The organism is Bordetella ansorpii (assembly GCF_900078315.1).
GTDB classification, from domain to species: domain Bacteria; phylum Pseudomonadota; class Gammaproteobacteria; order Burkholderiales; family Burkholderiaceae_B; genus Bordetella; species Bordetella ansorpii.
Genome location: NZ_FKBS01000025.1, coordinates 284,665 through 338,532, shown reverse-complemented (window position 1 = coordinate 338,532; position 53,868 = coordinate 284,665). Strand labels below are relative to the sequence as shown.

58 protein-coding genes and 1 tRNA gene (1 of these 59 only partly in view) are annotated in these 53,868 nt (G+C 66.1%); 16 read left to right on the top strand and 43 right to left on the bottom strand.

The window, feature by feature from the left end:
- Window positions 1-131: 131 nt before the first annotated feature.
- Window positions 132-1,361 (top strand): tyrosine--tRNA ligase, encoded by a 1,230-nt coding sequence (gene tyrS / locus A7W11_RS19170; protein WP_066417301.1) that lies wholly within the window; start codon window positions 132-134, stop codon window positions 1,359-1,361.
- A 33-nt stretch (window positions 1,362-1,394) separates the two neighbouring features.
- A complete protein-coding gene (locus tag A7W11_RS19165; protein ID WP_066417297.1) occupies window positions 1,395-2,051 on the top strand; it encodes a YbhB/YbcL family Raf kinase inhibitor-like protein in 657 nt (218 codons plus the stop codon).
- Between the two features lie 129 nt (window positions 2,052-2,180).
- Here the strand turns inward: A7W11_RS19165 and A7W11_RS19160 are convergent, their stop codons facing one another.
- Both A7W11_RS19160 and A7W11_RS19155 read right to left on the bottom strand, forming a co-directional pair.
- Window positions 2,181-2,777 (bottom strand): NADPH-dependent F420 reductase, encoded by a 597-nt coding sequence (locus A7W11_RS19160; protein ID WP_066417286.1) that lies wholly within the window; start codon window positions 2,775-2,777, stop codon window positions 2,181-2,183.
- 82 nt (window positions 2,778-2,859) lie between these two features.
- Window positions 2,860-3,594: an SDR family NAD(P)-dependent oxidoreductase gene (locus A7W11_RS19155; RefSeq protein WP_066417284.1), complete on the bottom strand. Its 735-nt coding sequence runs from the start codon at window positions 3,592-3,594 to the stop codon at window positions 2,860-2,862.
- A gap of 121 nt (window positions 3,595-3,715) precedes the next feature.
- Here A7W11_RS19155 and A7W11_RS19150 point away from each other — a divergent pair, with 121 nt between their 5' ends.
- A complete protein-coding gene (locus A7W11_RS19150) occupies window positions 3,716-4,282 on the top strand; it encodes a TetR/AcrR family transcriptional regulator (RefSeq protein ID WP_066417282.1) in 567 nt (188 codons plus the stop codon).
- A 39-nt stretch (window positions 4,283-4,321) separates the two neighbouring features.
- Here the strand turns inward: A7W11_RS19150 and A7W11_RS19145 are convergent, their stop codons facing one another.
- The 8 genes from A7W11_RS19145 to A7W11_RS19110 all read right to left on the bottom strand — a co-directional run bounded on the left by A7W11_RS19145 (window position 4,322) and on the right by A7W11_RS19110 (window position 11,792).
- Window positions 4,322-5,191, bottom strand: coding sequence for a LysR substrate-binding domain-containing protein (locus A7W11_RS19145; RefSeq protein WP_066417277.1), 870 nt, complete (start codon window positions 5,189-5,191; stop codon window positions 4,322-4,324).
- A gap of 138 nt (window positions 5,192-5,329) precedes the next feature.
- On the bottom strand, window positions 5,330-6,058 hold the full coding sequence (locus tag A7W11_RS19140) for an amino acid ABC transporter ATP-binding protein (RefSeq protein WP_066417276.1): 729 nt from the start codon (window positions 6,056-6,058) through the stop codon (window positions 5,330-5,332).
- A gap of 13 nt (window positions 6,059-6,071) precedes the next feature.
- Window positions 6,072-6,764, bottom strand: coding sequence for an amino acid ABC transporter permease (locus A7W11_RS19135; RefSeq protein WP_066417273.1), 693 nt, complete (start codon window positions 6,762-6,764; stop codon window positions 6,072-6,074).
- A gap of 3 nt (window positions 6,765-6,767) precedes the next feature.
- Window positions 6,768-7,463, bottom strand: a complete 696-nt coding sequence (locus A7W11_RS19130; RefSeq protein WP_156523165.1) for an amino acid ABC transporter permease — start codon at window positions 7,461-7,463, stop codon at window positions 6,768-6,770.
- Window positions 7,464-7,503: 40 nt separating this feature from the next.
- Window positions 7,504-8,322 (bottom strand): transporter substrate-binding domain-containing protein, encoded by an 819-nt coding sequence (locus A7W11_RS19125; protein WP_066417271.1) that lies wholly within the window; start codon window positions 8,320-8,322, stop codon window positions 7,504-7,506.
- 59 nt (window positions 8,323-8,381) lie between these two features.
- Window positions 8,382-9,959 (bottom strand): rhodanese-like domain-containing protein, encoded by a 1,578-nt coding sequence (locus A7W11_RS19120; protein ID WP_066417266.1) that lies wholly within the window; start codon window positions 9,957-9,959, stop codon window positions 8,382-8,384.
- 49 nt (window positions 9,960-10,008) lie between these two features.
- The gene (metC, locus tag A7W11_RS19115; protein ID WP_235816923.1) at window positions 10,009-11,193 is read right to left on the bottom strand and encodes a cystathionine beta-lyase; all 1,185 of its coding nucleotides are present in this window, start codon (window positions 11,191-11,193) and stop codon (window positions 10,009-10,011) included.
- Window positions 11,194-11,201: 8 nt separating this feature from the next.
- Window positions 11,202-11,792: a cysteine dioxygenase family protein gene (locus A7W11_RS19110; RefSeq protein ID WP_066417255.1), complete on the bottom strand. Its 591-nt coding sequence runs from the start codon at window positions 11,790-11,792 to the stop codon at window positions 11,202-11,204.
- A 401-nt stretch (window positions 11,793-12,193) separates the two neighbouring features.
- On the opposite strand from A7W11_RS19110, the gene glyA reads away from it, so the two are divergent.
- Both glyA and nrdR read left to right on the top strand, forming a co-directional pair.
- Complete coding sequence (gene glyA, locus A7W11_RS19105) at window positions 12,194-13,441, top strand: serine hydroxymethyltransferase (protein WP_066417253.1); 1,248 nt, start codon at window positions 12,194-12,196, stop codon at window positions 13,439-13,441.
- Between the two features lie 161 nt (window positions 13,442-13,602).
- The gene (nrdR, locus tag A7W11_RS19100; RefSeq protein ID WP_066417250.1) at window positions 13,603-14,082 is read left to right on the top strand and encodes a transcriptional regulator NrdR; all 480 of its coding nucleotides are present in this window, start codon (window positions 13,603-13,605) and stop codon (window positions 14,080-14,082) included.
- Window positions 14,083-14,155: 73 nt separating this feature from the next.
- Here the strand turns inward: nrdR and A7W11_RS19095 are convergent, their stop codons facing one another.
- Window positions 14,156-14,629, bottom strand: a complete 474-nt coding sequence (locus tag A7W11_RS19095; RefSeq protein WP_066417248.1) for a MarR family winged helix-turn-helix transcriptional regulator — start codon at window positions 14,627-14,629, stop codon at window positions 14,156-14,158.
- An 82-nt stretch (window positions 14,630-14,711) separates the two neighbouring features.
- Here A7W11_RS19095 and A7W11_RS19090 point away from each other — a divergent pair, with 82 nt between their 5' ends.
- Together A7W11_RS19090 and A7W11_RS19085 are read left to right on the top strand one after the other, a co-directional pair.
- Window positions 14,712-16,493, top strand: a complete 1,782-nt coding sequence (locus A7W11_RS19090; protein WP_066417247.1) for a chloride channel protein — start codon at window positions 14,712-14,714, stop codon at window positions 16,491-16,493.
- 42 nt (window positions 16,494-16,535) lie between these two features.
- Window positions 16,536-17,750 carry a D-alanyl-D-alanine carboxypeptidase family protein gene (locus A7W11_RS19085; protein ID WP_082887371.1) on the top strand — a complete coding sequence of 405 codons (1,215 nt, stop codon included), beginning with the start codon at window positions 16,536-16,538 and terminating at the stop codon, window positions 17,748-17,750.
- A 29-nt stretch (window positions 17,751-17,779) separates the two neighbouring features.
- On the opposite strand, the gene A7W11_RS19080 is transcribed toward A7W11_RS19085, so the two are convergent.
- Both A7W11_RS19080 and A7W11_RS19075 read right to left on the bottom strand, forming a co-directional pair.
- Window positions 17,780-18,739, bottom strand: a complete 960-nt coding sequence (locus A7W11_RS19080) for a GlxA family transcriptional regulator (protein WP_066417244.1) — start codon at window positions 18,737-18,739, stop codon at window positions 17,780-17,782.
- 5 nt (window positions 18,740-18,744) lie between these two features.
- On the bottom strand, window positions 18,745-19,305 hold the full coding sequence (locus tag A7W11_RS19075; protein WP_066417243.1) for a cysteine hydrolase family protein: 561 nt from the start codon (window positions 19,303-19,305) through the stop codon (window positions 18,745-18,747).
- A 174-nt stretch (window positions 19,306-19,479) separates the two neighbouring features.
- Between A7W11_RS19075 and ribD the strand changes: the two genes are divergently transcribed.
- The 5 genes from ribD (at window position 19,480) to A7W11_RS19050 (ending at window position 26,596) form a co-directional block, all read left to right on the top strand.
- On the top strand, window positions 19,480-20,625 hold the full coding sequence (ribD, locus tag A7W11_RS19070) for a bifunctional diaminohydroxyphosphoribosylaminopyrimidine deaminase/5-amino-6-(5-phosphoribosylamino)uracil reductase RibD (protein ID WP_066417242.1): 1,146 nt from the start codon (window positions 19,480-19,482) through the stop codon (window positions 20,623-20,625).
- Between the two features lie 34 nt (window positions 20,626-20,659).
- A complete protein-coding gene (locus A7W11_RS19065) occupies window positions 20,660-21,289 on the top strand; it encodes a riboflavin synthase (protein WP_066417241.1) in 630 nt (209 codons plus the stop codon).
- A 589-nt stretch (window positions 21,290-21,878) separates the two neighbouring features.
- Window positions 21,879-23,795 (top strand): PrkA family serine protein kinase, encoded by a 1,917-nt coding sequence (locus tag A7W11_RS19060; RefSeq protein WP_412778744.1) that lies wholly within the window; start codon window positions 21,879-21,881, stop codon window positions 23,793-23,795.
- Between the two features lie 12 nt (window positions 23,796-23,807).
- On the top strand, window positions 23,808-25,070 hold the full coding sequence (locus A7W11_RS19055; protein ID WP_066417237.1) for a YeaH/YhbH family protein: 1,263 nt from the start codon (window positions 23,808-23,810) through the stop codon (window positions 25,068-25,070).
- Window positions 25,067-26,596: a SpoVR family protein gene (locus tag A7W11_RS19050; protein WP_066417235.1), complete on the top strand. Its 1,530-nt coding sequence runs from the start codon at window positions 25,067-25,069 to the stop codon at window positions 26,594-26,596. The genes A7W11_RS19055 and A7W11_RS19050 overlap by 4 nt, the downstream gene beginning before the upstream one ends.
- 124 nt (window positions 26,597-26,720) lie before the next feature.
- Here A7W11_RS19050 and A7W11_RS19045 read toward each other — a convergent pair whose 3' ends face one another.
- A complete protein-coding gene (locus A7W11_RS19045) occupies window positions 26,721-28,373 on the bottom strand; it encodes a methyl-accepting chemotaxis protein (protein WP_066417234.1) in 1,653 nt (550 codons plus the stop codon).
- Window positions 28,374-28,758: 385 nt separating this feature from the next.
- Between A7W11_RS19045 and A7W11_RS29165 the strand changes: the two genes are divergently transcribed.
- From A7W11_RS29165 to A7W11_RS19035, 3 genes are all read left to right on the top strand, one after another.
- Complete coding sequence (locus A7W11_RS29165) at window positions 28,759-28,920, top strand: hypothetical protein (protein ID WP_156523164.1); 162 nt, start codon at window positions 28,759-28,761, stop codon at window positions 28,918-28,920.
- A 286-nt stretch (window positions 28,921-29,206) separates the two neighbouring features.
- Window positions 29,207-29,297, top strand: a tRNA-Ser gene (locus tag A7W11_RS19040).
- Window positions 29,298-29,486: 189 nt separating this feature from the next.
- On the top strand, window positions 29,487-30,758 hold the full coding sequence (locus A7W11_RS19035; RefSeq protein WP_066417231.1) for a tyrosine-type recombinase/integrase: 1,272 nt from the start codon (window positions 29,487-29,489) through the stop codon (window positions 30,756-30,758).
- Between the two features lie 569 nt (window positions 30,759-31,327).
- Here A7W11_RS19035 and A7W11_RS19030 read toward each other — a convergent pair.
- The 12 genes from A7W11_RS19030 to A7W11_RS18975 form a co-directional block, all read right to left on the bottom strand.
- Window positions 31,328-34,132 carry a toprim domain-containing protein gene (locus A7W11_RS19030; protein WP_235816922.1) on the bottom strand — a complete coding sequence of 935 codons (2,805 nt, stop codon included), beginning with the start codon at window positions 34,130-34,132 and terminating at the stop codon, window positions 31,328-31,330.
- Between the two features lie 10 nt (window positions 34,133-34,142).
- Window positions 34,143-34,388 carry a helix-turn-helix transcriptional regulator gene (locus A7W11_RS28090; RefSeq protein WP_156523163.1) on the bottom strand — a complete coding sequence of 82 codons (246 nt, stop codon included), beginning with the start codon at window positions 34,386-34,388 and terminating at the stop codon, window positions 34,143-34,145.
- Window positions 34,385-36,397, bottom strand: a complete 2,013-nt coding sequence (locus A7W11_RS19020) for a DNA cytosine methyltransferase (protein WP_066417228.1) — start codon at window positions 36,395-36,397, stop codon at window positions 34,385-34,387. The genes A7W11_RS28090 and A7W11_RS19020 overlap by 4 nt, the downstream gene beginning before the upstream one ends.
- The gene (locus tag A7W11_RS19015) at window positions 36,391-36,678 is read right to left on the bottom strand and encodes a hypothetical protein (protein WP_235816921.1); all 288 of its coding nucleotides are present in this window, start codon (window positions 36,676-36,678) and stop codon (window positions 36,391-36,393) included. The genes A7W11_RS19020 and A7W11_RS19015 overlap by 7 nt, the downstream gene beginning before the upstream one ends.
- Window positions 36,675-37,268 carry a hypothetical protein gene (locus tag A7W11_RS28830; protein WP_235816920.1) on the bottom strand — a complete coding sequence of 198 codons (594 nt, stop codon included), beginning with the start codon at window positions 37,266-37,268 and terminating at the stop codon, window positions 36,675-36,677. Before A7W11_RS28830 ends, A7W11_RS19015 begins: the two co-directional genes overlap by 4 nt.
- 2 nt (window positions 37,269-37,270) lie before the next feature.
- Entirely contained in the window at window positions 37,271-37,576 is a 306-nt protein-coding gene (locus tag A7W11_RS19005; protein WP_156523162.1) for a hypothetical protein, read from the bottom strand.
- Window positions 37,570-37,878 carry a DUF4406 domain-containing protein gene (locus A7W11_RS19000; RefSeq protein ID WP_066417219.1) on the bottom strand — a complete coding sequence of 103 codons (309 nt, stop codon included), beginning with the start codon at window positions 37,876-37,878 and terminating at the stop codon, window positions 37,570-37,572. The genes A7W11_RS19005 and A7W11_RS19000 overlap by 7 nt, the downstream gene beginning before the upstream one ends.
- Complete coding sequence (locus tag A7W11_RS18995) at window positions 37,875-38,114, bottom strand: hypothetical protein (RefSeq protein ID WP_066417217.1); 240 nt, start codon at window positions 38,112-38,114, stop codon at window positions 37,875-37,877. The genes A7W11_RS19000 and A7W11_RS18995 overlap by 4 nt, the downstream gene beginning before the upstream one ends.
- An 81-nt stretch (window positions 38,115-38,195) precedes the next feature.
- Window positions 38,196-38,423 carry a hypothetical protein gene (locus A7W11_RS18990; protein WP_066417215.1) on the bottom strand — a complete coding sequence of 76 codons (228 nt, stop codon included), beginning with the start codon at window positions 38,421-38,423 and terminating at the stop codon, window positions 38,196-38,198.
- Complete coding sequence (locus A7W11_RS18985) at window positions 38,420-38,875, bottom strand: hypothetical protein (RefSeq protein WP_066417212.1); 456 nt, start codon at window positions 38,873-38,875, stop codon at window positions 38,420-38,422. The genes A7W11_RS18990 and A7W11_RS18985 overlap by 4 nt, the downstream gene beginning before the upstream one ends.
- Complete coding sequence (locus A7W11_RS18980; RefSeq protein WP_066417210.1) at window positions 38,859-39,152, bottom strand: Ogr/Delta-like zinc finger protein; 294 nt, start codon at window positions 39,150-39,152, stop codon at window positions 38,859-38,861. Before A7W11_RS18980 ends, A7W11_RS18985 begins: the two co-directional genes overlap by 17 nt.
- The gene (locus tag A7W11_RS18975; RefSeq protein WP_066417198.1) at window positions 39,149-39,376 is read right to left on the bottom strand and encodes a helix-turn-helix domain-containing protein; all 228 of its coding nucleotides are present in this window, start codon (window positions 39,374-39,376) and stop codon (window positions 39,149-39,151) included. Before A7W11_RS18975 ends, A7W11_RS18980 begins: the two co-directional genes overlap by 4 nt.
- Before the next feature lie 85 nt (window positions 39,377-39,461).
- Between A7W11_RS18975 and A7W11_RS18970 the strand changes: the two genes are divergently transcribed.
- Window positions 39,462-39,914, top strand: coding sequence for a helix-turn-helix domain-containing protein (locus A7W11_RS18970; RefSeq protein ID WP_066417194.1), 453 nt, complete (start codon window positions 39,462-39,464; stop codon window positions 39,912-39,914).
- Window positions 39,915-40,040: 126 nt separating this feature from the next.
- On the opposite strand, the gene A7W11_RS18965 is transcribed toward A7W11_RS18970, so the two are convergent.
- The 17 genes from A7W11_RS18965 to A7W11_RS18885 all read right to left on the bottom strand — a co-directional run.
- On the bottom strand, window positions 40,041-41,090 hold the full coding sequence (locus A7W11_RS18965; protein WP_066417189.1) for a contractile injection system protein, VgrG/Pvc8 family: 1,050 nt from the start codon (window positions 41,088-41,090) through the stop codon (window positions 40,041-40,043).
- Between the two features lie 2 nt (window positions 41,091-41,092).
- Window positions 41,093-41,548 (bottom strand): phage tail protein, encoded by a 456-nt coding sequence (locus tag A7W11_RS18960; RefSeq protein ID WP_066417185.1) that lies wholly within the window; start codon window positions 41,546-41,548, stop codon window positions 41,093-41,095.
- A gap of 11 nt (window positions 41,549-41,559) precedes the next feature.
- Window positions 41,560-44,454, bottom strand: coding sequence for a phage tail tape measure protein (locus tag A7W11_RS18955; protein ID WP_066417182.1), 2,895 nt, complete (start codon window positions 44,452-44,454; stop codon window positions 41,560-41,562).
- A 6-nt stretch (window positions 44,455-44,460) separates the two neighbouring features.
- Complete coding sequence (locus A7W11_RS18950; RefSeq protein ID WP_066417177.1) at window positions 44,461-44,574, bottom strand: GpE family phage tail protein; 114 nt, start codon at window positions 44,572-44,574, stop codon at window positions 44,461-44,463.
- An 8-nt stretch (window positions 44,575-44,582) separates the two neighbouring features.
- Window positions 44,583-44,918: a phage tail assembly protein gene (locus A7W11_RS18945; protein WP_066417174.1), complete on the bottom strand. Its 336-nt coding sequence runs from the start codon at window positions 44,916-44,918 to the stop codon at window positions 44,583-44,585.
- Between the two features lie 42 nt (window positions 44,919-44,960).
- Window positions 44,961-45,476: a phage major tail tube protein gene (locus tag A7W11_RS18940; RefSeq protein ID WP_066417166.1), complete on the bottom strand. Its 516-nt coding sequence runs from the start codon at window positions 45,474-45,476 to the stop codon at window positions 44,961-44,963.
- A 58-nt stretch (window positions 45,477-45,534) separates the two neighbouring features.
- On the bottom strand, window positions 45,535-46,716 hold the full coding sequence (locus tag A7W11_RS18935; RefSeq protein ID WP_066417163.1) for a phage tail sheath protein: 1,182 nt from the start codon (window positions 46,714-46,716) through the stop codon (window positions 45,535-45,537).
- 136 nt (window positions 46,717-46,852) lie between these two features.
- Window positions 46,853-47,323 carry a hypothetical protein gene (locus tag A7W11_RS18930; RefSeq protein ID WP_066417161.1) on the bottom strand — a complete coding sequence of 157 codons (471 nt, stop codon included), beginning with the start codon at window positions 47,321-47,323 and terminating at the stop codon, window positions 46,853-46,855.
- Between the two features lie 8 nt (window positions 47,324-47,331).
- Window positions 47,332-49,791, bottom strand: coding sequence for a phage tail-collar fiber domain-containing protein (locus tag A7W11_RS28825; RefSeq protein WP_235816919.1), 2,460 nt, complete (start codon window positions 49,789-49,791; stop codon window positions 47,332-47,334).
- Window positions 49,788-50,411 (bottom strand): phage tail protein I, encoded by a 624-nt coding sequence (locus tag A7W11_RS18920; protein WP_066417159.1) that lies wholly within the window; start codon window positions 50,409-50,411, stop codon window positions 49,788-49,790. The genes A7W11_RS28825 and A7W11_RS18920 overlap by 4 nt, the downstream gene beginning before the upstream one ends.
- A complete protein-coding gene (locus A7W11_RS18915) occupies window positions 50,404-51,330 on the bottom strand; it encodes a baseplate assembly protein (RefSeq protein WP_066417157.1) in 927 nt (308 codons plus the stop codon). The genes A7W11_RS18920 and A7W11_RS18915 overlap by 8 nt, the downstream gene beginning before the upstream one ends.
- A 2-nt stretch (window positions 51,331-51,332) precedes the next feature.
- Window positions 51,333-51,704: a GPW/gp25 family protein gene (locus A7W11_RS18910; protein ID WP_235816918.1), complete on the bottom strand. Its 372-nt coding sequence runs from the start codon at window positions 51,702-51,704 to the stop codon at window positions 51,333-51,335.
- Window positions 51,701-52,330 carry a phage baseplate assembly protein V gene (locus A7W11_RS18905; RefSeq protein WP_235816917.1) on the bottom strand — a complete coding sequence of 210 codons (630 nt, stop codon included), beginning with the start codon at window positions 52,328-52,330 and terminating at the stop codon, window positions 51,701-51,703. Before A7W11_RS18905 ends, A7W11_RS18910 begins: the two co-directional genes overlap by 4 nt.
- A gap of 61 nt (window positions 52,331-52,391) precedes the next feature.
- The gene (locus A7W11_RS18900) at window positions 52,392-52,859 is read right to left on the bottom strand and encodes a phage virion morphogenesis protein (protein WP_066417149.1); all 468 of its coding nucleotides are present in this window, start codon (window positions 52,857-52,859) and stop codon (window positions 52,392-52,394) included.
- Window positions 52,856-53,356 (bottom strand): phage tail protein, encoded by a 501-nt coding sequence (locus tag A7W11_RS18895; RefSeq protein WP_082887370.1) that lies wholly within the window; start codon window positions 53,354-53,356, stop codon window positions 52,856-52,858. The genes A7W11_RS18900 and A7W11_RS18895 overlap by 4 nt, the downstream gene beginning before the upstream one ends.
- Complete coding sequence (locus A7W11_RS18890) at window positions 53,340-53,846, bottom strand: lysis system i-spanin subunit Rz (RefSeq protein WP_066417147.1); 507 nt, start codon at window positions 53,844-53,846, stop codon at window positions 53,340-53,342. The genes A7W11_RS18895 and A7W11_RS18890 overlap by 17 nt, the downstream gene beginning before the upstream one ends.
- Window positions 53,843-53,868, bottom strand: partial view of a lysozyme gene (locus tag A7W11_RS18885; protein WP_066417144.1) — the final stretch only. Its footprint extends 514 nt past the window's final position; 26 of the gene's 540 nt are visible here — the last part of the coding sequence; the start codon falls outside the window, past its right edge; the stop codon is at window positions 53,843-53,845. The genes A7W11_RS18890 and A7W11_RS18885 overlap by 4 nt, the downstream gene beginning before the upstream one ends.

The window sequence follows — 53,868 nt, the reverse complement described above, 5'->3', positions numbered from 1 at the left end:
TACTGCAGGACAACTGTCATATGACAGTTGCGTATGATTAGGGCAGTATGCTAGCGGATTCGAGAAGAATTTTCGACCGCTTTTTGTCGGATTTACACCTTTTTGCGCCTAGAACCGCGGTAAAAATTACAATGTCCCAGCCTGAAGCTCCCCTGTCCCCCGAAGTCGAAGAAGCCCTGCGCATCGCGCGCCGCGGCTGCGACGAACTGCTGGTCGAAGAAGAATTCGCCCGCAAGCTCGCCAAGAGCCAGCAAACCGGGGTGCCGCTGCGCATCAAGCTGGGCCTGGATCCCACTGCGCCCGACATCCACCTGGGCCACACGGTGGTGCTCAACAAGATGCGCCAGTTGCAGGACCTGGGCCACAACGTCATTTTCCTCATCGGCGACTTCACCGCCACCATCGGCGACCCCAGCGGCCGCAATTCGACCCGCCCGCCGCTCACGCGCGAGCAGATCGAAGCCAACGCGCAGACCTACTACGCGCAGGCCAGCATGGTGCTGGATCCGGCCCGTACCGAGATCCGCTACAACTCCGAGTGGTGCGACCAGTTGGGCGCGCGTGGCATCATCCAGCTGGCGTCACGCTACACCGTGGCCCGCATGATGGAGCGCGAGGATTTCACCAAGCGCTTCAAGGGCGGCGTGCCGATCTCGGTGCACGAATTCCTGTACCCGCTGCTGCAAGGCTACGATTCGGTCGCGCTGAAATCCGACCTGGAGCTGGGCGGCACCGACCAGAAGTTCAACCTGCTGGTGGGCCGCGAACTGCAGAAGGAGTACGGCCAGGCGCCGCAGTGCGTGCTGACCATGCCGCTGCTGGAAGGCCTGGACGGCGTCGAGAAGATGTCCAAGTCCAAGGGCAACTACATCGGCATCTCCGAGACGCCCGACTCCATGTTCGGCAAGCTGATGTCGATCTCCGACACGCTGATGTGGCGCTACTTCGAGCTGCTGTCGTTCCGCTCGCTGGACGACATCGCCGCGCTGCGCGCCGAAACCGAAAACGGCCGCAATCCGCGCGACGCCAAGGTCATGCTGGCCCAGGAAATCATCACCCGTTTCCACTCGAAGCAGGCGGCGGAAGATGCACTGGCCTCCTTCGAGGCCCGCTTCCGCGACGGCGCCATGCCCGAGGACATGCCCGAGGTGTCGGTGGACGGCGCGCCCATGGGCATCCTGCGCGTGCTGCGCGAGGCCGGCCTGGTGGCGTCCAGCTCCGAGGCGCAGCGCAACCTGGAACAGGGCGGCGTGCGCGTCGACGGCAGCCGGGTCGACGACAAGTCGTTGCAATTGGCGGCCGGCACTTATGTGCTGCAGGTCGGCAAGCGCAAGTTCGCCCGTGTTAACTTGGGTGCGTAGGAAGCGCCTACGGCATTTCTCCAGGAGCTAGACATGAAACTTTCGAGTCTTTCCTTCCAAGACAGCGAGTCCATCCCCGAGCGTTACGCCTTCGGGCGGATCGACACCCAGTCGCACGTGGCGCTGGCCGACAACCTGAACCCGCAGTTCTCCTGGGACGACGTGCCCACGGGCACCCAGTCGTTCGCCCTGATCGCCCACGATCCGGACGTGCCGTCCAAGCCCGACGACGTCAACCAGGAGGGGCGCACGGTGCCTGCCGACCTGCCGCGCGTCGACTTCTTCCATTGGGTGCTGGTCGACCTGCCGGCCGACCTGCGCGAGATCGACGAAGGGGCGTTCTCCAACGGCATCACCCCGCGCGGCAAGGGCGGCCCGCTGGCGCCGATGAACGCGCGCCAGGGCGTCAACAGCTACACGCAGTGGTTCGCGGCCGATCACGACATGAGCGGCGAATACTTCGGCTACGACGGTCCGTGCCCGCCCTGGAACGATGCCCTGGTGCACCGCTACACGTTCACGCTGTATGCGCTGGACAAGGCCTCGCTGGGCCTGCAGGGCAGCTTCACCGGCGAGGATGCGCTCAAGGCCATCCAGGGCCACGTGTTGGCCCAGGCGTCCATCACCGGCACCTACACGCTGAACCCCGATCTGGCGCCCAGGCAGATCGGCGCGACCAGCAGCACCTGATCCGCGCAGGGCCATTGCAGGCAGGAACGCCCTGCTTGCACACGCACCCCGGAAGCCGGATACCGATCCAGCCTCCGGGGTGTTTTTCATGGTGAGGCGGCATCGGGCTTGCGATCTGCGATCACGCCGTCAGTTGAACTTGACCAGATCCTTGAAGATCAGGTGGCCCCAACTGCCGCCGAGCGCATGCACAAGCAGTCCGCCTTCAGAAAGCCCGCCGAGCGGGATCGGTGCGAAGCCGAGGCTTTCCGCAAGCGTACCGACCTGCGCGGCGGCGTCTTCATTGTCGCTTGCCAGGAAAACGACTCTCTTGCCGCCGTGTACGGCCGGATCCTGGGCAAGTACGGCAGCGGCCAAGTGGTTGAAGCCCTTCACCAGCCTGGCTCCGGTGAACGCTTTCGCGACGACGGCGGAGGAGGGGAAGCCGTCCAGTTCCTCGGTCGACGCCAACGTGTTCATCGCGTCGACGATGATCTTGCCCTTCCAGGTCGGCAGTGCCTTCGCGACGGCTGAGTGCGACTCGAAGCGGACGGCCAGCAAGACGATGTCCGCTTTGACGGCTTGCGCCAAGGTCGTGGGAACGATCTCGGGTCCGATCGCGGCGGCATCGGATGCAAAGCGCTCCGGGTCGCGGGTGGTCGCCACGGACACTGCGATGCCGTTGCGGGCAAAGGCCTTGGCCAGGGCCTGGCCGATCTTGCCGAAGCCGATGATTGCGTAGTTCATAAGTTATTTCCTTGGATTCCTGGCGTGGCCAGACCCTGTATGCACAGCCGGATCAGCCGAATGACCGGCCCGGCGCGGTATGTCAGATTTGCGCCAGGCCGCCATCGACGGCGACCTCGCTGGCGGTCATGAAGCTGCTGTCGTGCGAAGCGAGAAAGGCCGCCGCCGCCGCGATTTCTGCTGGATCGGCCATGCGCTGAAGGGGATTCATCGAGGCAAAGACTTTCATGCCTTCCTCGCCCAGCGCTGCCTTCGCCAATTCGGTCGCTGTCGGTCCGGGCGACAGCACGTTTACCCGGATGCCGGTGCCTTTCAGATCCTCCGACCAGGTTCGAGCCAGGTTGCGCACGGCCGCCTTGCTGGCGCTGTAGGCGCTGAATGCCGGGGCACCCGTGGTGCCGGCGCTGGATCCCGTCAGGATGATCGAACCGCCTCGGCCCATCAGCGGCAGCGCTTTCTGGACTGTGAAGATCAACCCCTTCACATTGGTGTCGAAGGTCTCGTCGATGTGCTCGGCGGTGATCTCGCCCAGCCGAAGCGGGCTTCCCGCCGCGGCATTGGCGAAGACAATGTCGAGGGCTCCGCGGTGCGCCTTCACGGCGGTGTAGAGCCGGTCGAGATCGTCCGGATTCGAGACAGAGCCCTGCACCGCACGTGCATTGGGTCCCAGGTCGGCCACGGCGGCGTCGAGCGCTTCCTGCCGGCGGCCGAAGATGAAGACGAAAGCCCCTTCCTCGATGAAGCGTTTTGCCGTGGCAAGGCCGATGCCGGTGGCGCCGCCGGTGATGACGGCGGTCTTTCCATTCAGTCTGTTCATGTCAGCTATCCATTGGCTGGCGTCGCGCGGCAATAGAGGAATGCCGTCTGGCGCGTTATGATGTGGATCACCGATCCAGATGGGAAATATATGGATCACTGATCCATTTGTCAATCAGACCATGCGCGCCGACGCCCAGAAAAATCGCAGCCAGATCCTCACGTTTGCACGCGACGTCGTGGCCGAGCACGGCGCCGACGCGTCCATGCGCGACATCGCCCGCCGTGCCGGCGTTGGCCTGGCGACCCTGCTTCGCCATTTCCCGACGCGAGAGGCCTTATTCGAAGCGTTGCTGTGTACTCACCTGGATGCGCTGACGCGCAAGGCGGCCGAACTCGAGACATCGGCGTCGGCGGACCAGGCGCTTCTCACCTGGTTTCGGGAGTTGGTGGTGTTCACGCAAAGCTACCGGGGCGTGGTCGCCATGATGGCGGCCGCGCATACGGACACGGAGTCCGCCCTTTATGCGTCCTGCGCGGCGGTACATTCGGCAGGCGCTCGGCTCCTGCTTCGCGCTCAGGACAAGGGGACGGCGCGCGCAGACATGAATGGGGACGACTTGTTCGCCTTGATCACGGCGCTGGGGTGGGCGGTGGACCAACCCTCGTTCGCGCCGCGGGCGGATCATCTCGTTCACCTCATCACGAGCGCCATACTGGCAAGCGACGCCGCACCAAGAACAACCTGACGCGGCGCGGGCCGAGGCATCGGGCGGGATGCCGCCGCGTCACTGCGGATTGTTCGCCGACAGCCGCAGGTTCGTCTTCAGCATGTCGTATACGTGGCGCGTCAGCGGGTTGATCAGGTCGTGCCGGATCCACAGGAAGTAGTTCACGTCGGGCAGGGGCGGCAGGCCGTCCTTCTCGCCCAGCACGCGCAGGTCGGAACCCAGCATCTCCACGCTGCGCGCGGTGATGCCTAGGCGGGCGCGCAGCGCCGCCTTGATGCCCACCAGGTTGGGCGCCACGTAGTTGGTCTGCCAGGGTACCCGGTACTGCTCCAGCGCATTCAAGGCCAGGCGGCGGAAGATGCTGGGCTCGTCGGCCAGCACCAGCGGCACCGGCGCGCTGCTGTCGTGCACGTAGTCGGCCGAGCACAGCCACACGGTCGGCGAGGTGCGCAGCACCACGCCCTCGAAATCCTGGTCGAAGCGGGTGGACACGGTCAGGTCCAGGTCGCCGTTGCGCAGCGCCGTCATCAGGTTGGGGCTGCGGTCCACGCGGATCTCCAGCTTGATGCGCGGAAAGGTGCGGGCCACGTGCGTCAGCACGCTGGGCAGGATGCTGTCGGCCACGTCGTGCGGCGAGCCCAGGCGCAGTTCGCCTTCGAGCAGGCTGTCCTGCAGCGAGCGCAGGGCTTCATCGTTGATCGCCAGCATGTGGCGCGCGTAGGTGACGAGTTTCTCTCCATGGCTGGACAGTTGCTTGTGCCGGCCGCGCTTCTCGAACAGCGGCAGGTCGATCAGGCTTTCCAGCCGCTGCATCTGCTGGGTGATGGCCGATTGCGTCTTGTGCAGGCTCTGGGCCGCCGCCGAGAACGAATCGTGCTCGGCGATGGCGACCAGCGTGCGCAGCAGGTCCAGGTCCAGGTTGCGCATGGGCGATCCTCGATCAGTCGGTCTTGCGACAAGGGCCTGCCCGCACGGGATCGCTCTGCGGCGATCCCGTGCGGGCAGGCCCTGGAACATAGCGCAAGGGGGCGGGCCTGTACAGGGACGAGGCCCGCCAAGCCGCCTTCAATGGCGCCGCACGTCCTCCAGGAACTTGCAGGCCCGGGGATGCTTCGGTGCATTGAAGAACGCTTGCGGCGTGGTGTCCTCGAGAATGCTGCCCGCGTCCATGAACCAGATGCGGTCCGCCACTTCGCGCGCGAAGTCCATCTCGTGCGTCACCACGATCATCGTCATGCCTTCCGAGGCCAACTGCTTCATCACCGCCAGCACTTCCGAGACCATCTCGGGGTCCAGCGCGCTGGTGGGTTCGTCGAACAGGATGACGGGCGGGCGCTGCGCCAGCGCGCGGGCGATCGCGACGCGCTGCTGCTGGCCGCCCGACAGGTTGATGGGCATGGCGTCGATCTTGTGCGCCAGGCCCACCTTGGCCAGCAGCTCCTCGGCCAACTTGTTGGCCTGGTCGGCGCCGATGCCGAATACCTTGCGGGCCGACAGCGTCACGTTCTCGCGCACCGAATAATGCGGGAACAGGTTGAACTGCTGGAACACGAAACCGATCGAGGCGCGCAGCCTGTTCAGGTTCCGTTTCGGGTCGTAGATGCTGGCGCCGTCGATGGTGATGTCGCCCTTCTGGATGGTTTCCAGGCGGTTCAGCGTGCGGATCATCGTCGATTTGCCCGAGCCCGACGGGCCGCACACCACCAGCACCTCGCCTTTTTCGATACGGCCGTTGACGTCGTTCAGCGCGTGGTAGTCGCCGTACCATTTGTTGACGTGGTTCAGTTCGATCATGACGGTATTCCTCTTACGCCAGTCCCAGCCGGCGCTTCTGGATGCGGACCTCGACGAGCCGGGCCAGGCGCGACAGCGCCCAGCAGATCACGAAGTAGAAGCCCGCCAGGATGAGATAAGTCTGCAAGGCCGAGGTCAGTTCGATGCTGTTGACCTGCTGGCCCACGAAGGTCACTTCCTCGACGCCGATGATGTAGACGATGGAGGTTGCCTTGATGGTGGACACGAACTGGCTGACCAGCGACGGAATCATGTTCACCAGCGCCTGTGGCAGGATCACGTAGCGCATGCTGCGCCAGTACGACAGGCCCACGGAACGCGCCGCCTCGGTCTGGCCGCGCGGCAGGCCTTGCAGGCCGGCGCGCACGATCTCCGCCAGGAAGGCGCTTTCGTACAGCACGATCGCCACCAGCGCCGTCTTGAAGGCCGAGATCGTCATGCCCGTCACCAGCGGCACGGCGAAATAGGCCCAGAAAATGATCATGATCAGCGGCACGCCGCGGAACGCCGTCACCCAGCAGGTGGCCAGGACGCGCAGCGCGCGGATCTGGCCGGCCCGGGCGAAGCCCAGCAGCACGGCGATCGGAAACGCCAGCGCCAGGCCAAGCGCGGCCAGCACCAGCGTGGCCGCGAAGCCGCCCAGCGGCCCCTCGGGCCACGAGCCCACCAGGAACATCACGCCGTATTTGTGCAGGATCTCCAGCATGGCTTACCCCTTGTATGCCGAAGGAAAGGCGCGTTCGATACGGCTGCCCGCGAACATGATCACCAGCGAGCACAGCAGGTAGATCAGCGTCGTGACGGCGAAGATGTCGAACGTTCGGAAGGTCAGGTTGTCGATGTTCTTGGCCTCGTAGGTCAGCTCGGTCACGCCGATCACCATGGCCAGGCTCGTGTCCTTGAACAGGATCAGCGAGCGGTTGACCAGCGGCGGCACGGCGATGCGCAGCGCCTGGGGCAGGATCACATAGCGCATGGCCTGAAGAAAGCCCAGGCCGATGGAGCGGCCCGCTTCCACCTGCGCGGCCGGAATGGCCTTCAGGCCGGAACGCAGGTCTTCCGACATGTACGCGCTGACGTTCAGCGACAGGGCCACCACGGCGAACAGGATCTCGGTGTTGCCCGAGTTCACGTAGGCCTTGAGGCCCGCCGGCAGCACCTCGGGCATGCCGAAGTACCACACCATGATCTGCACCACGGTCGGCACGTTGCGGTGGTATTCCACGAACAGCGACATCACCGCGTCCAGCGGCTTGAAGGGAATCGCGCGCAGCAGCACGATGGCCAGGGCCACCGCCATGCCACAGCCCCAGGCCAGCGCGAACAGCAGGATGGTGGTCTGCAGGCCGTTCAGCAGCAGCGTGCCGTACTGCCCCTGCAGCAGGAATGAGATATCCAGATCCATAATGCGGCCGCGGCGGCGCTCGCGCGCCGCCGCGTCATCCTCAGTTGGCCTGTGCGACCGGTTCGACCTTGAACTGGCGGGTCAGCTTGTAGATGGAGTTCTTACCCAGCCACTTGGCGTAGATGCCGTCCAGCTCGCCATCCTTGTCCATCCTGGCGATGACCTTGTTGATGGCTTCCAGCAGTTCGGTGTTGCCCTTGGAGACCACCACGCCGATCCGCTCGGTGAACAGCGGCTCGTTGACCAGCACGGCGGCCGAGCCCGACTTGGCCGATTCGATTTCGAAGCGCTTGAGCGTCAGTTCGCCGGCCGAGATGCCGTCGACCTTGCCGTTCTGCAGGCCCAGGTAGCAGGTGGCCAGGTCCTGATAGGTCACGATCTGCGACTTGGCCAGCACGCGCGTGGCCAGCGCCGCCGAGGACGAGCCCTTGCTGGCGCAGATGCGCTTGCCTTCCAGCTTGGCCAGCGAGTCGATCCTGTCGTCGCGGCGCACCAGCACCTTGATGCTGCCTTGCAGGTACTGCACGCTGTAGTCCACCTGCGTGGCGCGTTCCGGCAGATAGGCCATCGAGCCGGCCACCACGTCCACGCGGCCCATCTTCAGCTCGGGGATGCGGGCTTCGGTGGACAGCGGCTTGTGCTCCAGCTCGACCCCCAGGCCGCGGGCCAGCGCCTGGCACACGTCCACGTCGTACCCGACGAACTTGCGCGTGGCGGGGTCCTGGAAGGCGTAGGGTTCGCTGGCGCTCTGGGTGCCGCAGATCAGCTTCTTGCTGCCTTCGATCTCTTTCAGGTCTCGCGCCTGGGCAGTCGAGGACAGGGCAAGCAGGGTCATGGCAACGGCGAGGAACGGCTTCATGGCTTTCTCCTTGGAATGTATTGATGGCGACGGCGGCGGGGGCACCCGCCGCCGTCGCCTCAGGGGGCGAAGCGGTACGAGGCGCGTTCGCGCTCGTCGATCTGGGTGACCAGATTGGTCTCCCATTCCAGGTACTTGATCGCCGCGGCCTTGTTGCCGCTGTGGCGGTCATGCACGAAGAAGAGGAAGTCGATGCAGTCCGCGTCCGGCGGCAAATCCGGCGTGGCTTCGCGCGGCAGGCCAGCGGCGGCCCATTGGGCGGCGCCTTCGGTCAGCAGCAGCGGTGCATGGCCGGCGGGCAGGTCGCGGGCATACAGTTCGGCCACGCGGGCGTCGTCGGCCACCAGCACCACCGAACGGCCGGCGGGGGCGGCGGCCTTGCCGCGAATGCTCCATTGCGCGCCGGCGATGTGGTTCTTGCGGTAGGCCATGCTGGGGCGCACGTCGATGAAGAGGGCGCCTTCGTCGTGCAGCTTCCGGGCCGCGGTGCTGTCGATGCGGGCCAGCGTGCCTGGTATTGGGATGGCGGCTGGGGGCGTGGCGTCCAGCGCGGTGGTTTCCAGCACATAGACCTCCCAGCCCAACTGGCGCATCCAGGTGGCGACGGTCGGGGCGCGCACGCCTTCGCCGTCCACCAGCACCAGCCGCGCACCGCGCGTGCCAGCGTACTGGTCGGTGGCCTGGATCAGCTGGCCGCCGGGGGCGTGCGCGGCGCCGGCATACGTGCCCGCGCGGTATTCCTCGGGTGTGCGCACGTCGAAGACGTAGGTGGTGCGCGACGTGTCGGCCTGCAAGGCCTGCAATTGCGTGGCCGATATCGTCTCGATGCCGAAGCGCGTGGCCAGGGCCTGGGCGCGCACGCGGGCCTTCTGGAGCGATTGCGGCGCGGTCTGCAGCGCATGGCGGCGGGCCTGGCCATGATCCAGCGCGTAGTCCTTCAGGTACCAGCCCTGCGTGCCGTTCTCCAGCGCGTAGACCGGGTTCTTCACGCCCAGGTTGATCAGCGTCTGCGCGCCGATGATGCTGCGGGTACGGCCCGCGCAGTTGATGACGATGGTGGTCGACTCGTCGGGCACCAGATCGTCCACGCGCAGGGCCAGCTCGCCATTGGGGCAGCAGGTGGCGGTGGGGATGCTCATCTTCTGGTATTCGGTGAACGGCCGGCCGTCCAGCACCACCAGGTTTTCGCCGGCCTGGATGCGGCGGTTCAGCTCGTCCGCGCCGATGGCGGGCGTGTGGAGTTCGTGTTCGGCCAGTTCGCCGAAGGTCTTGCTGGGCAGGTTCACGCCCGCGAATAGCTGGTAGCCCGCGGCCCTCCAGGCGGCCGCACCGCCCTCCAGCACCGTGACGTCTTCGTAACCTTGCGCGGCCAGCGCGGCGGCCGCCTTGCCGGCCGTGGCGTCGCCGTTGCCATCGTCATAGACGACGACGCGTGTCGTCTTGCGCGGCACCAGGCGGGCGGCGTCGAATTCGAGCTGGCTGTAGGGGGCATTGACGGCGTAGAACAGATGGGATTCGCCGTACAGGCCGTGCTCGCGCACGTCCAGCAGGGCGATCTCCTGGCCGTCGTGCAGCCAGTGCTTGAGCACGGCCGTAGGTGTGGCGGCGCCTTCGCGGGCGCGAATGGTCTGGGTCATTGCTGGTGGTGATACCAATGAGGGCGCGCCGGTGCCCCGGCGCGCGGGACTAGGAAAGATGTGCGTCGAAGGCCTGGCGCAGATCCGCGATGAGGTCGGCCGGGTCTTCCAGGCCGATGTGGAAACGGCACATGGGGCCGCGCCCTTCCCAGGACGACAGGCTGCGCGCCGAAGGCATGTTCATGGGCACGACCAGGCTTTCGAAGCCGCCCCACGACGCGCCGATGCCGAAATACCGCAGCGCGTCGATCATGGCTTCCATCTGGGCCGCCGCGATCGTCGGCGCGAACTCGACCGACACCAGGCCGTTGCTGCCCATGAAGTCGCGTTCGAAGATCTCGCGCTGCGAGCCCTCCGCGCTTTCCGCGCTGAACACGCGGGCGACGCGCGGATCCTGCCGCAGCCATTGCGACACGGCGCGCATGTGTTCCTGGTGCGCGCGCAGCCGCACGTGCAGCGTGCGCATGCCGCGCAGCATCAGGTAGGCGTCGTCGGCGCCGACCGTCTGGCCATAGTTGACCTGGGCGGTCTCCATGTTCGGCCACACGTCCTGCGTGGTGACCACGGTGCCCATCATCACGTCGGCATGGCCGCTCAGGTACTTGGTGGCCGCCATGATGGAGATGTCCGCGCCGAGCTCCAGCGGCCGGTGCAGGATGCCCGAGCCCCAGGTGTTGTCCACGGCCAGCAGGCAGCCATGCTGTTTCGCCAGCGCCGAGACCGCGCGCAGGTCCATCAGCTCGTAGATCAGCGAACTGGGGTTCTCCGCATAGATCATGGCCGTGTTCGGCTGGATCTTTTCGGCCAGGTCGGAGCCGTCGGGTTTGTAGAAACTGTGGGTGATGCCCAGGCGCGACAGGCTCTGCGCGCACAACGCGCGCGCCGGCTCGTAGACCCCGTCGGTGATCAGCACGTGGTCGCCCGACTTCAGGTAGGCCAGGAACACCATCGCGATGGCGGCCAGGCCCGTGGGGAACACCTTGGCGCGGTAGCCACCCTCCAGCAGCACCAGCGCGTCTTCCAGCGCATACGTGCTGTCGGTGCCGCGGGCGCCGTACGAGGCCACGCGTTCCTGGGCGCGGCGCTGGCGGGTTTCGCGCCATTGCGCCACGCTGTCGAATACATACGTGCTGGCGCGGGTGACGGGCGTGTTCACCCATCCCTGGTGCGGACGCCCCGAGTGCAGCAGGGCGGTCGAAAAGGCGCTGTCGGGCGCGTGCATGTCCTTGGGCATCGCGGGCCTCACTTGCGGGTCTGCACGCCGATGGCCATGACCTGACAGGTTCCCCGCTCCATGTCGAAGGCCATGCGGCGGTCCAGCGTCTCCAGGGCGCGGCCGTACATGTGCAGGTGGCGGATCACGTCCTGGCCCTCGATGTGCACGGCGTGGATGTCGTCGGGCATCAGCGCGATGCCGGTGCCGGGTTCGACCACCACGGTGCCGCTCTTTTCGATGGCGGCGCGGCCGGGCACGCTGCCGTCGTCCGTGCGGTCATAGGTGTAGTTCAGTTCCACGCCTTCGACCGCGGCGATGCAGGCCCAGGTGGTGTGGTCGTGCGGCACGATCTTCTTGCCGGGGCGCATCACGTTCAGGTACAGCGCGTACGACTTGTCCGCGTCTTCCTGGATCAGGTAGCGGGCCTGCAGCTCGCCCTGCTCGGGCGCCGGGTACAGGCCGGCGTTCCACCATTCCTTGTGCGAAGCCAGGCCCACCAGCTTGTCCAGGGTCTTGGCCAGGGTGGCGCGGTTCTCGCCCTCGCTGTTGAACAGCCCCTTGATTTCGGCAATGGCGGCGCTGATCTGCGCGGAACCGGGGTTGGCTTGCTGCGACATCTGGAAAGCTCCTTTGGATATTGGGGGAAAAGCTCGACAGGCGCCCACAGTAAAGAGCGCAGCGGTGCAGTTCCAATTAATGTTGGATGTAAATACATAAGCAACACTAATACTTTGGCGTGTTTCATAGACGACGCGAGGCGCGGTCCGGCAGGTTGCGGCAGCGCGGCTAAGGGAAAATCCTAGGCGTTCGGAACGATGTTTTTTGGGGGCTCCGGACTTGTATGAGCCCCGTTCAAGGCCGACATGAACCCGCCTTGCGCAATGGTGCGAATCACGCAACGGTTGCCGATAAAGCGTGCAGGGGATCAGGGTTTCCGAGCAGAACCTGCCCAGGGGCGCGGTAAACTAGCCGTCATCCGAGCGTCACGCAGCATCCCTTACCCATCCAGGAACCTCCCATGTTCGACCGCAACCTCAGCCTCTCCCAGGTAGATCCCGACGTCTGGGCCGCCATCCAGAAGGAAGACGTCCGCCAGGAACAGCACATCGAGCTGATCGCCTCCGAGAACTACGCCAGCCCCGCCGTCATGCAGGCCCAGGGCACGCAGTTGACCAACAAGTACGCCGAAGGCTATCCGGGCAAGCGCTACTACGGCGGCTGCGAATACGTGGACGTGGTCGAGCAACTGGCCATCGACCGCCTGAAGGAACTGTTCGGCGCCGAAGCCGCCAACGTGCAGCCGAACTCGGGCTCGCAGGCAAACCAGGGCGTGTACAACGCCATCCTGAAGCCGGGCGACACCGTGCTGGGCATGAGCCTGGCCGAAGGCGGCCACCTCACGCACGGCGCCTCGGTCAACCAGTCGGGCAAGCTGTACAACTTCCTGCCCTACGGGCTGGACGAGAACGAAGTCCTGAACTACGCCCAGGTCGAGCAACTGGCCCGCGAACACAAGCCCAAGCTGATCGTGGCCGGCGCCTCCGCCTACGCCCTGCACATCGACTTCGAGCGCATGGCCCGCATCGCCCGCGAAAACGGCGCGCTGTTCATGGTCGACATCGCCCACTACGCCGGCCTGGTGGCGGGCGGGCAATACCCCAACCCGGTGCCGCACGCCGACTTCGTCACGTCCACCACGCACAAGTCGCTGCGCGGCCCGCGCGGCGGCGTCATCATGATGAAGGCCGAGTTCGAGAAGGCCGTCAATTCGGCCATCTTCCCGGGCATCCAGGGCGGTCCGCTGATGCACGTCATCGCCGCCAAGGCCGTGGCCTTCAAGGAAGCGCTGTCGCCCGAGTTCAAGGGCTATGCCCAACAGGTCGTCAAGAACGCCCAGGTGTTGGCCGACACGCTGATCAAGCGCGGCCTGCGCATCGTTTCCGGCCGCACCGAAAGCCACGTCATGCTGGTCGACCTGCGTCCCAAGGGCATCACCGGCAAGGAAGCCGAAGCGGTGCTGGGCCAGGCTCACATCACGGTCAACAAGAACGCCATCCCCAACGATCCGGAAAAGCCCTTCGTCACCAGCGGCATCCGCGTGGGTACGCCCGCCATGACCACCCGCGGCTTCAAGGAAGCCGAGGCCGAGCTCACCGGCAACCTGATCGCCGACGTGCTGGACAACCCGCGCGACGAAGCCAACATCGCCGCCGTGCGCGCCCGCGTCAACGAACTGACCAAGCGCCTGCCCGTCTACGGCAACTGAGAACGCCGCAAGCGGCCCATGCGGCCGCTTCGCTGTTCCGCGCCATCCCGGACGCCGCCGGCCCGGCCCTGTTGCATAACAGGGCCGGGCCGGCGGCGTTTCGTATCCTCGGGGTGCCTGTCCCCATTACAATAAGGCTTCACTTGCCTACGGGAGTACGCATGAGATGCCCTTTCTGCGGCAATGCCGATACCCAGGTGGTCGACAGCCGGGTATCGGAGGAAGGCGACACGATCCGCCGCCGTCGCCGCTGCCTGTCCTGTGACAAGCGTTTCACCACCTACGAGCGCGTCGAGCTGGCCATGCCGTCCGTGGTCAAGCGCAACGGCAGCCGTACCGACTACGACACCGCCAAGTTGCGCGGCAGCCTGTCGCTGGCGCTGCGCAAGCGTCCGGTCAGCACGGCCGAAGTCGATGGCGCCGTGGCGCGCATCGAAGACGTGCTGCTGGCCAGCGGCGTGCGGGAAGTGCCCAGTGAACGCATCGGCGAGTTGGTCATGGCCGAGCTGAAGAAGCTCGACAAAGTCGCCTACGTGCGTTTCGCCTCGGTCTACAAGAGCTTCGAGGACATCGGCGAATTCGTCGAGGCCATTCGCGAAATGAGCGGCCCCAAGCTGCCGAACAAGTTGCGCAAGGGGTAGCGCGGCCAGGCCCCGCGCTGGCAGGGCCGGGACGCTTGCCCACCCCGCGTGGGGCTCGCCATGCGATGGCGAGTCACCCCGCGTCCGCCGGGTCTGCCTTGCCGGGCGCGTCATCGAAGCGGTCCAGCAGCCGCGCCAGCAGCGGCCGGATGCCGCGCAATTCTTCCAGGTGCGCCACCGACAGGTCTTCAAGCAGACTTTCGGCGTGCGCCGTCAGCACCACCTGCACCCGCCGGCCATCGGCCGGATCGGGCAGGCGCCGCGCCAGGTCCATGCGGACCAGCCGCGTCACCAGTTCGGCCGCCGTGTGCGGCTTGATCATCAGCCGTTCGGCAATCTCCCCGATGTACAGACCGTCGCGTCCTGGCGTGCCCTTGATGGCCAGCAGGGCCTGGTGCTGCTGCGGCGCCAGGCCCATCTCGGCAGCGGCGCTTTCGCTGAAGGAAATGAACTCGCGCAGCGCACGCCGGAACTGCGCCAGCAGCTCGTAATCCGAGGACGACAGGCGCGGGGCGTGGGGGGCGGGAGGAAGGCGGGAGGAAGGCACTGGCCGATTCTAATATACATCGTGATACGATATATATTTTCAAAGCCGTCATTCCGATGGCCCGGCCTCCCTGTTCTTTTCTATGAAATCCTCTGCTTCCATCCCGGCGCCGCATATCCGGCTGGGCGACTTCACGGCCGACCGACGCGTGCTGCTGCTCATGGGCCTGGCGATTCCCGTCGGCGTGGCCGGCGTGGGCGCCGCCTGGGGCCTGCTGCGCCTGATCGCCCTATGTACCAACCTGGCCTATTACGGCCGCCTGTCGCTGGACGACCTGCCGATCGACGGCAGTCCCTGGGGCGTGTGGACCGTGGCGGTGCCCGTCATCGGGTGTCTCCTCATCGGCCTGATGGCGCGCTATGGCTCCGAGAAGATCCGCGGCCACGGCATACCCGAGGCGATGGAGGCCATCCTGATCGGCCGCAGCCGGATCCAGCCCAAGGTGGCCGTGCTCAAGCCGCTGTCGTCGGCGGTGTCCATCGGCACGGGCGGTCCGTTCGGCGCGGAAGGTCCCATCATCATGACGGGCGGGGCCATCGGCTCGCTGCTGGGCCAGCTCGTGCACGTCAGCGCCAACGAGCGCAAGGCCCTGCTGGTGGCGGGCGCCGCGGCCGGCATGACGGCCGTGTTCGCCACGCCGATCGCCGCCACCCTGCTGGCCGTCGAACTGCTGCTGTTCGAATGGAAACCGCGCAGTTTCCTGCCGGTGGCCGTGGCGGCGGTGACGGCGGCGGCCTGCCGGCCGCTGCTGCTCGACGGCGCGCCGATCTTCGCCTATCAGGGCGTCGTGGCGTTCGGCGCCGCGCAGGCGCTGGGTTGCGTGGCGCTGGGCGTGCTGGCCGGCCTGGGTTCGGGCGTGCTGACCGCGATGGTCTACGCGGCCGAAGACGCTTTCGCGCGCCTGCCCATCCACTGGATGTGGTGGCCCGCGCTGGGCGGACTGGCCATCGGCGTGGGCGGCCTGATCGAGCCCGCCGCGCTGGGCGTGGGCTACGACAACATCCGCCATCTGTTGTCCGGCGACATGGTGCTGACCGCCGTGCTGCTGCTGCTGGTGGTCAAGGCCGTCATCTGGTCGGTGTCGCTCGGGTCGGGCACCTCGGGCGGCGTGCTGGCGCCGCTGCTGATCTTCGGCGGTGCGTTGGGCGCGTTGGCCACGCCGCTGTTGCCGGCGGCCGATCCGGGCTTCTGGGCCCTGGTCGGCATGGCGGCGATGATGGGCGGCACGATGCGCGCGCCGCTGACCGCCACGCTGTTCGTCGTCGAACTCACCGGCAACTTCAGCGTGATGCTGCCGGTGCTGGCCGCCTGCATGTGCGCCTATGGCGTCACCGTGCTGCTGCTCAAGCGCTCCATCCTGACCGAGAAGATCGCGCGCCGCGGCCATCACGTATCGCGGGAGTATCATGTCGACCCGTTCGACCTGGCCCGTGTCGGCAGTCTCATGACCACCGATGTGCACACCTTGCCGGACACCCTGACCGTGGCGCAGGCCGTCGATCACTTCACTACCCTCGAACGCCGCCACACCAGCTATCCCGTGGTCGACGCGCGGGGCGTGGTGGTGGGCGAGCTGACGCGCGCGGACAGCCTGGCATGGACCGTCGACGGTGTTGACGGCAACCTGACACTGGCCGATGTACTGGCGGGCCGTGAACTTTTCACGGGCCATCCGGACGAACTAGCCAGCCAACTTGCGGATCGCATGGCCCTGTCGGGCGTCGGCCGCGTGCCCATCGTGGCACGCGAAGACGGACGGCTGCTGGGCCTGGTGGGCCGTAAAGACCTGCTGCGGCTGCGCGCGCTGCGCCTGGCCGACGAGCACGAACGGGTGGCCTGCCTGCGCTGGCGTGCGGGCGGGTGACGCGATTGGCAGTCCCGAAGAATACGCAGCATCCACAACGATATGTCCTTCAAAAAAACCATCGTGGCGTCGACCGGCGCCATTGCCATCCTGGCCGCATTGAGCGGCGCGCCCGCGCAGGCCGTCACGCCGCCATCGCCCCCGGCAACCGCCCCCGCGTCCAGCGGCATGGGCGTGTTGTCGCAGCAAGTGCCGGTGCTCACGGCCAAGGCCTGGCTGCTGCTGGACGCCACCAGTGGCCAGGTACTGGGCGAGCAGAATGCCGACATGCGCATCGAGCCCGCCTCGCTGACCAAGATCATGACGGCGTACCTGGTGTTCCAGGCGCTGCAGAACAGGCAGATCACGCTGGACCAGCAGGTGCTGGTGTCCGAGCGCGCCTGGAAGGTAGCGGCGGACAGCTCGAAGATGTTCATCGAGCCCAATACCCGCGTGTCCGTCGACGATCTGATCTCGGGCCTCTTGATCCAGTCCGGCAACGACGCCGCCATCGCGCTGGCCGAGGCCGTGTCGGGTTCGGTCGAGGCCTTCGTGACGCGCATGAACCAGCAGGCCGAGGCGCTCGGCCTGCACAACACGCATTTCGCCAGCCCGCACGGCCTGCCCAGCCCGGACACGTACACCACGGCGCGCGAGATCGGCCTGCTGGCCGCGCGGCTGCAGCGCGACTTCCCGCAGTCGCGCAAGTACGACGTCACCAAGCAGTTCACTTACAACAAGATCACGCAGTCCAACCGCAATCGCCTGCTGTGGCTGGATCCGTCGGTCGACGGCCTGAAGACCGGCCACACCAGCTCGGCCGGCTATTGCATCGTCAATTCGGCCCAGCGGCCGGCCAACGGCCTGCAGCGCCGCCTGATCTCGGTCATCATCGGCACGTCCTCCGACAAGCTGCGCACCCAGGAAAGCCGCACGCTGCTGGAATGGGGCTTCCGCGCCTTCGATACCGTGCGCCTGTACGCCAAGGGCGAGTCCGCGGGCAGCGCGCAGGTCTGGAAGGGCGATCTCGATGCCGTCAAGACTGGCTACGCCAATGACGTTTTCCTGACGGTGCCGATGGGTTCGAAGATCGAACGCCAGGAACAACCGTCGGACACGCTGATCGCGCCCCTGGACCAGGGCCAACGCGTGGGCATGGTCCAGGTGACGGTGGACGGCAAGCCGGCGGTGCAGGTGCCGGTGGTGGCGCTGGAACCCGTGGCGCAGGCGGGCATCGCCGGGCGCGCGTGGGATACCGTGCGGTTGTGGATGCGCTGATCCGCGGCCCTCTTGCCTGGATCGTTCCGTCAGCCGGAGGCCCCACGCAACGCGCTGGGCGATCCCGGCGCATGCCGGCGCCACACGCGCCGCAGATGGTGCGCCGATCCGAATCCCGTGCGTTCGGCCACCCGTTCCAGGTCCAGCCGCGTCTCGCGGATCAATTCACTGGCCAGCGCCAGGCGGATGCGATAGACGTATTCCATGGGCGTGCAGCCCGCGTGTTCCGCGAACAGGCGGTTCAGGTGCCGGGCGCTGGTGTGGGCCTGTTCGGCCAGCAGGCCGGCCGACCAGTCGGCCGTGGGCGCGCGCAGGACGGCGTCCTGCACGCGATGCACGCCCGGATGCAGATGATTGCGCCCGTCCAGCCAGGGCGACAGTGCAGGGTCGTTGCCCGCGCGGCGCAGGTACACCACCATGTCGCGCGCCGTGGCTGCCGCCGTCTGCGGGCCGCATTCACGCGCCACCAGATGCAACGCCAGATCGATGCCCGCCGTGATGCCCGCGCTGGTCAGCATCGGGCCGTCTTCCACGAAGATGCGGTTGTCGTGCACGCGCGCGGTGGGCGCCAGGCGGGCCAGCGCATCCAGGCAGGCGTGGTGGCTGGTGCATTCGCGGCCATGCAGCAGGCCGGCCGAGGCCGCCACCAGCGCGCCGGCGCAGACCGACATCAGCGTGAAGCCATCAGCGGGTTGGCGCCGGGCCAGCCAGTGCACGACGCGGCTGACGGCAGGCGACAGCCAGTCGGGGCTGGCGCCCACCATGCCCGAAAGCACCACCAGCGCGTTGGCGGGCAGACGGTCCGGCAGCGGTTCCAGGCCGCCCAGGCGCAATCCGGCCAGACCGCTTTCCACATCGGGTTCCGGTCCGCAGTAATGCACGTCGAAGCTGCCGGGCGCGAATTTGTTCGCTGCCCGGAAAGCCTCGGCCGGCCCCGCCACGTCCAGCAGCACGATGCGGGGCGCCACCACGAAATAGACCGGAACCATGCGGATCAGGCCAGCGCGTCGGCGGCCGGCACCACATCGGCGAAACGGCCCTGCAGCACCAGCGCGGTGTGCTCGCGGATCTCCTGCGGCGAATAGCGCTTGCCCGACGCGCTCTGCATGGTGAACGTCAGCGTGGCGTCCAGCGCGTAGCGCACCTTGAAACCCTCGTCCGAGGCATGCCGCGCGGTGGTTTCGCAGCACTGCTCGGTGCGCAGGCCGCTGATGGCGACGGCTTCGATCGCATTGGCCTTCAGCCAGTCGTGCAGCGTGCCGCCGGCCTCGTCCCGGGCGTACAGCGACGAATGCACCGTCTTGCGGAATACGGCGGTGGGCGAGATGCGCAGTTCGCGCAGGGTGGCGACGTGGCCGGAAGCGGGCGAAAACGGGTTGGCGGGATCGTCGCTGTTGGCCTGATGGAACACCTGCAGCACGGCGATGCCGCGCGCGGCGGCGGCGTCGATCAGCGCCTGCTGGGCGCGAACATATGCCGGATACTCGGCATCGTCCCAAAACGGACGCTGGCGAAAGGATTCCTGCGCGTCGATCACGATCAAGGCTTGTTTCATGGCTATCCTGGAGAAAATGGTGTTGAACGAAGGGAACGACGCCATTGTCCGTCCGCACAGGATACCTCCGCGAGATCGCCCTCGGACCATCACCGGACCGATTCGGACATTCCCCCATGCCCGGGATGGGAAGGACGGGCCGGCGCTCTTGGCAGGCATACAATCGTAGGCCTCATGAGCCAACTCGATCCCCTGGACCAGACCTGGATGCGGCGCGCCCTGGAGCTGGCGCGCGGCGTGCTGTACATCACTTCTCCCAACCCCCGTGTGGGATGCGTCATCGTGCGCGACGGGCAGGTGCTGGGCGAGGGCGCCACGCAGCCGCCGGGCGGTCCGCATGCCGAGATCGTCGCGCTGCGCGACGCCGCCGCGCGCGGCCACGCCGTGGCCGGCGCCACGTTCTACGTCACGCTGGAGCCTTGCAGCCATTTCGGCCGCACGCCGCCGTGCGCGGATGCCCTGGTGGCCGCGCAGCCGGCGCGCGTGGTGATCGCCATGAGCGATCCGAATCCCAAGGTCAACGGGCGCGGTATCGAACGCCTGTACAAGGCCGGCATCGTCGTGCACGTCGGCCTGTGCCAGCAGGAGGCGCTCGAACTGAATCCCGGTTTCGCCTCGCGCATGCAGCGCGGCACGCCCTGGACCTGGCTGAAACTGGCGGCGTCGCTGGACGGCCGCAGCGCGCTGCACAACGGCATGTCGCAGTGGATCACCGGCCCGCAGGCCCGCGCCGACGGCCATCACTGGCGCGCCCGCAGCTGCGTGGTGCTGACCGGCATGGGCACCGTGCTGGCCGACGATCCGCAACTGAACGTGCGAGAGGTGGCCACGCCCCGCCAGCCACGCAAGGCGGTGGTGGATGCGCGCTTCGCCCTGCCCGAGAACGCACGGCTGATCGACGGTACCGAGGTGCTGGTCTTCACCGCCCGGTTCGACGCGGCCAAGGCCGAACGGCTGGCGCGGCGCAACGTGCACACCATCCTGATGCCCTCCGATGCGCCGCAGCGCGTCGACCTGCCCGGCATGATGCGCTGGCTGGGCGAGCACGACGTCAACGAAGTGCACGTCGAGGCGGGCGCGGGCCTGTCGGGCGCGCTGCTGTCGGCGCATTGCGTCGACGAATTGCTGGTCTATCTGGCGCCCACGCTGCTGGGCGACGCGGCCGGCATGGTGCGCATGCCCATGATCGACCATCTGGACGCCGCGCGCCGCTTCGAATTCATCGATTTCACCCGCGTGGGCAGCGATGCGCGCCTGCGCGCCCGCGTGGCGGCAAGCTGGCAGTCCCTGGTGCATGGGCTGGCCGGCGAAACCCGCTAACTCCCGAATATCCCATCCAGGAAGGAACCCGATCATGTTCACCGGTCTTGTCGCGGCGGTAGGCCGCATTGTCAACGTCGAGCCGCTGCCTGGCGGCGAGCAGGCCGGTGTGCGGCTGGACATCGACGCGGCCAACCTAGACCTGGGCGACGTGGGCATCGGCGACTCGATCGCGGTGCAGGGCGCCTGCATGACGGTCATCGCCCTGCCGGCGCCGGGCCGTTTCCACGTCGACGTGTCGCAGGAAAGCCTGTCGCGCACCGTCGGGCTGCATGCGCCGGGCGAGGTCAATCTCGAGAAATCGTTGTGCGTCGGCGACCAGATCGGCGGGCATCTGGTGTCGGGCCATGTCGATGGACTGGGCACCGTGGTGCGTTTCGCGCCGGTGGGCGAATCTCGCGAGCTGGCGATCCGGGTGCCGCGCGACCTGGCCCGCTACCTGGCGTACAAGGGATCGGTCACCGTCAACGGCATCAGCCTGACCGTGAATCGCGTGGATGACGATGCACACGGCTGCGAGATCAGCATCAACATCATCCCGCACACGCAGGAAGTCACCACGCTGCGCAATGTCCAGGCAGGCGACAAGGTCAATATCGAGATCGACACCATCGCGCGTTACGTCGAGCGCATGTTGAATCTGCCCGCCGCGCAAAGCCGCTGATTCCACGAGTGACGCGGCGGCGCAATGCCGGCGCGTTTGCGATGCGGCCATGCATTTGCCAGGGCGCGCGTCATCGACGTCACGCGAAACCCTTTTTTCATCAGTGTTTTCCCGTGCTGATTTCACACGCCCGGATCCGGTGCGTGTCCCTCTTCGTAGGTACTCATAACGTGCATGCATGCATCGAATCGTGCATGCCGGAGGTGTTGGCACTCGTTGGTCTTGTGTGCTGATACGAAGGTTATTTGTGCAAAACCGGCCCTGAATTTACCCATTGCCGGAACTTGTTGACGAAGATGGGGGCCTAAGCGAATAAGGGTCTTCCTATCCCTTCTATTGTGTGTGGTGAAACAACCACGTCAACATCATGTGGTGTGTCCAATCGCAATAAGGACTGGCACCGCTCTTGCTTGAGGAACACAATGAAGGCAACCGACCTGATTTTTTGCCGTAGTTTTTGCCGCAGCTTTTTACCGCCGCGCAGTGCCAAGGCAAACCCCCATCCCGATGGGACAGCAAGCCGAAGGTGCAGCACGCGGATGGTTAGTTCAGTGCTTCGAAACCGTAGGAGGGGTTGGCCGTGCAAAGCATCCTCGAAGGCTTCAAATCGCAGTACGCCCGCGACCAGGAAACCGAGCTTTCTCTCGAAGAATATCTCGCCCTGGCAAAACGCGATCCCATGGCGTACGCCAGTCCGGCCGAACGCATGTTGTCGGCCATCGGCGAACCCGAGCTGGTAGACACGCGCAACGATCCGCGGCTGTCGCGTCTTTTCTCCAACCGCGTCATCCGCCGCTATCCCGCGTTCCGCGAGTTCTACGGCATGGAAGACGTCATCGACCAGATCGTGGCGTTCTTCAAGCACGCCGCGCAGGGATTGGAAGAGCGCAAGCAGATCCTGTACCTGCTGGGGCCCGTGGGCGGCGGCAAGTCGTCCATCGCCGAGCGGCTCAAGGTGCTGATGGAGGCCTATCCCATCTATGCGCTGAAGGGCTCGCCCGTCAACGAGTCGCCGCTGGGCCTGTTCCATCCCGAACGCTTCGGCGACACGCTGGAAGCCGAGTACGGCATTCCCCGGCGCTACCTCAGCGGCATCATGTCGCCGTGGGCCGTCAAGCGCCTGCGCGAGTTCGATGGCGACATCTCGCAATTCCGCGTGGTGCGCCTGAACCCGTCGGTGCTGCGCCAGGTGGCCATCGCCAAGACCGAGCCGGGCGACGAGAACAACCAGGATATCTCCTCGCTGGTCGGCAAGGTCGATATTCGCAAACTCGATCGCTTCTCGCAGGACGACCCGGACGCGTACAGCTACTCCGGCGGCCTGTGCCTGGCCAACCAGGGCCTGCTCGAGTTCGTGGAAATGTTCAAGGCGCCCATCAAGATGCTGCACCCGTTGCTGACGGCGACGCAGGAAGGCAACTTCAAGGGCACCGAGGGCTTCTCGGCCATTCCGTTCAACGGCAGCATCCTGGCCCACTCGAACGAATCCGAGTGGCAGACCTTCCGCAACAACAAGCACAACGAGGCCTTCCTCGACCGTATCTACATCGTCAAGGTGCCGTACTGCCTGCAGGTGTCTGAAGAGGTGCGCATCTACGACAAGCTGTTGCGCCACAGCTCGCTGTCCAAGGCCCCGTGCGCGCCTGGAACGCTGGAAATGATGGCCCAGTTCTCGGTGCTGACGCGCCTGAAAGAGCCGGAGAATTCCAGCATCTATTCCAAGATGCGGGTGTACGACGGCGAGACCCTGAAAGACGTCGATCCCAAGGCCAAGGCGCTGCAGGAGTACAAGGACTACGCCGGTACCGACGAAGGCATGACGGGGGTCTCCACGCGCTTCGCGTACAAGATCCTGTCCAGCGTCTTCAACCATGACCAGACCGAGGTGGCGGCCAACCCCGTGCACCTGATGTATGTGCTCGAGCAGCGCATCGCCCGCGAAGACTTCCCCGAGGAAACGCGGCGCCGCTATCTCGAGTTCATCAAGGGCTGGCTGGGGCCGCGCTACGCGGAGTTCATCGGCAAGGAGATCCAGACCGCCTATCTCGAGTCGTATTCCGAGTATGGCCAGAACATCTTCGACCGCTACGTCACGTTCGCCGACTGCTGGATCCAGGACGAAGAGTTCCGCGATCCCGAAACCGGCGAGAGCTTCGACCGCAGCGCGTTGAACGACGAACTGGAAAAGATCGAGAAACCGGCGGGTATCGCCAATCCCAAGGATTTCCGCAACGAGATCGTCAATTTCGTGCTGCGGGCGCGTGCCAACAACTCGGGCCGCAATCCCAACTGGACCAGCTACGAGAAGCTGCGTGAAGTGATCGAGAAGAAGATGTTCTCGAACACGGAAGACTTGCTGCCGGTCATTTCGTTCAACGCCAAGGCGTCGGCCGAAGACCGCAACAAGCACCAGAGCTTCGTCGACAGAATGGTGGAGAAGGGTTACACCGAGAAGCAGGTACGTCTGCTGTGCGAGTGGTACCTTCGGGTGAGGAAGTCTTCCTGAGGAGAGTGAATCATGAATTCGCTCATCGACAGGCGTTTGAATGGCCGCAACAAGAGTGCGGTGAACCGGGAACGGTTCCTGCGCCGCTACAAGGATCAGATTCGCAAGGCGGTCGGCGACATGATCAAGGAGCGGTCCATCGAGGACATGGATCGCGGGGGCGAGATCAACCTGCCCACGCGAGACATCTCCGAGCCGAGTTTCCGCCACGGGCAGGGGGGCGATCGCGAGATCGTGCACCCCGGCAACCGTGAGTTCACCCGCGGCGATACCTTCGATCGTCCGAATGGCGGCGGCGGGGGCGGGGGCGGCTCGGAACCCGGCGAAGGCGAGTCGGTGGATCAGTTCACCTTCAGCCTGTCGCGCGCCGAGTTTCTCAACCTGTTCTTCGAGGACCTCGAGCTGCCGCACCTGGTACGCACGCAGTTGGGCGACGTGTCGCAGAAGAAGTGGCAGCGTGCGGGCTATACCACCAGCGGCTCGCCCAGCCAACTCAGCATCAACCGCACGCTGCGCGCCTCGCTGTCGCGCCGCGTGGCGCTCAGCGTCAACGCGCGCAACGGGCTGGAAGAAGCCGACCAGAAGCTGCACGAGGCCGAGGCGCGCGAGGCGCCGGAAGATGAGCTGGAGCCCTTGCGCGCCGACGTGGCCGAATGGACGGCGCGCGTGGCCCGAGTGCCTTTCCTGGACGACATGGACCTGCGCTACCGCCATCGCGTGGCGGTCTCCACGCCCGTGGCGCGCGCGGTCATGTTCTGCCTGATGGACGTCTCCGGTTCGATGGACGAGGGCAAGAAGGATCTGGCCAAGCGCTTCTACACGCTGCTGTACCTGTTCCTGTCGCGCAAGTACGAGCACGTGGACGTGGTCTTCATCCGCCATACCGACAACGCGGAGGAAGTCGACGAGCACACGTTCTTCTACGACCCCAAGAGCGGTGGCACCATCGTGCTGTCGGCGCTGGAGCTGATGCGCGACATCATGAACGACCGCTATCCGCCCACGGCCTGGAACGTGTACGCGGCCCAGGCCAGCGACGGCGATTCGTTCGGCGCCGACGCGGGCAAGAGCGCGCGGTTCCTGTCCGAGCATCTGCTGCCGGGCGCGCGGTACTTCGCCTACATCGAAGTGCCCGACTCGGCCGAGGCCCGCAAGAGCAGCCTGTGGGCCGAGTACGAGCAGGAGACCTCGCCGCACTTCGCGATGCGCCGCATCTGCGACCGCAGCGAGATCTATCCGGTGTTTCATGACCTGTTCAAGAAGGAGGCGGTATGAACATGATCGTGGGGCCTGCAGGCGAGCGCGCGGCGCGGCCGATATCGGAGGGGTCCGAATGGACCTTCGACCTGATCCAGCGCTATGACGAAGTCATCTCCGAGACCGCCGCGGAGTATGGCCTGGATACCTATCCCAACCAGATCGAGATCATCACCTCCGAGCAGATGCTCGACGCCTATGCGTCGGCGGGCCTGCCGCTGGGCTATCCGCACTGGTCGTACGGCAAGGAGTTCATCCGCAACGAGCAGTACTACCGCACGGGCATGCAGGGGCTGGCGTACGAGATCGTCATCAACTCCAACCCCTGCATCTCGTACCTGATGGAAGAGAATTCCATGGCCATGCAGGCGCTGGTGATTGCGCATGCCTGCTACGGGCACAACTCGTTCTTCAAGAGCAACTACCTGTTTCGCCAGTGGACCGATGCCGACGGCGTGCTGGACTACCTGGTCTTCGCGCGCAAGTTCGTCATGGACTGCGAGGAACGCTACGGCATCGAGACGGTCGAGGCCATCCTGGACTCTTGCCATGCGCTCAGCCTGCACGGCGTCGACCGCTACAAGCGGCCCACCCCGCCGTCGTTCCGCGAGGAAGCGCAGCGCCAGGCCGAACGCGAAGAACACGCGCGCCTGCAGTACAACGACCTGTGGCGCACCGTGCCCAAGGCCGAGGCCGCGCAGGCCGAGGCGCGCCGCGAAAGCACTTTTCCGCCCGAGCCCGAAGAGAACCTGCTGTACTTCATCGAGAAGCACTCGCCCAGGCTCGAACCCTGGCAGCGCGAACTGGTGCGCATCGTGCGCAAGGTCGCCCAGTACTTCTATCCGCAAAGCCAGACCAAGGTGATGAACGAGGGCTGGGCCACGTTCTGGCACTACACGCTGCTGAACCGCCTGCACTACAAGGGCCTGGTCAACGATGGCTTCATGATGGAGGTGCTGCAAAGCCATACGGGGGTGGTCAGCCAGCGCGGCTTCGACCAGCGCGGCTACGGCGGCATCAATCCCTATGCGCTGGGTTATTCGATGATGACGGACATCCGCCGCATGTGCGAGGCGCCCACGCCGGAAGACCGCAAGTGGTTTCCGGACATCGCCGGCAGCGATTGGGGCAAGACGCTGGACTTCGCCATGCGCAACTTCAAGGACGAGTCGTTCATCTCGCAGTACCTGTCGCCGCGCCTGATCCGCGAGTTCCGCTTCTTCGCCATCGCCGACCATCAGGAGAACCCCAAGCTGGCCGTGGCGGCGATCCACGACGACGAGGGCTACCGCGACATCCGCCGCCTGCTGGCCGCGCAGCACAACCGTGACAACCAGGTGCCGGACATCCAGGTCGTGCGCTACAAGCGCGAATCCGACCGCTCGCTGGTGCTGCGGCACCAGCAGACGCGCGGGCGGCCGCTGGCGGCCGAGGACGCCGACCAGGTGATGAAGCACCTGGGCCGCCTGTGGGGCTTCCGGGTGCGCCTGGAGGAGACCTCGCCGGACGGCACGGTGCTGTCTTACCGGCAGATCGAGCCTTGAGGCGCTGAGAGGTTCCCGGTTTTCCCGGCATAAAGGAAACCTGCCCCTGGGGGTTGGACCCGAGGTCCACCTCCAGGGGCAGTTTCATTCAGCCTTGCAGGCCGGGCGCTGAGCAGCGGCTTGCTTACGCCGCCGGCAAGGCCTTGGGCGCCACCTTGCGCGGCGCGTGCGCGACACGCAGCGCCACCGCGTCGGGCCGCGGGATGGCCGTCAGGCTGTCCAGGCGGAATACCTGCATGGCTTGCGAGGTGTTCTGCGCCAACTGCTCCAGCGACATCGCCGACGAGGCCACCTGTTCCACCAGCGTCGCGTTCTGCTGCGTGATGCCGTCCAGTTGCGCCACCGCCGCGTTCACCTGCGAGATCCCGGCCAGTTGCTCGCGCGTGGCGTTGCTGATCTCGGCGATCAGGTCGTTCACCGACTGCACGCTGTCCAGCACGTCGCCCATCGTCTTGCGGGCCAGTTCGGTGCGCTCGTTGCCCTGCGCCACCTTGTCGGCCGATTCGTCGATCAGGTTGCGGATTTCCTTGGCGGCGTGGGCGCTGCGTTGCGCCAGCGCCCGCACCTCGGCCGCCACCACCGCGAAGCCTCGGCCCTGTTCGCCGGCCCGCGCGGCTTCCACCGCCGCGTTCAGCGCCAGGATGTTGGTCTGGAAGGCGATGCTGTCGATCAGTTGCGTGATCTCGCTGATACTGCGCGACGACTTCAGGATGTCCTGCATCGTCAGGCTGACCTGCTCGACGGCCTCGGCGCCGCGTTGGGCCACCTGGCTGGTCTGCGCCGACAACTGGCCGGCCTTCTGGGCCGACTCGGCCGCCTGGCCGACCGTGCCCGTGATCTGCTCCATCGAGGCCGCGGTCTGCTGCACATTGCTGGCCTGCGCCTCTGTGCGGCCGGACAGATCCAGGTTGCCACGCGCGATCTCGGCGGTGCCGGCCGCGATGTCCTGGCTCTGGTCGCGGGCATCGCGCACGATGGAGTGCACGTTCACGCTGAGCTGCGCCAGCGCGGTCTGCAGTTCGCCCAGTTCGTCGCCCCGGTCGCGCTCCAGCGTCTGCGTCAGGTCGCCGGCGGCCAGGCGGTTGGCCGCCTGCACCACTTCGTCCAGCGGTTGCGTGAGCCCGCGGGCCAGCCAGCGCCAGGCGAACCCCAGCAGGATGAGGCGCAGCGCCCAGGCCGCGCAGATCATCAGCGTGGTGTCGGTGGGCATGAAGCGGTCGATGGCCGTGAACGCGGCCACCATCAGCACCAGCCCGGTCATGCTCTTGCCGGCCAGCCCCATGCGCGTCCACTCGGCCAGGCGGCCGGACAGCGTGCGCTTGACCAGCCGGCCGCGCGACAGGGTGTGCCGGCGGCGGCCCGCCTCGCGTTCTTCGCGCATCGTGGCGTAGAGCGCCTCGGCGTCCTCGATTTCTTCACGCGTGGCCTGCGTGCGCACCGACATGTAGCCCACCGGCACGCCGTTTTCCACCAGCGGGGTGGCATTGGCCATCACCCAGTAGTAGTCGCCGTTCTTGCGGCGGTTTTTCACCGGCGCCGACCAGGGGCGTCCCGACGAGATCGTGGCCCACATGTCGCGGAACGCCTCTTCCGGCATGTCCGGGTGGCGGATCACGTTGTGCGGCTGGCCCAGCAGTTCGTCTTTCGAGAAGCCGCTGACGTCCACGAACGCGGGGTTGCAGTACAGGATGCGGCCCTTGGTGTCGGTCGTGGAAACCAGGGTATGGCCAGTGGGAAAGGGGTATTCCCGCTGGGTGACGGGTAGGTTGATGCGCATTGTCTTCCGTTGACCTTATGGTGCTCGCAGCACGCCCTTCGGCCTGGGCAGCCGCTTTCGGGCCGCTTGTCCGCGGGACGCGAGGCCTAGTTCTCGTTTTGCGAAGATTGTAGGAATGGCGTACTCGCAATGTTTGATATTGCTCATTTTTCTGTAACTTGGACGGGCAGAGTACCGCGGGTTACGTCCCCCTCTTTGGGTGATTGACAGGTTTCTGTCAGTGCGTGGCAGGGGGGTATGTTGCAAATCCGCATTGCCCTGTCCGGTCTTGGTCTGATTCGGCGCCGTTTGGGGCGGTTCGGCGCTGGGCCCGTGTTCCGATGTCTGACGGAATCCGTTGCGTACCGGCTGGCCGCGGATTCCTCTCCTGGCCCAAGGAACACCCATGATCGATTTCGACGTCCTGTGCAACGACCGGCCGCACTATGGCAACGGGCCGCACGCGCATGCCGAGGGCATGCTGAGGCGCGGCAGTTTCCCCAGGCCTCCGGCTACCCTGAAGATGCCGCCACCGGCATTGCCGCGACGGCCTTGTTCGGCGCGCTGAGGCATGACGGGATCGACATTCCTGCCGCAGAAACCGTGCACGTGCTGCAGGGGTGTGCAATAGGGCGATTGTCGGCCTGTGCGTGACGCAGGACGAGGCGCAGGCCGGGCCGCGAGCGGCGTCTTGAGTGGGTTGTGCCGGCGCGACATCCACGGGGGCGTCAGGAGATCTGCAATGGCTCGCTGGAAATGATGGGCGAAAACCTGCTAGAATCGCGGATTGCCGATTTTTGCTGCGCGGGGGCGTTTGTGCCCATCGAGACGGCAAGGGCAGGCAGCCCAAATTAGGACAGGTGGCCGAGCGGTTGAAGGCGCACGCCTGGAAAGCGTGTATACGTCAAAAGCGTATCGGGGGTTCGAATCCCCCTCTGTCCGCCAAGAATTTGCATCAGATTGCCCCACGATGCCTCGAAACCCGCATGAACAAACGTTCTGCGGGTTTTTGTTTGCCTCACGTTGCCCCACGTTGCCCCCGTGCAGCCCACCTGATTTGCTGGTAATTTTGCTGGTAAATCTCACGGCCGCCGGCTTGCGGTCTGTTTTTACCAGCAACGGGAGTGGCAAGACATGGGCGCACTGGCCAAATTGACCGATATCCAGATCCGCAAGGCCACTGCGGCGGACAAGCAGCGCAAGCTGTCCGATGGCGGGGGCCTGGTGTTGGTCGTGCGGCCCGATGGCGCCAAGTACTGGCAATTCAATTACCGCTACCACGGCAAGCAGCAAACGCTGTCCCTGGGCGTCTATCCCGCCGTCAGCGCACGCGAGGCACGGGAGCGACACCAAGCCGCGCGCGCCCAACTGGCCCAAGGCGAAAACCCGACCGCTACGAAGCGCCTGGTCAAGCTCATCCAGGCAGAGGAAGCGGGCAACGACTTCGAGGGTGTGGCGCGCGAACTGTGGAAAGCAAAGCTGCGCGCCGGCCGCAGCGCCGGCTACGTCGAAGCGATCATCGAGAAGCTGGAAAAGGACGTGTTTCCCTGGATCGGTACGCGGCCCGTGGCCCAAGTCCAGGCACCGGAGATCCTGGCGATCCTCAATCGCGTCGAGTCGCGGGCGCCAGAGACCGCCCGGCGCCTACGTGGCTTCATCGGCCAGGTGTTCCGCTACGCCATCGGTAAGGGACGTGCCACAAACGACCCCACAGCAGCCTTGAAGGGTGCGGTGTTGACGCCGAAGGCCGGCCACTTCGCCGCCATCACGTCGCCCGAGCGCTTCGGCGAACTGGTGCTCGCGCTCGGCGGTTATGAGCGCGGGGAGATGGTCACGCGCTGCCTGTTGCAGTTATCGCCGCTGGTGTTTCAGCGCCCGTCCGAGCTGCGCGAGGCCCGATGGGAAGAAATGGATCTGAAGGGCCGGGAGTGGGGCGCGCCCATGTGGCAAATCTCCGCTGACCGCGCCGGCGCGCAGGGCGATACCAAGATCACGCGCACGGGCTGGCAAAGCCACCTGGTGCCGTTATCGCGCCAAGCTGTTTCGATCCTTGAGGCCCTGCGCCCGCTCACGGGGCACACGCCCTGGGTATTCAAATCGTCGCGCGTCACCGGGGCCCCTCTTTCAGATGGGGCGGTGCGCCTGGCGCTGCGCCGCCTGGGTTTCCACGGGGAGATGACCGCCCACGGATTCCGCGCCTCGGCACGCACGCTCGCGGCGGAAAGGCTGGACGTGGATGAGCGCGTCCTTGAGCTGCAAATCAGCCACAAGGTGGCAGACGCGCTGGGCCGGGCCTACAACCGGACGGCCTTCATCGCGGCCCGAATCGCCTTCATGCAGCAGTGGGCGGACTACCTGGACCAGCTACGAGCCGAAGCGCGGCAGCGCTCTCGCCGGGAGGGGTAGCAAAAACACCGTGGGACCGTGGGAAACCGTGGGACGCGTCGTCGTCCCCTTGTTTTTCAAGGACTTACGTTTTCTGATCTGTCCCCGAGTCCCACGGTTTCGCCGATTTTGCCGCGCGAAACCGTGGATACAAGTTATCCCCAATATTACAGACCGTGGGACCCTCCGCATTCCCTTTTCACCGCTTTCTTTTCTTCTTTCTTCTTGTTTTTAAAGGGAAAAAGAGAAAGAGAAGGGGGCCGGCCGGCAGAAACGGTCCCACGGTGGATAAGTCGAAACCGTGGGACCTTGAGGGGTAAACCGTGGGACTTTCAGGGGCAAGTGATTGGGGAATTCTGCTCAAGCATCAATGACTTAGGTTATTTGTATCAAGTGTATCCACGGTTATTTTCTTACCTGCGCCCGGGTCCAGCGGCGTTTCGGCTGCAAATCGGGCAAATTATCGCTTGACGCCGCGCGGCCGCTGTGATCCACGGGACACGTCCGCAGGGCAATGTTGATATACGAGTAGGGTTATTCCGCAAGAGAAAAGCCCGCGTCGGCGGGCTGTCTCGGATGCTGGCCAGCGGCTACTGCGGATGCGGCAATTCGCCAGGAACGAAGGGCGTGGCGTACAGGCCCAGCTGTTCGAGCTTGGCCAACCTGATGGCCGTCAGGCGCGCGGTGCGCTGGCCACGGATGATCCGGTCGGCGTCCTCCACCAGCTTGCCGTTGATGGTGGCCACCACGCCGGACTGCAGCAGCTGCTGCTTGAATATCCGCCCGGTTTTGACCGGCAGCGCATCGAACTTGGCGCGCAGGTGCGAGGCGGTGGACAGGTGGTCCATTACGTGGTTCGGCCGCAGGTACAGCAGGGTTTCGTCGCCGGCATCGGTCTGCACCTTGTCCCACGTGTACGGGTAGTCGTAGCGCCTGGCCTCGATCTCGGACAGCAGGATTTCCATGATCCAGACCCACGGCAGGCGCGTGCCGTTGGTCTCGGCGATATGCACGTTCATCTCAGTCAGCAGATCCTCGATGAAACCGCCCTGGCCGACGTCGATGCCGGCGAAGCGGCACAACAGGTCCCACGCGGCCAGCAGCGCCGCGTAGTTCTCCTTCATGCGATTGGCGGTGGCGTCCTTCGCATCAGCGCGGCCGCGCGCCTGGCACATGGCCAGATACCTGGCGTGCAACTCGCGGATCTCGGCCGGCGGCTGCGCGGCGATGAACCGCAGCCAATCCCACACGGGGAACTGCGGCAGGTCATGCGGCAGCATCGGCCCCTGCTTGGCCACGGACAGCGACGTGCGCACGATTTTCGACTGAAGGCTTTCAACGTCGACCTCCTCGCCGGCCAGCAGCACTGGCGCGCACATCAGATAGGGCGTCAGCGCGGCGCCCACGCGCGTGAACTCGAACCGATAGGTGGACTGCAGCAGGCCGTCGATGTCCGACAGCACCTGCTTGGGCAGCTTCGAGAACTCGTCCCAGCCCACCGGGTGGGTGGTGTAGGACACCGATGCACGCCGGCGGTGGTCGGTCTTGAGCATTTGGCCAGACAGCACCTGAAACGCCAGCGAAGCCTGCATGCTTTCCAGCAGCTTCGACTTGCCGGAGCCCTTCTCGGCCTGCATCTGCAGGTGCGGGTAGAAGCCCAGGATGGCCTTCAGGTGCGCGCCGAGCGCCCACACCACGCCGATGGCCGCCGCGTTGTCCTGGAACGTTTCCTGATAGGCCTGGATGACGCGGGCGGCGTCGGCCTGGGGGCCGCGGGGAAAGCTCATGTTGTAGTACAGGCATTGCTTCTGCGGCTCCACGAAATAGCAGTCGTTGCCCTCCAGCGCCGCCAGCTCGCCGGCGCGCCAGGCCAGCCCCACGAAGTTCACCACGTCGCGCGCGCCCAGGTGCGCGGTGCGCTCCAGCACGTTGACCATGCGCGCGAATTCGCCAGGCTTCCAGATGTGGCCGAACTTGCCGCGCCACCATTCGAGGTTGTACAGGCGGTCATCGTTGACGACTTCGCGCTGCAGGACAGCGCCATGCCGCGGCACCTGGGCGCTGACGCCGAAAACCGTTTCGGGCTGCGTGTCGGCGCCGCCGTTGATGGTGGCCAGGTGGCTCTGGATGCGCAGCCGCGAGAAGCCGGCCACGCGGAAGCTGCACAGGTCGCCCAGGGTCTCCGAGCGCGTGGAATCGCCGTCGTCGTCGGCGTCATCCTTGAATTTTTCGACGTACTGCGTGAAATCGTCTTTCACGCGATACCGCCAGTAGACGCCGAAGTCATGGCCAGGCAGGAACACGCGGCGCGTGCCGTCCATCCGGCCGCCGCCGGGCATGCCGGGAATCAGCCAGCTTTCCAGCACACGCAGACGCTTGCCCAGCTCCTGCGCGCCGTGCTGCTTCAGCACGTCGTTGATGTCTTCGCCTTCGTCCCAATCCTGCATGTCGATGAACATCGAACCCACGTCCTGCGCCGTGAGGATTTCGGACAGTTGCCAGGCCGCGGCCAATCCCGGTCGCTGGCCGGTGCGCGGGTTCACGGGGTCGTTGTGATCGAGGCCGATCAGCACGCGCTTGCCGCGCAGGAATGACCAGTCGATGTGCGGCACGTTGGCCGTGCCGCGTATGGCCAGCGAAGCCGTGCCCTCCGGCAGCGCGGCCGTCTCGACGGACAGGGCGTTGATCGGGCTTTCTGTGATGATGACGGTATGCGCCTTGCGCAGCGCCCTGGGGTCGCTGCACCAGTAATACCCGAGCTTTTCGCCTTGGCATTGAGTTTTGATGCCGCCATTCAGGTCCGCATCTTCGTAGCGCAGGTCCACGGCGACGACACCAGTGGTCTGCGGATTCCGGACGATGAACGCGGCCGCCGGCCCGCCGTGGCCGGGGGTAGCCGGCGGCACCTTTGTGCTGCGCCATACGTTCCAGCCGACTGCGCGATTGCGGATGGCGCGCTCGATGACGGCGGGCGCGATGCCTCGGCCGGTCAGATACCTGGCCGCCGGCGCGGGGTCCGCCATGGATCGGTCTGCGATGAACTCGGCTTGCGTCTTTTCCGCGCGCTGAGGGCGGCCCTGCCCGTCCGGCGCGGGTGGGGCGATGCCATACCACCGCCCGAGCAGTTTTGCGGCCTCCAGCGGCGTCTGGGCCTGCGCTGGCATGCAGTACTGAACCAGGTCAATGCAACTGCCGCCATCGTCCGACGACCAGTCCTTCCAGCCTCGGCCCTCATCGAATATCGACAGCGAGGCGTTCTTGTCTTTGTGGTGCGGGCTGTGATAGTTGCCGCGCTGTCCATTGCGCTGCAGGCCCAGGCGTTCGGCCAGGTCGTGCAGGTCGATGTCGTTTTTCAGGCGAGAGAACCACGCCGCCATGGCCGGGTTGTGCTTCATTGCGTACATATCAATCCGTGGGCTTGCTGTTGGCGCGGTAGGTGCTGGGCGATTCGATCCAGGCCAGGACATCGCTGCCGCGATACCGGCTGCATCGCTTGCCTAACTGTACGGGAGCGGGCGCAGTGCCGGCCTTGATGTAGCGGCGCCAGGTCTCGCGGCCGACACGCACAAAGGGCGCGATGTCCGTCCACGAATACAGGGCGTCCCTGGAGAGCGCTGCTGGCGGCTGACGCCGTGATGCTTGTCGCGTCATGCTGCCTTCCTCATCAGCAGTTCCTGCGGCGCATTAGCCGTTATGAGTGCGACCGCCGGCGGTGGACTAACGCTGTTGCCGACCATGTGTACCTGCTGGGATTTCGTGAATACCCGGCCGTCGTGGCCGTGGGTGATGATGTAGTCGCGGGGAAATCCCTGCAGGTCGTACAGCTCGGCCGGCGTGAGCATGCGCAGTCGGATGTCCACGATGACGTAGGGCGTGCCCTGGATGTGGACGGTGACTAGCGCCAGGCGGTCGCGGGTGGTGAGTGTGCTGGCGGGCTCGCGCAGATCGCCCCACTGGCCGCCCTCGCCGTAATAGCGCATCAGGAACGCGGCCACGCGCAGCGCGCCGGCCTCGTCCTCGGGCGCCAGGTCGTATTCGACCAGGCCGTACCGTGCAGCGCCGGCCAGGATGGTCTGCGCGGGTTCACGCGGGTCGGAGCCCGTGACGTTCTGGCTCATGGCGGTCAGGTGCGTCGCTACGAGGCCGTGGTGCTGGCCGCCTGCCGAGATGCCCGCCACGGGTTCATCTCCGGCAGTGCCCGTGCTGTGCTGGCGCAGGGTGGTCACGTGGGCCGTTATCAGTTGCTGCTGGCTGCCGGTGTTGGTGATGGTCGAAGCGGCCCGGCGCAGATCATGTGCGGGTGTGGCGTTGTATCCGCCATTCGCCTGCACCATGAACGCGGTGGCTGCCGAGAATCCGCCATTGCTGGCGGTCAGTGTGCCGACCGGGTGTGCTGGGTCGTTGCAGCCATAGGACCAGCGGCGTGCGCCGGGCTTGCCCTCGCCGTGCCCGGCCTGCACCAGGTAGCCGGACGCCAGCGCGTGCTTGATCCCGCCTGCGGTGACGGTGCCCAGCGGCTGCTGCAGATCCAGCGACCTGGGCGCTTGGCCCTCGCGCTCGCCGTAGCCGGCCTGCACCAGCACGGGCGCGATGATGGCGCTGTCGCCCTTGCGCGTGATGGTGTAGTGCGATTCGCTCGCGGGCCTGGGCTCGCTCTGGCCAGCACGTCCGCCGACGCCAGCCAGCACCGGCGCGACAACTGCATGCGCGCCGCCGCGAGGCTTCGCCGTGATCGTGCTGATTGGCTGCTGGGTAGAATGCGACCCATCCCGGCTCCAGTTGGCGATGGGCACGATGAACGGATCCGCGCTGCCCAGCACGTAGCGCTGCGTGCCACGTGCGATCCGACGCAGGGTGGCGTCCGCCAGGTCCTTCTTGCGGCCGAAGATCGAATTACCCTCGATGCTCCAGTCGATGCCATCGGCGGCCGGGCGCCAGCCGCGCTGGCCCTTGGCCGGCTTCTTGTGGTGCGTGGCCTGCGGCCAAACGATAGGCAAGCCGTCACGGCGGGCCATCATGAAAAGGCGCGTGCGCGTGGTGCCGGCGCCGTAGTCGGCCGCATTCAGTTCTTGCCATTCCACGACGTAGCCCTGGCCGCGCAGGATTGCCACCAGCCGCAGCCAGTGCTTGCCCTGGTGCTTGGGGTCGGGGATCAGGAACTGCTCCTGTACAGGCACGCGCTCACCGGGTGCAGCCACGCTGCCGTCGAGCCTGACGACCCGACCGGTTGCCTTGTCGCGTTTGGCGATCAGTCGGCCCCACTTCAGGATCTGGACCACATTCTCCAGGCTGATGATGTCGGGCTGCACGGTGCCGCCCCAGTAGACAGCCACCCAGGCCAGCGCCCGGATGTTCTTGCGGCGAGGCTGGCCGCCCTTGGCCTGGCTGTGGTCGGTGCAGTCCGGCGACAGGTGCAGCCAGCCTACCGGCAGGCCGCCCGTCGCGCGGCGGGGGCAGACCTCCCACACGTCGGCGATGTGGTGCTTCGCCTGCGGGTGGTTGACCTCGTGCATGCTCAGCGCATCGGGATTGTGGTTGATAGCGATGTGCACGTGCTGGCCGGTGGCCTGTTCATAGGCGGTGGACCAGCCACCGCCGCCGGCGAAGATGTCCACGACGAGCTTGGACTCGATGGCCAGGGTGAGTTGAGGGCTCAGCACTTTCGTTCCCCTAGGTCGGTTGCGCCCTTCCCGGCGCGGCGGCCCTCTATCGTTTTGTCGATGGACACGGCGTGCGCAATGTGCCGGGCGTAGGTGGCCACCGCGCGCCAATAGGCGGCCATCGGGCCTTTACGCCGACGCCAGGCCGTTTCTGCTTCGGTGTTCGCCTGGTCGCGCAGTTCTCGCATAACCGCCTCGATGCGCTGGCGCTCGGCCGTGGGCAGCTTCAACAGAGCCCGGCCAGCGGGCAGTCGCAACAGCGGATTGATGTAGCCCATCATCCCTCCCGCCCGTTGTACGTGGCGGCGCGCGCGACCGGGACTTCATGCTCGATTACATGGCCTACGGGTGCGTGCGGACGCTCGTCCGCAATGGCAATGATCTGCCGCAGCGCATCCGCAGACGCGATGAGGCGTTCGCCGGCATCGCCGGCGACTACGGCGAGCTTCTGGCGTTCGGAGATCGCGGCAACGCATCGCTGCAAGAAGGCTTCCGTGTCGGCCGTCAGCGTGCCCTTGCGAACCGCCAGGATGAGGTAGTCGGAGATGTTGTCCAGGGGCGGCAAAGCAATGCCGCGGTCATCGAGTTGTTTCCCGATGGCGGCCAGGCGCTCGGTCTCGGTCGCCGGCACGGGCAAGATGTCCTGTCCGTGATGCCACAGCATCATGCAGTAGTTGGCCACGTCGCGCGGGTCGCCTTTATCGACGTGTTCACGCAGCATGTGGGACAAGATAGCCGGCGGGCAGTCTTCCCAGCCGGAGCGGCCTTTGGCGCGGGCCTGGGCCAGCTTCTTTTTCATCGCGGCGGCGAACAGGTCAACCGCTATATCGTCGGCGTGCACCGCATTGGCTGGTGGAGTAGGGGTAGTCATGGTCATTCGTCCAAGTCGCCCGCGCTCGCGCGCTTCACGTCGCGGCGCGGCGGGTTGTCGGGTGTGTTGGTGATACGGGTCGATACGGGGCGGGCCGGCTCGGGCGGCGGTGCGACCGGCGGCGGCCGGTAGTCGTTCGGGCGGGGCTGGTCAGCGGCCAGCGCCTCGGCGGTCAGTTCCAGGCAGCGGGCCAGCAGCGGGGAGCGCAGCGCCTCGGCGAGCGTGCCGCGCAAGCGCGCTACGTCGTAGGCCCGGGCAAGCTGCGCCGGCGTGGCGGGGCGTGGGCGGGTCTTCATGGCAATCAGCACGGCCGCACACTGCGCAGCGTGACGGCGTAGCTGGGATCGTCGGCGTACTGCCACACGGGAATGCGCATGCGCACGGCCAGCGCGTGGTCCTGGGCAGCGGCGGGCGACTTCCGCCAGCCCGGCAGCAGCACGATGGCATCGCAGGTCACCAGGTGCCGGGGCTGCACCAGCGCGCAATCGGGCAGGGGCGCGGGGCTCACCACATCGAAGCCCTGGGCCTGCAGGCGCGCCGCGGCATCACGGAACGCTGGCAAGTTGGCGGCAGGCAAGCCGAGCATGGGGCCGGTCAGGTAGAGCTTCATGCGGCCTCCAGCATGTCCCGTTCGCGCATCGCACGGCGCGCGGCGACGTGCAACTGGCACGCGCCCTCCAGCATGTCGGCGGCCAGGTCGGAATCGCCGTCTGCGGCCCCGTGGAATGGGCTGTCCGTGGTCTCGTAATGGGCGATCAGGAGTCGTTCCAGCAGGCCATTGAGGGCGATCAACTGGTGGTCGTACATATGGGCCTCGACCCGGGCCATGATGGGGATAGCAGGCATGTTGCGTTTCTCCAGGCAACAGTTGTCCGCAGCGCACGCTGGGCGTGTGCTGATGAGATTGCTTCGTTGGTTTAGGGGCGGCTAGGGGACGGCCTTGGTGGCAGGGGCTGCGACAGGGACAAGCGTGCCGAAATCGTCTACGACGGCCGCGCGCTCCGGGTAGTCGAAGAACTTGGCAGCGGGGCCGAACAGAAATGAATGCCAGAGCCCAGGGGCACGGACGATGCTGTCGCTATGGCGGACGGATATCGCGTCGTCATGCACCATCAGCAGGCCCCTATCGCCGTTGTCGTAGACGACGGTACTCATGCTGCCACCGCAGCGGCTTCGGCCTGGCGCAGCAATGCGAGCACTTCGGCGGCGGATATGGCGCGCGTGGTGCCCGATGCCCGGTCGTTCACGAACAGGCAGTAGGTGGTGCTGCGGTCGATGTCGAAAGCGACACTGCTGCGGTGGCTGGCCAGCTCGGCGATGGCCTGGGCGGCGTAGGTCTCGGCGGTGCGCTGCGAGCAGCGGCAGATGGCCATCAGGTGATTGGCGCAGCGCGAAAGCAGGTGGTTGTCGCGCACGCTGGGGATGACGGCACCGTTGTCCAGTTCCAGGCGCAGGAACTGGTGGGCCTGGTCGCTGAGGAAGTCGCGGCCGAAGTCGGGCGCGGCAATCGGGCAGGCCATGGTGTTGCTGGCGGTGGCCGATGCAGCGGATGTCTGGACCGAGAACGGGAATGCGCTGCGGGGCGCGTGGTTAAGCATGGTCGGCATGGTCGAGGCTCATTTGCTGTTGACGGGGGTCGGCTTTTGCCGCTGCCGCGCGGCGGATGTTCTCGCTGTGTGGCGAGATCGGCAGTTCGATGCCGGGCCGCGGCATTGCGGACGGCGTGATGGTCATGACCGCTTCGATGTGCGCCTTCCACGTGTGGCCACAGTTCAGCTCACGGCATTGGAAATACACGATGCGCAGCGTGGCGGACACGCGTTCACTGGAGCGGACGGTTGCCCAGGTCTCGCAGTGGGGGCAGTTCATGCCTAAGACGTTCATTCCGGGTTCCTGCTGTCCTGGGGCTTTGACGGATAGATATCGCCCAGGGTGATGCGCCGGCGCTGCTGCTTGCCCAAGTCGATCAGCTTCTTTGCCACTTCGCCCGGTACGGTCTGCCTTCCGGTTTCGTAGTGGGAGATGTTGCCTTGTGACTGGCCCAGAGCGCGCGCCAGCTCCGCCTGGGTGAGGCCGAGCTTCTGTCGGATGCGTTTGATCGGGTTCATGGAACCAAATAATAGACGGTGTATTACTCTCGGTCAATTATTAGTGTATTTCGTGAACTATTAGACGGTGTAATAAAGTCACAGCATGCCAGCCAAACCGCTATCCGCCGAACAACTGCAAGACGCCGCGCGCCTGAAGGCGATCTTTAACGCGCGAAAGGGCGCGCTTGGCCTGACGCAAGAGACACTGGCCGAACACATGGGCTACGCGAATCAGAGTGCTGTAAGTGGCTACTTCAATGGCAAATCACCTCTGCACATTGACGCCGCCATTCAGTTCGCGTCGTGGCTGGGCTGTAGGGTCGGAGACTTCAGCCCTACTCTCCAGGCCAAGATTGACGCGATAGCGGTGCACCGTTCTGACAAGCCGCCAGCAGCGGCTGTAAAGCCAGAGCGGGCTTCGGACTGGCCTTTCTCGGTGGCTCGTACCGACTACGACGCGCTGCCCAAGGGAGAAAAAAAGCGGCTGGATATCCTGGTGCGCAGCTTCATCGAAAGCCTGGGGATAGAGTCAAAACGACGACGCGCCGCTGCCTGATCCTGAAGGTGAAGAACCGGAGCCCGCGCGCTCCGGCCCCTCGTTTATCGCTGATGGCAACGTGCTGTATTTGCAGCGGCGCGGCAAGGCCTGCAGCGCGTGTAACCAATAGGGTCGAAAGATTTCTTACGGTGTCTCGCCTTCGCTATCCGAATCGCGCAGCTCTGCCGCCTCGGCCGTCTCGCCCTCTATGCGCGTGGTTAGCCCGCTGTCGTCCAGGCGGTGCGTGAGCTGTTTCATCAGCCACACGTAGCCGCCCAGCGGCGCCTTCAGCTCGGGCACGTGCAGCTTGCCCTGCACGGATAGGTCAGGCCGGCCGCGTGCCAGCTCCATTTCAAACGTGGCCACGCCGCGCTGTATCCGTTCCCATTCGGCTTGCGCCGCCGCCAGCGCGTCCGCTTCGCTGCCGTACAGCGTGCGCAGGCGCTTGGCGTTGCCGATGACACCGAACAGTACGCGCTGGCGGCGGTTCTGGCCCGCGCGCTTGTCCTGCCAGAATGCGCTGACGCCGGTGTATGCATCCCGGTCGGCGACGTGGAACCGCACGCGGTCGCCATCAATCAGGCGCAGTGTGGTGGTGGGCGTGGCCTGGCCGCTGGCGGTCTCGCCGCGCGCGATGGGCACGAACAGCAGGCGGCCGTCCTTCACCGTGGCAACCGTGTCGTATCGCTTGCCGATGCGGTTCAGAAACGCCGCGTCCGATTCATTGGTCTGGTCGATGTGCGGGACCTTCATGGCCTTGATGTTCTCGCCCACGACGGCCTGCAGCCCGTGGTCGGCGGCCACGCTGGCGACGATATCGCCGATGGTCTTGCCGTGAAAACTGCGTTCATTGCGCACGCGCAGCGCAGACTTCAGATCGGCGCTGCGCGCGCGGATCGTGATGCGGGTCGGCGCGGTGGTGTATTCCACCTCGTCCACCGTGAACGCGCCTTTGTCAACCATGCCGGCGCCGGACCATCCGAGCCGCACGCGGATGACGACGCCGCGCGCAGGGATCGCTACGGCGCCGTCGTGGTCGCTCACCTCGATGTCGAGCTGGTCGGCCTGGTCGCTTCGGCACTCGGTCAGCGTCAGGTGCATCAGCCTGGGCGCGATGCGGCCGGTGATGTCGCGCCCGTCGAGGGTGACACTCCATAGGGGTTCCGGATAGGCGGTGAGCGCGTCGAACGCCATGGCTACAGGCTCCAGTCGAGCACGGAACCATCCATGTGCCCGATGGGCAACTGCAGATCGTCCAGCAAGCTGCGCGCCTCGGCATCGCTGACGCATGTCAGGGAGATGGTGAATTCCGTGCGCTGCGGCATGCCGTTGACGTAGTGCAGCGATTCGGATTCCTTCAGGTCCGTGATGACGTAGGCGCCGTATACCCTGCCCATGCCGGACACCAGCACATAGGCTCGGCCAGTGTCCGCCATGCGGCGCAGCAGCGTGAGCGAGCCGCCGGAGCCGGCAACGTCGGGTATCAGACGGCCGGCCAGGCTGATAGTGTCCTGGCCTTTGCCGATGAACTGGTAGGCGGGCATGGCGCCTACGCGGGAGTTTGACGGGTGGCGCCACTCGGTGGAACGCTCCAGCGTCTCGTAGGCCAGCGTCGGCAGGCCGAACACGAACATGCCCAGGGCCATCATCATGGCGGGATCTCCTAATCGTTGTCGCGCAGCGTGGAACGCACGCGGGCGGATTTCTCTATGTCGCGCTGGCGCAGCGCGTCCTGCACGGCGCGGGCGATGTCCTGGGGGTTACCGCCCTGGACGGTCAGATGCAGGGTGATGGTGTCGCCCTGGATCGTGATCGAGGGCGCGGCGGGTGGGACTGCACGCACCGGCTGCCGCGTGTCGAAGCGCGGCGCCCCGGTGTCGGGCTGGCCGATGGCCGGCGATGGCCCGCCCAGGGCGCCAGAGGCGGCCAGGGCTGCCGGAACGGGGGTGGGGGTAGCTCCCATCGTCACCGACATTGCGAGCGCCTGAGCGGCCTGTATGGCGGCCGGCTGGCGGCGGGCAATGCCGACTGCGGCGCCCTCGGACACGTACCCGCCCATCTCCATCATGACGCGTGACGGCGAGCGGATGCCGAGCTTGTCTTTGAACCAGGTCACCACCTCGCCGCCCATGTTGCTGATGGTCGCCTGTACAGCGCCGGCCATGTTGGTCACGCCGTTTATCAGGCCCTGCATCAGCATCCCGCCCAGCTCGCTGAACCGCGCTGGCATGTCGATGCCGAGCGCTGACAGGGCCGACGTGAACGCCTGGTAGAGCACGCCCAGGGGCGACCAGTTGGCCAACGCGGCGGTGATCGAGCCGATGCCGCCGGCGGCGGCAGTCGAGATACTGGCCCAGGTATCGGCGATGAAGCCGGCCACGGCGCGCCAGGCGGCCGACAGCGCGGTCAGTGGGCTCCATCCCTGCAGCAGCGCGCCGATGCCATCCAGCGCGGCGCGGATGCCCGCCCAAATGCCGGCCCACAGATCCGCGTAGAAGCGGGCCAGGCCGCGCCACGCCGCGCCCAGCATGGCCAGCGGGTCGGAACTGGCCAGCAGCGACCGTATCCAGCCCATGGCCGCGTCGAAGGCGGCGCGCACGCGCTGCCATAGCGCGCCGAAAAACGCGGTGATCGGTCCCCAGTAGGTGTAGATGAGGTACGCGGCGCCGGCGATGGCGGCAACCCCCAGCAGAATGGGGTTGGCCAGCATCGCGCGGCCCATCCACATAGCAGCGGTGCCGACAGCGCGCAACGCCGTGCCGAGCATGCCCAGGGCGCGGCCAGCCACCGGCACGCGCACGCCCACCGCGGTCAGCAGGAACCGACTGAACGCCAGCGGACCCAGCACCGCGCCGATGGCCAGCGCCAGGGTGCCGAACACGGTGGCCAGCGCCGCCACGCCGGCCACGACCAGCACGGCGGCACGGGCGACGGCGGGGTTCTCGCGGACCCACGCGCCCACGCCGGATGCCACGTCGCCCAGGGCGTTGAGCAGGTCCTTCAGTTGCGGGGCGACGGTGGCGCCCACCTCGGCCAGCGCGTTGGTGAACGAGCCCTGCGCGGCCTCGGCCACGTTCTGCAGCGTGTTGAGCTGTTCATTGACGCGCGTCTGCAGGTCGGCCTGGTTGTTCATCTTGCCGACGACTTCCTGATAGCCGGCCATGCCCTTTGACATGAGCGTGGCCACGACCTGCAGGGTTTCGGCATCGTCGCCGAACAGCTTCTTGAGCACCGTGGTGCGCTGCATGCTGTTCAACTGGTTGAGCTTGTCGAGCTGTGCGAAAAGGTTGTCCAGTCCGCCGAACTCGCCCTTGCCGTCGCTGAAGTCCAGGGAAAAGCCTTTGCCGGCCGCCTTCAGCGCGTCGTTCGCATCGCTCAGCTTCTTGGTGTCCAGGCCCGACTGGAACACCTTGCGCAGGGCGTTGCCGGCGCTCTCGCCGGCCATGCCGGTCTGATCCATCATGACCAGCAGCGGGGCGAGCATCTTGCTGGCCTCCAGGCCTTCTTTCTTGATGATGCCCAGCACCGGCGACAGCTTGGTGAAGCCCTGCAGCATGTTGCCCGAATCGACGCCGATATAGAACGTGCGCTGGATGACGTCCATCAGCCCCATCATGTCGGCTTCGGTCGTGCGCGTGGCGTCCTGCATCTTGGCCGCGAATTCGGCCGCGGCGGTGGCGGGCATTTTCAACTGCACGCCCAGGTAGGCGGTGGCTTCGCCCAGGCCGCCCAGGATGCTGGCCGACGACATGCCCTGGCGGCGCAGCATCGTCATCATGTTCTGGAAGTCGGCCGTGGTGCCCGGCAGGCGGTCGCCCAGGCGCGTGGCCAGGTCGGCGATGCGCTGGAAATCCTCGCCCACGGTGCCGCCCGCGCCCATTAGCGATACGCGCAACTGTGTTGCGGCGTCTTCGGCCGGCGCGAACGCGTTCACGATGGCTTTCAGCGGCTGGGCCAGCGTGAAGCCGGCGCCCAGGCCGCCGGCGCCGGCCGCTGCCGCGCCCATGGCGACGTTGCGCCCACGGTCCAGCGCCTGGCGGGCGCGTGCCATGCGTTCCTGCTGCATCGCGGTGGCCTTCAGGCGCGCTGTCTGCCTGTCCAACGCCTGGTTGGTCGTGGCGATGCTCTGGCGCAGCTCCCGTTCGTGCTGCACCAGGTTGGCGGTGGAAATGCCGGCGCCGGACAGGCTGGACCGCAGGCGCTGCAACTCGATGGCCTGCCCGCCGGCCTGCGCCTTGAGCTGTTGCGCCGCGCGGACTGCGCCGTTGAATTCGCGCTGCATGTCGCGAGTCGGGGCTTCGACGGCCCGCATCTGCTGAGCCAGCGCGGCAACGCGCTGCTGTGCGGCCGCGAGCTGCGTACGGGTGGACTGCAGGTCGCGCGTCAAGTCGCCGAAGCGGCCAACGTCGCGTTGGGCTGCGGACAGAGCCTTGAGCTTATCGCGCAGCTCGGCGACCCCGCGCGCCGCCGGGCCGGCGCTGCCGCGTACCTTGTTGAGCGGCCCGGACAGCCGGTCCTGCATGGCCGCGATCACGCGCAACTGCATCGTCTTGTCCATGCGGGGTCACTCCGGTTGCGAGCGCACGCGGGCGCGCTCGCGCCAGGCGGCCAGTTCGTCGGGATACATGGCTTCCATCGCCGCCGGCGTCCAGTGAAAGATCGTGGCGATGTCCGCCATGGCCTCGTCTACGTCGTTTGGAAGCTGGCGCGTTGGGCCTTCGGGATAAAAAAACTGGCGACCTCGGCGCCCACGGACATCAGATCGGCCGGGTCCAGCGCGGCGATTTCGGCGGGCGTCAGGATCGGATCGCAGATGCGCGGCAGGACGATCTGCAGGGCGGCCACGTCGATCTGCGCCAGCGCCACCAGCGTGACGCCGCGCAAGGCGCCGGTATTGGGCTTGCGGATCGTCAGCGTAGCGATGTCCTGGCCGTTGCGCTGAATCGGTTCGTCCAGCGTGACGGTGCGGAGGTTCGGGTTGTTGGCCGGGATGGCCGCCGTGGTTTCGGTGGGGGTACTCATGGATAGGGCTCCAGGGGGGTAGAGGGGGGCCGGAAGGCCGGATTACAGGCCGATGGCGCGCCGGATCGCCTCGGTGGTGTCGATGCCGCCGACCATCGCCACCATGTTCATCAGGTCGATTTCGACCAGCACTTCACCGTTGAACGTCTCTTTGTAGTAGACGCATTGCGTGGTGACCTTCCATTCGGTTTCTTCGCCCGCCTTGGCTTCGCCGCGGTCCAGCTCGGAATGGCGGCCGCGCACCACGACTTCCACGGCGTCCACTTCGTTGGTGTCGTCGCGCTGATAGGCGCCGGCGAAACGCAACTGCACCGCGTCGATGCTGCCCGCGCCCATCTGCTGCAGCACTTGCTTGATGTAGCCGCCGATGGTCCATTCCATCTGCAGCGCATCGTCGTCCAGGCCGAAATCGGCCTTGGCCGCGCCGAGCATGCCACCGCCGCGCCAGGCTTCTTGTTTGCGGGTGAGGTTGGGCAGGGTAACTGCCGAGACTTCGCCGATATAGCTGGCGCCATCGACGAACAGGTTCAGGTTCTTGAGCTTACGGGGCATGCCCATGGGTTGCGCTCCGGATCAGGGATGGAAGAAAGGGCCGCGCCGGGCGGCCCGGGTGCGATCAGGCGGTAATGCGGTCGGCGAAGTCCAGCAGGTAACGGTCGGTGATGCGCTGGCGGAACACGAGGTTTTCCAGGGGCGGCACCGGGGTGTAGTCGTAGTCGATGAACAGGCCGCCCGCCTTGAGCGATTCCTTGGTGTTGGGCTCGGGCTCGTACCAGCAATCAGCGTCGATGATGTAGCCCAGCGATTTCCAACTGCGGAATTTGCTGCGCACGCCCTCGATGATGTCGCGCACCAGCGAGGGATGCATGGGCAGATCCACCGCCCACATGTGGTTTTCCGCGATGGTGTCGGCGATGACCTGGGCCGTCCGCGTGTAGTTCTCGAACGGGTACAGGCTGGTCGGGCCGGCGCACGTGCGGCTGCCCCAGAAGCGGAAACCTTCCTTGTTGATAAGGGTGGTGACATCCTTGCCGTTCAGGTAGCCCGCGTCCGTGTCCGGGTCCTGCAGGTCCCACGACAGCGGGTTGCTGATGCCAGTGACACCGTTGACGACGATGTTGGAAATGGTTTTGTGCCAGCCCACTTCTTGGTCCGTCTTGGCCCGCAGGCCCAGGGCCGTGGCCGAGGCGGCGATGGCAGCTTCCGCATCGTTGATCGTGTCCCAGCCGAGGAAATCGGGCCAGATCAGCATCATTTCCCGCTGGCCGAACGTTTCGCGGTAGGCGGCCACTTCCTCGATGGTCTTGCAGCCCCAGGCGTTGACGTAGGAGAAGCCTCTCAGCTTCTGCGCGATGGTAGCCAGGCTTGCTGCTACCGCAGGGGTCTCCAGGCCCGGCGCGCCCAGGATGCGCGGCTTGACGCGCGGGCCGCTGTTCTGCGCGGCCAGCAGGGCACGCATGCCGGTGTACTGGCCCTGGGCGTCCGTGCCGCCGATGACGTTGCTGGTGGTCTCGGCTTCGGTCTCGCCCTCGGCCACGCGCACGATGACGGTGGCCGGGTTGGTCTGGTTGGCGATGGCCTGCAGCGTACGCGCCAGGGTGCCCGACTCGCCGGCTTTGCCGGCGGCCGCCATGATGTTGGTCGCCAGGACGGGCTTGTTCAGCGGGAATGCGGTGGCGTCGGCGTCGTCGGCTGTGGCGACGAACCCGACCACGGCGGTGGAAATGGTACGAATGGAGCGCGTGCCGTCATCGACTTCGATGACGCGTACGCCGTGGTGGTAATCGTCGGCAGCCATGCTATGCCCTCGTAGTGATGGTGCACGCGGGCACCGTGGATAGGTGCTGGCAGTGTGAGCGTTCGCGCGCGCGCGGGCAGCAAAAAGCCCTTGTCTGAGGGCGTCAGACAAGGGCTAGGGCGGGGCGAGAGATAGGCTATTCGCTGGGCGAGGTGTCAGCGCCGGCCGGGGTTTCCTCGGTGCCCGCGTCGATGATTTCGGGGGCCGGCGAGTCGTCAGGTGCGGCAATCGGCTCGGGCGAGCGCCAGGCCTGTCCATCCCAGAACTGTTCAGCGCTGGCCGGCGCGATGGGCGTCAACCAGGCCGGAATGGGGCCCCAGCCCGGATAGCGCACCGCCTGGCCGTCGATCAGCAGAACCTGGCCGAAGTTGTACGGGTCGACCGTCGCCAGGTCGGTGCGAAACAGGCGTTCGGTGCGGTGGTCTTCCACCAGTTCCCACGCGTCGCCCCTGGCCCGAGCAACCTGGCCGGCGGGCGCATCGGGCGGTGGCGTCAGAACTGCGCCATACGGCACGTTGAACGTGCCGGGGTCCAGGCTCAGTTCGTTCGCGTAGGTGGGGTACTGGTAGATGCCTTCAGCATCGGCCTGGTAGACAGTGATTTGCATAAAGCCTCTTAAATGTGGATTCTGGGGTGATAAGCAACGTTGTTCGGGCGGGAGACGCCGCCCGAATACGAGCTAAATGAGGAGCCGCTTCCGCCAGGTCCGAAGGAGAATCCGACACCCGGATACTTGGCAACATCGACCGTATCCAAGCCAATCTGGCCTGGAGAAAGAGTCCCGGAGCGCCAGCCAGGCACGCCCACCACTGCGCCATCGCTGGCATCGGTGTCATAGGTCGAAATGCTTCCCTTTTGCCACGATCCGAGCGCGCGGGCCGTATTCGTGTCGGTATCCGTACCCGTGAATCGGCGGAACTGGTTGCGGAGGTCTGGCACTCGGAAGGTGTTCGCTCCGGAATCTACGAACAAGTGCGCTCCGACGTTGGCATCAAATACAGCCTGCGTCACGACCAGCCCATTCTCTTGGGCGTACCCCCAGAGCCCCGCGTATGCCGCCTTGCTCAACAGGCCGCCGGCTGCGTCCACCTCGCTGGCAAGCGGCACCATGGTGTGGCCATCCACGGGGCGGCCACACTGCGGTGAGCGATAACCGGTGAAATACGCCGTACTGACCCAATTCCAGATTTCGCACGCCTCGGTTACACCAACAGGCCCCTGATTCGATGCCGGCAGCGCGGCGATGGGGTAGTAGCGCAATACGTTCGATGGCGTGACCAGATTGATCCACGGTTGCCACGCGCCACCCGTGCGGCGGCGGAACCAGACCTCGTCAGCATTGTGCGGTATCCATATTTGATTGCCAGCGGCGTTGTCGTAATTCTGGACGACTAGCATTCCCTGGAACAGGCGCGAGTATGCGCCTGGTGGAGTGCCCGCCGTAGACGTGTTGGTGCAGTACATGCCATTGGGATGCACCTGCTCCACATCATTTACCGAGGGGATCAAGCCGGCCAGGCGTCCCAGGCCGAACGCACCCTGGCGCAGTATGGTGTCCGCAGTCGTATCGAGGGCAGATGCCTGGACCCGTGACAACGGCAATTTCGTGGCGATGAGGTTGGTCATCGTCGTGGAGAAATTGGGGTCGTCGCCGAGCGCGTCGGCAAGTTCTTGCAGCGTGTCGAGCGTGCCAGGGGCTTGCCCGATCAGCGCCGCAATGGCCGCGCGAACAAACGCCGTGGTGGAAATGCGGGTGCTGTTGTCGGTGGTGGCAGGCGTGGGTGCTGTCGGTGCGCCCGTCAGAGCCGGCGAATCCAGCGGTGCAGCGCCGATATCAGCCGGCACGATGACCACATCGGCGCTGCCGTCGAACGGCCTCCCTGCGATCTGGCGCGGGGTCTCCAAGGTCTTGGCCGTTCCGCTCACATCGATAGGCCAGCGCGCACCAAATACCGAGGCATCGATTTGGAGCATCAGTCTGGACGTGTCGCCCGAGCGGCCCCAACCGATGTAGACCGTGTTAGCGGCCATACCGGTCCCGCCGCCCTGGCGCACGGGCGTGTAGCCCAGCGCAGCCTGGCCACCAATGTCGGACAGTACTTGCGCAGGCGTGCGCGGTACCATCGCGCCCGTGCCGTTGCCCTGCACAAAGCTGCCGGCCGGGACCGTGGCCAGGCCGGTCCCGCCCCGAGTAACCGCCAATGTACCCGCGGTTGCCTTGCTGACGTCCATCCCCGTCACGTTGAGGGTGACGTTGGTGCTCCCATCCACGGCGGCGCTGCCCGACACCGCGCCATTGAGCGCAATCGTACGCGGTGTCGCCCACTTCAACGCCGTAGCAGATTGCCCATTGATGTCACAACGGCCATCGGCGAAGTACACCTTCAGCGGCCGCGCTGCGGTGTAGGTACCCAGCGGATCGCCCAGGGCAGTGACCATGAGAAACATAGATTCACCATCGACACGCCAGAACGAACCTTGCTGGCCGTTGTGCATGCGATACGAATGCCCGGTGCCACCGATCGGCGCAGCCACCAATTCGTTAGTGAACGTCTTCTTGCCTGCGATGGTCTGCGCGCTGGTGAAGTCGACAAACCGCGCCTCGACCTCGGCGCGTGTGGCCAGGACGGTGCTGGGATCAAGCTGCAGCTCGAAGTTGGCGCGGCTCGATACCTGAATGACGATGCGAATAACCTGCGTGCGCCCGCTGCCTTCGGCCAGGACTGGCTTATAGGTGGGCGGGCAGTTTGCAATGGCGACCAGATCACCGTCTTCGTCGCGCAGGCCCAGCTCACGGATCCACCAGCCGCCCACATCTTCGGGCACGACCTGCTCGGCGATCAGCCAGTTCGGGTTGGTCGCGTCCTGCGACAGGCGATTGAGCTGCGCAACACGCAACTGATTGATGAGCGCCGTGCGCTGCGGGTCGGGCGCGACGGTCTCGCCGCTGTTGGCCGGAAGGGCGGCATCACCCACACACATATGCGTGATCTTCACGGGCACGCCCAGGGCTTTCGCACGGGCTTCCTTGGCTTCGCCGATGGCGGTCAGCACGCCGTAGTATTTGGTGGTCATGAGGGATATACCGTCAGGGTGTCAGTGGTGTGGTCAGCCAGCGCGGCCAGAGGCGTCACGAAGACCTCGATGTCATCCGGCTGGTAGGGGTAAACGGTCATTACGTCGCCGTCGTAGGAGGCGACGCAGTAGTTCGCAGCGGCGCGTACCTCGGCCGCGATCTGCAGGCCGATCAGGTGCTGGCTGGCCCGCTTGGCGTCCTGTATGAGCCGGTCCAGCTCGGCATACATGGGCTCGGCAATTCCTGTGTCCAGTACGCCGATGGTCAGGCGAAACGTGCCGCGTCGGCCCTCTGGAACCATCTGCCACCACTCGACCACTTCCAGCAGGTAGCCCAGCGGCTCGACCACGCGGCGCAACGCGCCGATGGTTCCCTTGTGCGTGTGGACGAAGAAAGACGCGCTCAGCGCCTGGCGCTTCGTCGCCTCGGTCCACCTGTCGTCCCAGCGGTCTACGGACCGTTCCCACGCCAGCCAGGTCAGCAGCGGCGCCGGGCAGGTCTCGGCGCGCCGCAGCGTGCGAATCGGATTCGGCACGTCCTGAATATCAGCCAGCGCGGTGGCCAGCTTGCGTTCCAGCGGCGTGGAACCTGGCGGCAGCAGCGACGGGTGGTCAGGCATCGTCGTCCTCTCCGGCCACGGTGACCGTCACGGCCAGGCACGTACCTGCCTGCGTGCGGTCCAGCACGATGTCCGCCGCGGGCTCGATCAGTTCCAGGTGGGCAACGCCTTCCACGTGCAGCGCCGCCGTGATGGCGGTACGCCACACGGAAATACCCTGACGGCGCGGCCGGTTCACGTACTGTTCGCAGGCCGCTTGCGCGGCGGCTACGGCGATATCGCGGCCCGGGCCGGAGCCGGCCAGGTGCAGGCGTGCGACGACGCTGTACGTTGTGATGTGCGACGACTGCACCGTCACGCGGTCGCCCAGCGGGCGGACATCTTCGTCACTGAGCGCGCGCTGCACGGCCGTCAGCACCGCGTCGGATGCGGTGCCGTCGCCTTCCCGGGACAGGACAGACACCAGAATGTCGCAGGGCTCCGGGCTGATCGCGGTGGCATCGGCGATCAGGCCATGCGCGGATCGCGTGTGGAACTCGTAGGCGCCGCTCGGGCCGGCGGTGGACAGGCCCTCCCAGGCAAGCTGCGCGCGGTAGCGCAGATCCTCGTCCATCTCCATCACGGCCGGGGTGGGCGGCACCGTGCTGTTGTCGGCGGGCGTAATGACCAGCCGGACCACGCCATATTCTGCGGCGATGTGATCCAGATCGGTGCGGCGTGCGAACGCCAGCAGGACGGCCCGCGCGGCTTCGTTGACGCGCTGGCGCACGATCAGCTCACGCTCGACGTTCTCCTGCGTCAAGATGGCCATGGGCTCGGATTCGAGCGCCAGCGCAGCGCGCACCGCATCCCGATCTTCGGCCGCGAACAGCGCGATGATGCGCGCCTTGCGCACCTCCAGAAGCTGTTCGTAGTCCAGCGGCTCTACGACATCGGGGGCCGGCAACAGCGACAGGTCGATGGTGTTGGCAGTTGCCATGCTTATCCCTGGCCCAGCCCGGAAAGGGGCGCGGCGATACGCACCGACTGCGGTGCGCCGTCGATGACGGCTTCGCCCTGCACGTCTATGTAGTAGCGGCCGGGTTGCGCGGGATCGGGCTGCGCAGTGACGCCCCGCAACTGTATGCGCGGCTCCCACGCCATGATGGCGCTGGCGGCGGCAGCGTAGATCTGCAGCAGCGCGGCCCGATTGCCCGGCGCGTCGATGCTGTCGGGCACCAGCGAACCGAACGGCCGGCGCCGCAGCCGCGAGCCAATGCTTGTCGTCAGAATCTTGGTCAGCGACTGCGCCAGGTGCGCGCGCCCCGTGATGCGCCGGCCCGTCGTGGCGTCCATGCCCAGGTAGCCGCTCATGATGCGTTCGGCCCGCGGGTGTTGCTGTCGCCGCCCTGGACGCCGCCATGCGTGTGCGTGTGGACGATGACGCCGTTGGACGACAGGTCGCCATCCTCATGGGTCAGATCGCCGCGAATGGCGGTACGGTTGCCGCGGCCGTTCTGGCCGCTCATGCCGGCCTGGTAGCTGAACAGGTCCGTGACGGTGACGCGCCCGTCCAGCAGAATTTCAGGGCATTGCAGCGTGAACTTCTCGGACGCTTCGATGGCGCCGGTCTTGATTCCGATGGCCGTCAGGGCGCTGGTGGCGTGGTTGTAGGTGATGCGCGCGCCATCCGGGAACAACCGCACGAATTCGTCCGCGCTGGCAGACGGCGCCTGGATTTCCTCGGAGTTGAGTCCGCGCAGCACGATGCCGGCGGACGGCTCGCCGTCAGGGCACAGCAGTACGACCTGTTCATCGACCGTGGGCGGGTCCCATGTCGTCGTGGTGCCGGCGCGGAATTCCAGATAGGGCAGCCAGTTGGTTTCCAGCTCGCCGGAGGCGACGCGCACCAGCGCAGGCCTGCTTTGCAGGTCCACCGCGAAGACGACGCCGGTGCGTATGAGGTTGGCCAGCAGGCGGGCCAGTTCTTCGATATCCATGCCGCCCATCTTGACGGGCGGGCCTCGCGCGCGCACGGGGTGCGTCTTGTGGATCGCGCTGCTACAGACCGCGCTCGGCCAGGTGGCGGGCGTAGGCGTCAAGGATGCGCTGGCGGTCTTCATTGCTGAAGCCCAGCAGTTGGCGCACGGCGTAGCGAATGGGCTGCATATTGGGCGCCGGCCGGTCGCGCAGGCCGAGCTGGTGCACGCGGGCAATGCGGGCGACGGCGCCGGCGTAGCCCACGGCGGCCGTGTCGCCGGAGGCCTCGGTCCGCAGGTAGCGCGCCGTACGCAGGCTGGTGAACATCTTGCGCCGGATGTGGCCGCGCTTGCCGCGCAGGTTCTTGGCCGGCCGGCGCGGCGCGTACGCGCTGCCGTCCGGGTTCTGCTGGCTGGAGATCCGGGCGGCCTGGGCGCGCCGCAGTTCCATCGCTACTTGGCGGTTTACCTTGCGCCGCTCGCCCGCCGACAGAGCGGCCAGCAGGCCGGCCGCCCAATCCTCGATGGCGGTGAAGTCATCGGCGCTCATAGCTGCGGCCGGTAGCCCTTGAACGGGAATGTGGCGATCAGCTCGCCATCGAGCGTCACGCGCCATTCGCCATCGTCCGGCGGCAGGTCCGGGTGGGGCGGCTCGCCCACGTGGCGCGCCGCGAGCTTCCCCGTCTGCGGGTCGGCCTGGACGATGACGCGCTCTGTCAACTGCAACTGAATGGACAGGTCTACCGCGTCGTTCTGCAGCAGTTCGACGTCCAGCTGCAGCATCCGTTCGCGTAGCGCCGGGTTCTCGAATTGCTCCGGCTGCTCGGTACGCAACCACGCCAGGATCGGCAGGACCACTGCGGCCGGCGCGCCGGTGTAGTCCTGCACGATCAGGTTCAGCGTGTACCGGTATTCATGGCTGAGTGACGCCGCGCCGGTGCATACGACGGCCCCACCGTCGACAAATATGCTCAGCCGGTCCGGGTTCGCCGCCAGCAGCGGATTGGCGGCGGTCAGCCACGCACGCAGTTCAGTGGGCTTGCGCATTGTCTGCCTCGCGCTGCTGGAAAAACTGAAGCTGCGCGGTCACTCGTTCCAAAGCGGCGCGGAGGGCGAAATAATCCTCCCGAGCATCTGGGGCAAGTTCGGCGCCGGCTCCATGACCCAGGCCGGCACCGGCGCCGGCCGGGGGCACTCCAACAGCGGCGGCGGGGCAGACGGCACGGACGTACACGCGTTGAGTGCCAGCACCAACAGCAACGCGCAGAGTTTCAATTTCAGTTTGAGCATTGCGGAGTCTTCCATACAGTTGGATTTCGACGGCCGCCAGGCGCGTGGCCGTGGCATCGGCGTCGGCCTGCAGTTGCTGCTGGCGTTTCAGCGCCGTCTGGCTGGCGGCCGCCTGGGCTGCAGCATGCGCGGTTTCGATACGGGCGATGCGGGCGTCATAGCGCCAGGCCTGGACCTGGACCGCCAGGATGCCGGCGACCAGGCCGCCCACCAGCGTGCCAACGAGGAATGGGCGCGTCACGGTCATTTCAGGCTATCCAGGCACATCC

What these genes read in the sequence shown, in the direction of transcription:
- tyrS (WP_066417301.1), top strand. Translation starts at nt 132, where the DNA reads ATGTCCCAGCCTGAAGCTCCCCTGTCCCCCGAAGTCGAAGAAGCCCTG.
- A7W11_RS19165 (WP_066417297.1), top strand. Translation starts at nt 1,395, where the DNA reads ATGAAACTTTCGAGTCTTTCCTTCCAAGACAGCGAGTCCATCCCCGAG.
- A7W11_RS19160 (WP_066417286.1), bottom strand. Translation starts at nt 2,777, where the DNA reads ATGAACTACGCAATCATCGGCTTCGGCAAGATCGGCCAGGCCCTGGCC.
- A7W11_RS19155 (WP_066417284.1), bottom strand. Translation starts at nt 3,594, where the DNA reads ATGAACAGACTGAATGGAAAGACCGCCGTCATCACCGGCGGCGCCACC.
- A7W11_RS19150 (WP_066417282.1), top strand. Translation starts at nt 3,716, where the DNA reads ATGCGCGCCGACGCCCAGAAAAATCGCAGCCAGATCCTCACGTTTGCA.
- A7W11_RS19145 (WP_066417277.1), bottom strand. Translation starts at nt 5,191, where the DNA reads ATGCGCAACCTGGACCTGGACCTGCTGCGCACGCTGGTCGCCATCGCC.
- A7W11_RS19140 (WP_066417276.1), bottom strand. Translation starts at nt 6,058, where the DNA reads ATGATCGAACTGAACCACGTCAACAAATGGTACGGCGACTACCACGCG.
- A7W11_RS19135 (WP_066417273.1), bottom strand. Translation starts at nt 6,764, where the DNA reads ATGCTGGAGATCCTGCACAAATACGGCGTGATGTTCCTGGTGGGCTCG.
- A7W11_RS19130 (WP_156523165.1), bottom strand. Translation starts at nt 7,463, where the DNA reads ATGGATCTGGATATCTCATTCCTGCTGCAGGGGCAGTACGGCACGCTG.
- A7W11_RS19125 (WP_066417271.1), bottom strand. Translation starts at nt 8,322, where the DNA reads ATGAAGCCGTTCCTCGCCGTTGCCATGACCCTGCTTGCCCTGTCCTCG.
- A7W11_RS19120 (WP_066417266.1), bottom strand. Translation starts at nt 9,959, where the DNA reads ATGACCCAGACCATTCGCGCCCGCGAAGGCGCCGCCACACCTACGGCC.
- metC (WP_235816923.1), bottom strand. Translation starts at nt 11,193, where the DNA reads ATGCCCAAGGACATGCACGCGCCCGACAGCGCCTTTTCGACCGCCCTG.
- A7W11_RS19110 (WP_066417255.1), bottom strand. Translation starts at nt 11,792, where the DNA reads ATGTCGCAGCAAGCCAACCCCGGTTCCGCGCAGATCAGCGCCGCCATT.
- glyA (WP_066417253.1), top strand. Translation starts at nt 12,194, where the DNA reads ATGTTCGACCGCAACCTCAGCCTCTCCCAGGTAGATCCCGACGTCTGG.
- nrdR (WP_066417250.1), top strand. Translation starts at nt 13,603, where the DNA reads ATGAGATGCCCTTTCTGCGGCAATGCCGATACCCAGGTGGTCGACAGC.
- A7W11_RS19090 (WP_066417247.1), top strand. Translation starts at nt 14,712, where the DNA reads ATGAAATCCTCTGCTTCCATCCCGGCGCCGCATATCCGGCTGGGCGAC.
- A7W11_RS19085 (WP_082887371.1), top strand. Translation starts at nt 16,536, where the DNA reads ATGTCCTTCAAAAAAACCATCGTGGCGTCGACCGGCGCCATTGCCATC.
- A7W11_RS19080 (WP_066417244.1), bottom strand. Translation starts at nt 18,739, where the DNA reads ATGGTTCCGGTCTATTTCGTGGTGGCGCCCCGCATCGTGCTGCTGGAC.
- A7W11_RS19075 (WP_066417243.1), bottom strand. Translation starts at nt 19,305, where the DNA reads ATGAAACAAGCCTTGATCGTGATCGACGCGCAGGAATCCTTTCGCCAG.
- ribD (WP_066417242.1), top strand. Translation starts at nt 19,480, where the DNA reads ATGAGCCAACTCGATCCCCTGGACCAGACCTGGATGCGGCGCGCCCTG.
- A7W11_RS19065 (WP_066417241.1), top strand. Translation starts at nt 20,660, where the DNA reads ATGTTCACCGGTCTTGTCGCGGCGGTAGGCCGCATTGTCAACGTCGAG.
- A7W11_RS19055 (WP_066417237.1), top strand. Translation starts at nt 23,808, where the DNA reads ATGAATTCGCTCATCGACAGGCGTTTGAATGGCCGCAACAAGAGTGCG.
- A7W11_RS19050 (WP_066417235.1), top strand. Translation starts at nt 25,067, where the DNA reads ATGAACATGATCGTGGGGCCTGCAGGCGAGCGCGCGGCGCGGCCGATA.
- A7W11_RS19045 (WP_066417234.1), bottom strand. Translation starts at nt 28,373, where the DNA reads ATGCGCATCAACCTACCCGTCACCCAGCGGGAATACCCCTTTCCCACT.
- A7W11_RS29165 (WP_156523164.1), top strand. Translation starts at nt 28,759, where the DNA reads ATGATCGATTTCGACGTCCTGTGCAACGACCGGCCGCACTATGGCAAC.
- A7W11_RS19035 (WP_066417231.1), top strand. Translation starts at nt 29,487, where the DNA reads ATGGGCGCACTGGCCAAATTGACCGATATCCAGATCCGCAAGGCCACT.
- A7W11_RS19030 (WP_235816922.1), bottom strand. Translation starts at nt 34,132, where the DNA reads ATGAAGCACAACCCGGCCATGGCGGCGTGGTTCTCTCGCCTGAAAAAC.
- A7W11_RS28090 (WP_156523163.1), bottom strand. Translation starts at nt 34,388, where the DNA reads ATGACGCGACAAGCATCACGGCGTCAGCCGCCAGCAGCGCTCTCCAGG.
- A7W11_RS19015 (WP_235816921.1), bottom strand. Translation starts at nt 36,678, where the DNA reads ATGATGGGCTACATCAATCCGCTGTTGCGACTGCCCGCTGGCCGGGCT.
- A7W11_RS28830 (WP_235816920.1), bottom strand. Translation starts at nt 37,268, where the DNA reads ATGACTACCCCTACTCCACCAGCCAATGCGGTGCACGCCGACGATATA.
- A7W11_RS19000 (WP_066417219.1), bottom strand. Translation starts at nt 37,878, where the DNA reads ATGAAGCTCTACCTGACCGGCCCCATGCTCGGCTTGCCTGCCGCCAAC.
- A7W11_RS18995 (WP_066417217.1), bottom strand. Translation starts at nt 38,114, where the DNA reads ATGCCTGCTATCCCCATCATGGCCCGGGTCGAGGCCCATATGTACGAC.
- A7W11_RS18990 (WP_066417215.1), bottom strand. Translation starts at nt 38,423, where the DNA reads ATGAGTACCGTCGTCTACGACAACGGCGATAGGGGCCTGCTGATGGTG.
- A7W11_RS18985 (WP_066417212.1), bottom strand. Translation starts at nt 38,875, where the DNA reads ATGCCGACCATGCTTAACCACGCGCCCCGCAGCGCATTCCCGTTCTCG.
- A7W11_RS18980 (WP_066417210.1), bottom strand. Translation starts at nt 39,152, where the DNA reads ATGAACGTCTTAGGCATGAACTGCCCCCACTGCGAGACCTGGGCAACC.
- A7W11_RS18975 (WP_066417198.1), bottom strand. Translation starts at nt 39,376, where the DNA reads ATGAACCCGATCAAACGCATCCGACAGAAGCTCGGCCTCACCCAGGCG.
- A7W11_RS18970 (WP_066417194.1), top strand. Translation starts at nt 39,462, where the DNA reads ATGCCAGCCAAACCGCTATCCGCCGAACAACTGCAAGACGCCGCGCGC.
- A7W11_RS18965 (WP_066417189.1), bottom strand. Translation starts at nt 41,090, where the DNA reads ATGGCGTTCGACGCGCTCACCGCCTATCCGGAACCCCTATGGAGTGTC.
- A7W11_RS18960 (WP_066417185.1), bottom strand. Translation starts at nt 41,548, where the DNA reads ATGATGATGGCCCTGGGCATGTTCGTGTTCGGCCTGCCGACGCTGGCC.
- A7W11_RS18955 (WP_066417182.1), bottom strand. Translation starts at nt 44,454, where the DNA reads ATGGACAAGACGATGCAGTTGCGCGTGATCGCGGCCATGCAGGACCGG.
- A7W11_RS18950 (WP_066417177.1), bottom strand. Translation starts at nt 44,574, where the DNA reads ATGGCGGACATCGCCACGATCTTTCACTGGACGCCGGCGGCGATGGAA.
- A7W11_RS18945 (WP_066417174.1), bottom strand. Translation starts at nt 44,918, where the DNA reads ATGAGTACCCCCACCGAAACCACGGCGGCCATCCCGGCCAACAACCCG.
- A7W11_RS18940 (WP_066417166.1), bottom strand. Translation starts at nt 45,476, where the DNA reads ATGGGCATGCCCCGTAAGCTCAAGAACCTGAACCTGTTCGTCGATGGC.
- A7W11_RS18935 (WP_066417163.1), bottom strand. Translation starts at nt 46,716, where the DNA reads ATGGCTGCCGACGATTACCACCACGGCGTACGCGTCATCGAAGTCGAT.
- A7W11_RS18930 (WP_066417161.1), bottom strand. Translation starts at nt 47,323, where the DNA reads ATGCAAATCACTGTCTACCAGGCCGATGCTGAAGGCATCTACCAGTAC.
- A7W11_RS28825 (WP_235816919.1), bottom strand. Translation starts at nt 49,791, where the DNA reads ATGACCACCAAATACTACGGCGTGCTGACCGCCATCGGCGAAGCCAAG.
- A7W11_RS18920 (WP_066417159.1), bottom strand. Translation starts at nt 50,411, where the DNA reads ATGCCTGACCACCCGTCGCTGCTGCCGCCAGGTTCCACGCCGCTGGAA.
- A7W11_RS18915 (WP_066417157.1), bottom strand. Translation starts at nt 51,330, where the DNA reads ATGGCAACTGCCAACACCATCGACCTGTCGCTGTTGCCGGCCCCCGAT.
- A7W11_RS18910 (WP_235816918.1), bottom strand. Translation starts at nt 51,704, where the DNA reads ATGAGCGGCTACCTGGGCATGGACGCCACGACGGGCCGGCGCATCACG.
- A7W11_RS18905 (WP_235816917.1), bottom strand. Translation starts at nt 52,330, where the DNA reads ATGGATATCGAAGAACTGGCCCGCCTGCTGGCCAACCTCATACGCACC.
- A7W11_RS18900 (WP_066417149.1), bottom strand. Translation starts at nt 52,859, where the DNA reads ATGAGCGCCGATGACTTCACCGCCATCGAGGATTGGGCGGCCGGCCTG.
- A7W11_RS18895 (WP_082887370.1), bottom strand. Translation starts at nt 53,356, where the DNA reads ATGCGCAAGCCCACTGAACTGCGTGCGTGGCTGACCGCCGCCAATCCG.
- A7W11_RS18890 (WP_066417147.1), bottom strand. Translation starts at nt 53,846, where the DNA reads ATGACCGTGACGCGCCCATTCCTCGTTGGCACGCTGGTGGGCGGCCTG.